Annotated in this window: 57 protein-coding genes (1 of these 57 running past the window's edge); 27 read left to right on the plus strand and 30 right to left on the minus strand. The window is 72.5% G+C overall.

Features of this window, described 5'->3' with window-relative positions:
- Positions 1-436 precede the first annotated feature (436 nt).
- Positions 437-1,078 carry a DNA-3-methyladenine glycosylase gene (locus ABZ898_RS22530; RefSeq protein WP_361661669.1) on the minus strand — a complete coding sequence of 214 codons (642 nt, stop codon included), beginning with the start codon at positions 1,076-1,078 and terminating at the stop codon, positions 437-439.
- A 102-nt stretch (positions 1,079-1,180) separates the two neighbouring features.
- Here ABZ898_RS22530 and ABZ898_RS22535 point away from each other — a divergent pair, with 102 nt between their 5' ends.
- The 3 genes from ABZ898_RS22535 (at position 1,181) to ABZ898_RS22545 (ending at position 3,200) form a co-directional block, all read left to right on the plus strand.
- The gene (locus ABZ898_RS22535) at positions 1,181-1,963 is read left to right on the plus strand and encodes a sporulation protein (protein ID WP_217461499.1); all 783 of its coding nucleotides are present in this window, start codon (positions 1,181-1,183) and stop codon (positions 1,961-1,963) included.
- Positions 1,964-2,005: 42 nt separating this feature from the next.
- Positions 2,006-2,545 carry a YbhB/YbcL family Raf kinase inhibitor-like protein gene (locus ABZ898_RS22540; RefSeq protein ID WP_361661672.1) on the plus strand — a complete coding sequence of 180 codons (540 nt, stop codon included), beginning with the start codon at positions 2,006-2,008 and terminating at the stop codon, positions 2,543-2,545.
- A 145-nt stretch (positions 2,546-2,690) separates the two neighbouring features.
- Positions 2,691-3,200: an HNH endonuclease gene (locus ABZ898_RS22545; protein WP_361661675.1), complete on the plus strand. Its 510-nt coding sequence runs from the start codon at positions 2,691-2,693 to the stop codon at positions 3,198-3,200.
- 81 nt (positions 3,201-3,281) lie between these two features.
- Here ABZ898_RS22545 and ABZ898_RS22550 read toward each other — a convergent pair whose 3' ends face one another.
- The 3 genes from ABZ898_RS22550 to ABZ898_RS22560 all read right to left on the minus strand — a co-directional run bounded on the left by ABZ898_RS22550 (position 3,282) and on the right by ABZ898_RS22560 (position 5,707).
- Positions 3,282-4,241 (minus strand): SPFH domain-containing protein, encoded by a 960-nt coding sequence (locus tag ABZ898_RS22550; protein ID WP_130340090.1) that lies wholly within the window; start codon positions 4,239-4,241, stop codon positions 3,282-3,284.
- Positions 4,242-4,409: 168 nt separating this feature from the next.
- Complete coding sequence (locus tag ABZ898_RS22555) at positions 4,410-4,841, minus strand: NfeD family protein (RefSeq protein WP_361661678.1); 432 nt, start codon at positions 4,839-4,841, stop codon at positions 4,410-4,412.
- 74 nt (positions 4,842-4,915) lie between these two features.
- A complete protein-coding gene (locus tag ABZ898_RS22560) occupies positions 4,916-5,707 on the minus strand; it encodes an ABC transporter ATP-binding protein (protein ID WP_361661681.1) in 792 nt (263 codons plus the stop codon).
- 150 nt (positions 5,708-5,857) lie between these two features.
- On the opposite strand from ABZ898_RS22560, the gene ABZ898_RS22565 reads away from it, so the two are divergent.
- The gene (locus ABZ898_RS22565; RefSeq protein ID WP_361661685.1) at positions 5,858-6,646 is read left to right on the plus strand and encodes a hypothetical protein; all 789 of its coding nucleotides are present in this window, start codon (positions 5,858-5,860) and stop codon (positions 6,644-6,646) included.
- Between the two features lie 15 nt (positions 6,647-6,661).
- On the opposite strand, the gene ABZ898_RS22570 is transcribed toward ABZ898_RS22565, so the two are convergent.
- On the minus strand, positions 6,662-7,303 hold the full coding sequence (locus ABZ898_RS22570; protein WP_361661688.1) for a response regulator transcription factor: 642 nt from the start codon (positions 7,301-7,303) through the stop codon (positions 6,662-6,664).
- A complete protein-coding gene (locus ABZ898_RS22575; RefSeq protein WP_361661690.1) occupies positions 7,296-8,441 on the minus strand; it encodes a GAF domain-containing sensor histidine kinase in 1,146 nt (381 codons plus the stop codon). The genes ABZ898_RS22570 and ABZ898_RS22575 overlap by 8 nt, the downstream gene beginning before the upstream one ends.
- 243 nt (positions 8,442-8,684) lie before the next feature.
- Between ABZ898_RS22575 and ABZ898_RS22580 the strand changes: the two genes are divergently transcribed.
- From ABZ898_RS22580 to ABZ898_RS22590, 3 genes are all read left to right on the plus strand, one after another.
- Positions 8,685-9,374 carry an SDR family NAD(P)-dependent oxidoreductase gene (locus ABZ898_RS22580; protein ID WP_361661693.1) on the plus strand — a complete coding sequence of 230 codons (690 nt, stop codon included), beginning with the start codon at positions 8,685-8,687 and terminating at the stop codon, positions 9,372-9,374.
- A complete protein-coding gene (locus tag ABZ898_RS22585) occupies positions 9,371-10,477 on the plus strand; it encodes an S-adenosylmethionine:tRNA ribosyltransferase-isomerase (RefSeq protein WP_361661696.1) in 1,107 nt (368 codons plus the stop codon). The genes ABZ898_RS22580 and ABZ898_RS22585 overlap by 4 nt, the downstream gene beginning before the upstream one ends.
- 298 nt (positions 10,478-10,775) lie before the next feature.
- Positions 10,776-11,525 (plus strand): transglycosylase SLT domain-containing protein, encoded by a 750-nt coding sequence (locus ABZ898_RS22590; RefSeq protein ID WP_361661699.1) that lies wholly within the window; start codon positions 10,776-10,778, stop codon positions 11,523-11,525.
- 109 nt (positions 11,526-11,634) lie between these two features.
- Here the strand turns inward: ABZ898_RS22590 and ABZ898_RS22595 are convergent, their stop codons facing one another.
- Positions 11,635-14,151: an FHA domain-containing protein gene (locus ABZ898_RS22595; protein ID WP_361661702.1), complete on the minus strand. Its 2,517-nt coding sequence runs from the start codon at positions 14,149-14,151 to the stop codon at positions 11,635-11,637.
- Positions 14,152-14,449: 298 nt separating this feature from the next.
- On the opposite strand from ABZ898_RS22595, the gene serB reads away from it, so the two are divergent.
- Entirely contained in the window at positions 14,450-15,673 is a 1,224-nt protein-coding gene (serB, locus tag ABZ898_RS22600; RefSeq protein WP_361661705.1) for a phosphoserine phosphatase SerB, read from the plus strand.
- A gap of 69 nt (positions 15,674-15,742) precedes the next feature.
- On the opposite strand, the gene ABZ898_RS22605 is transcribed toward serB, so the two are convergent.
- The 4 genes from ABZ898_RS22605 to ABZ898_RS22620 all read right to left on the minus strand — a co-directional run bounded on the left by ABZ898_RS22605 (position 15,743) and on the right by ABZ898_RS22620 (position 18,221).
- Positions 15,743-16,261: a histidine phosphatase family protein gene (locus tag ABZ898_RS22605; RefSeq protein ID WP_361661708.1), complete on the minus strand. Its 519-nt coding sequence runs from the start codon at positions 16,259-16,261 to the stop codon at positions 15,743-15,745.
- Positions 16,262-16,340: 79 nt separating this feature from the next.
- Positions 16,341-16,538, minus strand: a complete 198-nt coding sequence (locus tag ABZ898_RS22610) for a hypothetical protein (RefSeq protein ID WP_361661711.1) — start codon at positions 16,536-16,538, stop codon at positions 16,341-16,343.
- 227 nt (positions 16,539-16,765) lie between these two features.
- Positions 16,766-16,885 (minus strand): SGM_5486 family transporter-associated protein, encoded by a 120-nt coding sequence (locus ABZ898_RS22615; protein WP_361661714.1) that lies wholly within the window; start codon positions 16,883-16,885, stop codon positions 16,766-16,768.
- Between the two features lie 58 nt (positions 16,886-16,943).
- The gene (locus ABZ898_RS22620; RefSeq protein ID WP_361661717.1) at positions 16,944-18,221 is read right to left on the minus strand and encodes a CynX/NimT family MFS transporter; all 1,278 of its coding nucleotides are present in this window, start codon (positions 18,219-18,221) and stop codon (positions 16,944-16,946) included.
- 112 nt (positions 18,222-18,333) lie between these two features.
- On the opposite strand from ABZ898_RS22620, the gene ABZ898_RS22625 reads away from it, so the two are divergent.
- Positions 18,334-19,026 (plus strand): FadR/GntR family transcriptional regulator, encoded by a 693-nt coding sequence (locus ABZ898_RS22625; protein ID WP_361661720.1) that lies wholly within the window; start codon positions 18,334-18,336, stop codon positions 19,024-19,026.
- On the opposite strand, the gene ABZ898_RS22630 is transcribed toward ABZ898_RS22625, so the two are convergent.
- The 3 genes from ABZ898_RS22630 to fabG all read right to left on the minus strand — a co-directional run bounded on the left by ABZ898_RS22630 (position 19,004) and on the right by fabG (position 21,004).
- A complete protein-coding gene (locus ABZ898_RS22630; protein ID WP_361661723.1) occupies positions 19,004-19,345 on the minus strand; it encodes a hypothetical protein in 342 nt (113 codons plus the stop codon). The genes ABZ898_RS22625 and ABZ898_RS22630 overlap by 23 nt on opposite strands.
- A gap of 181 nt (positions 19,346-19,526) precedes the next feature.
- Complete coding sequence (gene fabI / locus ABZ898_RS22635; RefSeq protein ID WP_361661725.1) at positions 19,527-20,294, minus strand: enoyl-ACP reductase FabI; 768 nt, start codon at positions 20,292-20,294, stop codon at positions 19,527-19,529.
- 5 nt (positions 20,295-20,299) lie between these two features.
- Complete coding sequence (gene fabG / locus ABZ898_RS22640) at positions 20,300-21,004, minus strand: 3-oxoacyl-[acyl-carrier-protein] reductase (protein WP_361661728.1); 705 nt, start codon at positions 21,002-21,004, stop codon at positions 20,300-20,302.
- A gap of 250 nt (positions 21,005-21,254) precedes the next feature.
- On the opposite strand from fabG, the gene hemC reads away from it, so the two are divergent.
- From hemC to tyrS, 4 genes are all read left to right on the plus strand, one after another.
- Complete coding sequence (gene hemC / locus ABZ898_RS22645) at positions 21,255-22,187, plus strand: hydroxymethylbilane synthase (RefSeq protein ID WP_361661731.1); 933 nt, start codon at positions 21,255-21,257, stop codon at positions 22,185-22,187.
- 62 nt (positions 22,188-22,249) lie between these two features.
- The gene (locus ABZ898_RS22650; protein WP_361661734.1) at positions 22,250-23,773 is read left to right on the plus strand and encodes a TldD/PmbA family protein; all 1,524 of its coding nucleotides are present in this window, start codon (positions 22,250-22,252) and stop codon (positions 23,771-23,773) included.
- Complete coding sequence (locus ABZ898_RS22655) at positions 23,770-25,164, plus strand: metallopeptidase TldD-related protein (protein WP_361661737.1); 1,395 nt, start codon at positions 23,770-23,772, stop codon at positions 25,162-25,164. Before ABZ898_RS22650 ends, ABZ898_RS22655 begins: the two co-directional genes overlap by 4 nt.
- 56 nt (positions 25,165-25,220) lie before the next feature.
- Positions 25,221-26,489, plus strand: coding sequence for a tyrosine--tRNA ligase (gene tyrS, locus ABZ898_RS22660; protein WP_361661740.1), 1,269 nt, complete (start codon positions 25,221-25,223; stop codon positions 26,487-26,489).
- A gap of 61 nt (positions 26,490-26,550) precedes the next feature.
- Here the strand turns inward: tyrS and ABZ898_RS22665 are convergent, their stop codons facing one another.
- The gene (locus ABZ898_RS22665; protein WP_361662005.1) at positions 26,551-26,844 is read right to left on the minus strand and encodes a GlsB/YeaQ/YmgE family stress response membrane protein; all 294 of its coding nucleotides are present in this window, start codon (positions 26,842-26,844) and stop codon (positions 26,551-26,553) included.
- A gap of 249 nt (positions 26,845-27,093) precedes the next feature.
- Here ABZ898_RS22665 and ABZ898_RS22670 point away from each other — a divergent pair, with 249 nt between their 5' ends.
- Together ABZ898_RS22670 and ABZ898_RS22675 are read left to right on the plus strand one after the other, a co-directional pair.
- Complete coding sequence (locus tag ABZ898_RS22670) at positions 27,094-27,486, plus strand: DUF3099 domain-containing protein (protein ID WP_361661743.1); 393 nt, start codon at positions 27,094-27,096, stop codon at positions 27,484-27,486.
- Positions 27,487-27,694: 208 nt separating this feature from the next.
- The gene (locus tag ABZ898_RS22675) at positions 27,695-27,913 is read left to right on the plus strand and encodes a hypothetical protein (RefSeq protein WP_361661745.1); all 219 of its coding nucleotides are present in this window, start codon (positions 27,695-27,697) and stop codon (positions 27,911-27,913) included.
- On the opposite strand, the gene moaA is transcribed toward ABZ898_RS22675, so the two are convergent.
- The 3 genes from moaA to ABZ898_RS22690 all read right to left on the minus strand — a co-directional run bounded on the left by moaA (position 27,896) and on the right by ABZ898_RS22690 (position 31,059).
- Entirely contained in the window at positions 27,896-28,885 is a 990-nt protein-coding gene (moaA, locus tag ABZ898_RS22680; protein WP_361661748.1) for a GTP 3',8-cyclase MoaA, read from the minus strand. The genes ABZ898_RS22675 and moaA overlap by 18 nt on opposite strands.
- 183 nt (positions 28,886-29,068) lie before the next feature.
- Positions 29,069-30,712 carry a cation acetate symporter gene (locus tag ABZ898_RS22685; protein ID WP_361661751.1) on the minus strand — a complete coding sequence of 548 codons (1,644 nt, stop codon included), beginning with the start codon at positions 30,710-30,712 and terminating at the stop codon, positions 29,069-29,071.
- A complete protein-coding gene (locus tag ABZ898_RS22690; protein ID WP_361661754.1) occupies positions 30,709-31,059 on the minus strand; it encodes a DUF485 domain-containing protein in 351 nt (116 codons plus the stop codon). Before ABZ898_RS22690 ends, ABZ898_RS22685 begins: the two co-directional genes overlap by 4 nt.
- A 288-nt stretch (positions 31,060-31,347) precedes the next feature.
- Here ABZ898_RS22690 and ABZ898_RS22695 point away from each other — a divergent pair, with 288 nt between their 5' ends.
- Both ABZ898_RS22695 and ABZ898_RS22700 read left to right on the plus strand, forming a co-directional pair.
- Complete coding sequence (locus ABZ898_RS22695) at positions 31,348-32,895, plus strand: S8 family serine peptidase (protein WP_361661757.1); 1,548 nt, start codon at positions 31,348-31,350, stop codon at positions 32,893-32,895.
- A gap of 101 nt (positions 32,896-32,996) precedes the next feature.
- Positions 32,997-34,382 (plus strand): CoA transferase, encoded by a 1,386-nt coding sequence (locus tag ABZ898_RS22700; RefSeq protein ID WP_361661760.1) that lies wholly within the window; start codon positions 32,997-32,999, stop codon positions 34,380-34,382.
- 41 nt (positions 34,383-34,423) lie between these two features.
- Here the strand turns inward: ABZ898_RS22700 and ABZ898_RS22705 are convergent, their stop codons facing one another.
- Entirely contained in the window at positions 34,424-35,470 is a 1,047-nt protein-coding gene (locus ABZ898_RS22705; protein WP_361661762.1) for a zinc-dependent alcohol dehydrogenase family protein, read from the minus strand.
- 241 nt (positions 35,471-35,711) lie between these two features.
- Here ABZ898_RS22705 and ABZ898_RS22710 point away from each other — a divergent pair, with 241 nt between their 5' ends.
- From ABZ898_RS22710 to ABZ898_RS22730, 5 genes are all read left to right on the plus strand, one after another.
- A complete protein-coding gene (locus tag ABZ898_RS22710; protein ID WP_361661765.1) occupies positions 35,712-36,698 on the plus strand; it encodes a DEDDh family exonuclease in 987 nt (328 codons plus the stop codon).
- Between the two features lie 80 nt (positions 36,699-36,778).
- The gene (locus tag ABZ898_RS22715) at positions 36,779-37,012 is read left to right on the plus strand and encodes a hypothetical protein (protein WP_020939201.1); all 234 of its coding nucleotides are present in this window, start codon (positions 36,779-36,781) and stop codon (positions 37,010-37,012) included.
- 16 nt (positions 37,013-37,028) lie between these two features.
- The gene (locus tag ABZ898_RS22720; protein WP_361661768.1) at positions 37,029-37,859 is read left to right on the plus strand and encodes an SURF1 family protein; all 831 of its coding nucleotides are present in this window, start codon (positions 37,029-37,031) and stop codon (positions 37,857-37,859) included.
- Positions 37,860-37,925: 66 nt separating this feature from the next.
- Entirely contained in the window at positions 37,926-39,719 is a 1,794-nt protein-coding gene (locus tag ABZ898_RS22725; RefSeq protein ID WP_361661770.1) for a glycoside hydrolase family 15 protein, read from the plus strand.
- Between the two features lie 4 nt (positions 39,720-39,723).
- On the plus strand, positions 39,724-40,479 hold the full coding sequence (locus ABZ898_RS22730; RefSeq protein ID WP_361661773.1) for an SDR family oxidoreductase: 756 nt from the start codon (positions 39,724-39,726) through the stop codon (positions 40,477-40,479).
- 23 nt (positions 40,480-40,502) lie between these two features.
- On the opposite strand, the gene amaP is transcribed toward ABZ898_RS22730, so the two are convergent.
- From amaP to ABZ898_RS22755, 5 genes are all read right to left on the minus strand, one after another.
- Positions 40,503-41,084: an alkaline shock response membrane anchor protein AmaP gene (gene amaP / locus ABZ898_RS22735; protein WP_361661776.1), complete on the minus strand. Its 582-nt coding sequence runs from the start codon at positions 41,082-41,084 to the stop codon at positions 40,503-40,505.
- A 5-nt stretch (positions 41,085-41,089) separates the two neighbouring features.
- Positions 41,090-41,737, minus strand: coding sequence for a DUF6286 domain-containing protein (locus tag ABZ898_RS22740; protein ID WP_361661778.1), 648 nt, complete (start codon positions 41,735-41,737; stop codon positions 41,090-41,092).
- Positions 41,734-42,141, minus strand: coding sequence for a hypothetical protein (locus tag ABZ898_RS22745; RefSeq protein WP_361661781.1), 408 nt, complete (start codon positions 42,139-42,141; stop codon positions 41,734-41,736). Before ABZ898_RS22745 ends, ABZ898_RS22740 begins: the two co-directional genes overlap by 4 nt.
- A 5-nt stretch (positions 42,142-42,146) precedes the next feature.
- A complete protein-coding gene (locus tag ABZ898_RS22750) occupies positions 42,147-42,377 on the minus strand; it encodes a hypothetical protein (protein WP_355199366.1) in 231 nt (76 codons plus the stop codon).
- Between the two features lie 84 nt (positions 42,378-42,461).
- Complete coding sequence (locus ABZ898_RS22755; protein WP_361661784.1) at positions 42,462-42,932, minus strand: Asp23/Gls24 family envelope stress response protein; 471 nt, start codon at positions 42,930-42,932, stop codon at positions 42,462-42,464.
- Between the two features lie 89 nt (positions 42,933-43,021).
- Between ABZ898_RS22755 and ABZ898_RS22760 the strand changes: the two genes are divergently transcribed.
- A complete protein-coding gene (locus ABZ898_RS22760; RefSeq protein WP_361661787.1) occupies positions 43,022-43,741 on the plus strand; it encodes a nucleopolyhedrovirus P10 family protein in 720 nt (239 codons plus the stop codon).
- Positions 43,742-43,755: 14 nt separating this feature from the next.
- Here ABZ898_RS22760 and ABZ898_RS22765 read toward each other — a convergent pair whose 3' ends face one another.
- The 3 genes from ABZ898_RS22765 to abc-f form a co-directional block, all read right to left on the minus strand.
- Positions 43,756-44,559 carry an enoyl-CoA hydratase/isomerase family protein gene (locus ABZ898_RS22765; RefSeq protein WP_361661790.1) on the minus strand — a complete coding sequence of 268 codons (804 nt, stop codon included), beginning with the start codon at positions 44,557-44,559 and terminating at the stop codon, positions 43,756-43,758.
- Positions 44,560-44,688: 129 nt separating this feature from the next.
- Positions 44,689-44,910, minus strand: a complete 222-nt coding sequence (locus ABZ898_RS22770) for a helix-turn-helix domain-containing protein (protein ID WP_004002281.1) — start codon at positions 44,908-44,910, stop codon at positions 44,689-44,691.
- A gap of 372 nt (positions 44,911-45,282) precedes the next feature.
- Entirely contained in the window at positions 45,283-46,881 is a 1,599-nt protein-coding gene (abc-f, locus tag ABZ898_RS22775) for a ribosomal protection-like ABC-F family protein (RefSeq protein ID WP_361662008.1), read from the minus strand.
- A gap of 210 nt (positions 46,882-47,091) precedes the next feature.
- Between abc-f and ABZ898_RS22780 the strand changes: the two genes are divergently transcribed.
- Positions 47,092-47,979 (plus strand): neutral zinc metallopeptidase, encoded by an 888-nt coding sequence (locus tag ABZ898_RS22780; protein WP_361661793.1) that lies wholly within the window; start codon positions 47,092-47,094, stop codon positions 47,977-47,979.
- Between the two features lie 59 nt (positions 47,980-48,038).
- Positions 48,039-48,449 (plus strand): VOC family protein, encoded by a 411-nt coding sequence (locus tag ABZ898_RS22785; protein ID WP_361661796.1) that lies wholly within the window; start codon positions 48,039-48,041, stop codon positions 48,447-48,449.
- A 28-nt stretch (positions 48,450-48,477) separates the two neighbouring features.
- Here the strand turns inward: ABZ898_RS22785 and ABZ898_RS22790 are convergent, their stop codons facing one another.
- The 3 genes from ABZ898_RS22790 to ABZ898_RS22800 form a co-directional block, all read right to left on the minus strand.
- A complete protein-coding gene (locus ABZ898_RS22790; RefSeq protein ID WP_361661799.1) occupies positions 48,478-49,884 on the minus strand; it encodes a hypothetical protein in 1,407 nt (468 codons plus the stop codon).
- A gap of 121 nt (positions 49,885-50,005) precedes the next feature.
- Positions 50,006-51,127: an alpha/beta fold hydrolase gene (locus ABZ898_RS22795; RefSeq protein ID WP_361661802.1), complete on the minus strand. Its 1,122-nt coding sequence runs from the start codon at positions 51,125-51,127 to the stop codon at positions 50,006-50,008.
- Positions 51,128-51,182: 55 nt separating this feature from the next.
- The gene (locus ABZ898_RS22800; protein WP_361661805.1) at positions 51,183-51,851 is read right to left on the minus strand and encodes a class II aldolase/adducin family protein; all 669 of its coding nucleotides are present in this window, start codon (positions 51,849-51,851) and stop codon (positions 51,183-51,185) included.
- 228 nt (positions 51,852-52,079) lie between these two features.
- On the opposite strand from ABZ898_RS22800, the gene ABZ898_RS22805 reads away from it, so the two are divergent.
- Entirely contained in the window at positions 52,080-52,835 is a 756-nt protein-coding gene (locus tag ABZ898_RS22805) for a lysozyme (RefSeq protein WP_361661807.1), read from the plus strand.
- 141 nt (positions 52,836-52,976) lie between these two features.
- Positions 52,977-53,951 carry the 5' portion of an inorganic phosphate transporter gene (locus ABZ898_RS22810; protein WP_361661810.1) on the plus strand. The gene runs 282 nt beyond the window's last position, so 975 of the gene's 1,257 nt are visible here — the first part of the coding sequence; the start codon lies at positions 52,977-52,979; its stop codon lies beyond the right edge, outside the window.

Consider the following 53,951-nt stretch of genomic DNA (forward strand, 5'->3'; position numbering starts at 1 on the left):
TTGAGTTCTCAAGGAACGGTCGCTTCCTTTGTACTCACCCTCTCGGGCTTTCCTCCGGGCTTCCCTTCGGTGTTTCCGACTCTATCAGATCTTTTTCCGATCCGATTTCCTCGGCGCTTTCCAGGTTCTCGCTTTCGCGTTTCCCTTTCCGGCGGTTCCGACTCTATCAGATCCTTTCGGCGTCTGATTCCCTGTCGGCGGGATTGTCTTGGGCTTTTCGGCTTTCGCCGTTCGGCCTTTCGACATTCACTACGTTAGCCGATCTCCGCTGCGCCTCATAATCGAGTCTCGCGGAGTCGAATTCGAGCGTGCGGGCACGCCGAAATCATCCCCGCCAGGGGAAGTCGTAGGTAGTGGGTGGCCGCTTCCGGCTGCAGGCGATTGCCGTACCCGGTTCAAGCGACTCGGGCTACATTACGCACCTTCCCGGGGCGAGTCAACGTGAGCCGCGTCTCGGGACGTGGGCCCGGTAGGGGCTCACGGTGGGGTCGTCGGCGACCCAGAAGCGCCAGGGGTGGACGCCCCCGTCGCCGGCCACTCCGGTCCTCGGGCCGCTGCGTACCTGCTCGGACGGGACGGGCGTGCCCGTGAGGACGCGCAACGGGGTGTCCGCCGGGGCGCAGGCGTCGGTGCCGTCGAGCGCGCGGTCGACGTCCAGAGCGGTCGCCAGCCGGGCCGGCCCCTTGGCCAGTTCCTTGTCCCCGCGGGCCGAAACCCGACGGGGCCGGGCCAGCTCGGCCCCCTCCACGATCTCGCCGGCACGCAGCAGCACCCCGCTCGCCGTGCCCTCGGGGCCGCAGACCAGGTTCATGCAGTGCCACATGCCATAGGTGAAGTAGACGTACACATGACCGGGCGGACCGAACATGACTTCGTTGCGCGGGGTGCGCCCTCGGTAGGCGTGCGACCCGGGGTCGTTGGGTCCGTCGTACGCCTCCACCTCCGTGAGCCGGAGGGTGATCGGGCCGTCGGGGGTCGACCGGACGATGACGCGGCCGAGGAGGTCGGGTGCGACCTCCAGTACGGGACGGTCGAAGAACTCCCGTGGCAGTGGCGTACGGTCCGGGGGCGTGATCATGCCCTCCGAGGGTAGTGCAGCTCGCGTCGCCGTCCGTGCGGAACCGGTTGGGACCGTTTCGCGTTTGTACGGGGCGAGGGTCCATACGTAAAGGGAGAGTCAATGGCGTTCAAGAAGCTGCTCGCGAGCCTCGGGGCCGGGGGCGCGTCGGTCGAGACGGTGCTGACCGAGGTCAACGTGGTGCCGGGTGGCGTGGTGCAGGGCGAGGTCCGTATCCAGGGCGGCTCGGTCAACCAGAACATCGAGGGGCTGTCCGTCGGTCTGCAGGCCCGGGTCGAGGTGGAGGGCGGCGACCAGGAGTACAAGCAGGACGTCGAGTTCACCAAGGTGCGGCTCGGCGGGGCCTTCGAGCTCCAGGCCGGCGCGGTGCACGCGGTGCCGTTCGGGCTGGAGATCCCCTGGGAGACGCCCGTCACGGTGATCGACGGCCAGGAGCTGCGCGGGATGCACATCGGTGTCACGACCGAGCTGCAGATCGCCCGCGCGGTGGACTCCTCCGACCTGGACCCGATCCACGTGCACCCGCTGCCCGCGCAGAAGGCGCTGCTGGACGCCTTCATCCAGCTCGGCTTCCGCTTCAAGAACGCCGACATGGAGCGCGGTCACATCCGGGGCACCCGCCAGCAGCTGCCGTTCTACCAGGAGATCGAGTTCTACCCGCCGTCGCAGTACCGGGGTCTGAACCAGGTCGAGGTCAGCTTCGTGGCCGACGAGAACGCGATGGACGTCGTACTGGAGATGGACAAGAAGCCGGGGCTGTTCAGCGAGGGCTCGGACACCTTCCGCTCCTTCCAGGTGGGCCTGCACGACTTCCACACCACCGACTGGGCGGCGTACCTCAACCAGTGGCTGTCCGAGGTCGGCAGCAAGCGGAACTGGTTCTAGGCTCGAAGGCCCCGAACGGAACGATCAGCAGGAGGTATCGACGTGACCGAGCTCAAGCGGCGGCCGCTCCCCCATGACTTCCACCCGCCCGTGCCGTCGTTCACGGTGACGAGCGAGGACATCACCGAGGGCGGGACGCTGAAGGGCGCCCAGGTCCAGGCGGAGGGGAACACCTCTCCGCAGCTGAGCTGGTCCGGCTTCCCGCCCGAGACCAAGAGTTTCGCCGTGACCTGCTACGACCCCGACGCGCCGACCGGCAGCGGGTTCTGGCACTGGGTGGTCTTCGACATCCCGGCCTCGGTGACGGAGCTGGCCGTGGGCGCGGGCAGCGGTGACTTCGCGGAGCTGCCCGAGGGTGCCGTACAGGCGCGCAACGACTACGGGGCGCCGGGGTTCGTCGGCGCGGCCCCGCCGCCCGGCGACGGTCCGCACCGGTACGTGTTCACGGTGTACGCGGTGGACGAGGAGAAGCTGGGTATCGGCTCCGACGCCACTCCTGCGGTCGTCGGGTTCCATCTGCGCTTCCACGCGCTGGCGCGTGCCCAGCTCGTCGGGGAGTACGAGGTGCCCGCGCAGGGCTGAGTGCCCCTCCGGTGTTTGCCCGCCCCTGGTCTTGGAATTGATCAGGGGCGGGCGTTTTTTTATTTCGTTGTCCATCTCGATGCGCCCGTCCAGAGTTGATCCAGGTCCGCCGGGGGTGCGGACAGGCGCACGGGAGGTGGGCGGGATGCGTGGCACGTTGGTCCTGAACGCGAGTTTCGAGCCGCTGTCGACGGTGACGGTGAACCGTGCCGTGGTCCTGGTGCTCCAGGACAAGGCGGTGGTGGAGCAGGCGCACACCGGGCTGCGGATGCGCGGCACGCTGGTGGACATGCCGGCACCGAGGGTGATCCGGCTGTGCAGATACGTAAGGGTGCCGTTCCGAAGACAAGCGCCGTGGTCCAGGCGGGGTGTGCTGGTGCGGGACCGGCACCGGTGCGCGTACTGCGGGCGGGCGGCGAGCACGGTGGACCACGTGGTGCCGCGTGCGCAGGGTGGCGCGGACTCCTGGCTGAACACGGTGGCGTCCTGCGCGGAGGACAATCACCGCAAGGCGGACCGGACGCCGCAGCAGGCGGGGATGCCGTTGCTGCGGCAGCCCTTCGAGCCGACTCCGGCGGACGCGATGCTGCTGGCGCTGGGGTCGGACGACTTCGCGGCGCTGCCGGAGTGGCTGGCGCCGCCCGCGGCCGCGTAGGCCCTACCGGACCGTCGTGCACGTCAAGGGGCCCGCTCTCCCTTTCCGGGAGAGCGGGCCCCTTGACGTGGCGGGGTGGGCTCAGTCGATCGTCGGGCGCTCGCGGCGGTCGGTGCCGGTGGCCGTGCCCTTGTTCTGCTGGGGTACGGCGCCGCCGCCTCCGCCGAAGTTGCCGAAGTTGCCCATGGCGCCGGAGAGGCCCTTGAGGGCGTCGCCGATCTCGCTGGGGACGATCCAGAGCTTGTTGGCGTCGCCCTCGGCGATCTTCGGGAGCATCTGGAGGTACTGGTAGGAGAGCAGCTTCTGGTCGGGGTCGCCCGCGTGGATGGCCTCGAAGACGGTGCGGACGGCCTGGGCCTCGCCCTCGGCGCGCAGGGCGGCGGCCTTGGCCTCACCCTCGGCGCGCAGGATCTGGGACTGCTTCTCGCCCTCGGCGGTGAGGATCGCGGCCTGGCGCGTGCCCTCGGCGGTGAGGATCGCGGCGCGCTTGTCGCGGTCGGCGCGCATCTGCTTCTCCATCGAGTCCTGGATGGAGGTGGGCGGCTCGATGGCCTTGAGCTCGACGCGGTTGACGCGGATGCCCCACTTGCCGGTGGCCTCGTCGAGGACTCCGCGCAGGGCGGCGTTGATCTCCTCGCGGGAGGTCAGGGTCCGCTCCAGGTCCATGCCGCCGATGATGTTGCGCAGCGTGGTGACGGTGAGCTGCTCGATCGCCTGGATGTAGCTGGCGACCTCATAGGTGGCGGCGCGGGCGTCGGTGACCTGGTAGTAGATGACGGTGTCGATGTTGACCACCAGGTTGTCCTGGGTGATCACCGGCTGGGGCGGGAAGGGGACGACCTGTTCGCGCAGGTCGATGCGGTTGCGGATGGTGTCGATGAACGGGACGACGATGTTCAGGCCCGCGTTCAGGGTGCGCGTGTAGCGGCCGAAGCGCTCGACGATGGCGGCGCTCGCCTGTGGGATGACCTGGATGGTCTTGATCAGGGCGATGAAGACCAACACCACCAGAATGACCAGGACGATGATGACCGGTTCCATCGTGTTCCCCGTATCCCCTCTCCGCATCGGTGCGCGCGGCGGATGTCGTGGCTGTGAAAGATCTTTCCGGTCGAGTCTGACAGACCGTCCGGCAACTCGGGAGCTGTTCGGTTCAGTTGAGTCGTGCGAGGTCAGGTCCGGGCGGGCGCGGTGGCCGGACGACTCCGGTCAGATGACGAGGGCGGTGGCCCCTTCGATGTCCACGACGTCCACCTCCTGGCCGACGTCGTAGGCGCGGGAGGTGTCGAGGGAGCGGGCCGACCAGATCTCCCCGGCGAGCTTGACGCGTCCGCCGGAGCCGTCGACCCGTTCCAGTACGACGGCCTGTCTGCCCTTGAGCGCGTCGATGCCGGTGGGCAGGTGGGGGCGTGCGCTGCCGTGGCGGGCCGCGATGGGGCGGACCACGGCGATGAGCGCGACGGAGACGGCGACGAAGGTGAGGACCTGGACGACGACGCCGAACCCGAGTCCGGCCGCGCCCGCGGCCACCAGGGCTCCGGCCGCGAGCATGCCGAACTCGGGCATGGCGGTGACGACGAGCGGGATTCCGAGGGCCACGGCGACGACGAGCCACCACACCCATGCGTCTATGTCGTTCACACGGCCATGGTAGGTCCGGGGGTCGCGCCGCCGACAGGGTGCGAACGGACCGCGCGGCGGGCGCGGTTACGCGGTCAGGACAGCGGCAGTCCGCGGGCGGTCCAGCGCTCGCCGGCCTGCTCGACGACGAGGGGGAGGCCGAAGCAGCGGGAGAGGTTGCGGGAGGTCAGTTCCAGCTCGATCGGTCCGGCGGCGAGCACCTTGCCCTGGCGGATCATGAGGACGTGGGTGAAGCCGGGGGCGATCTCCTCGACATGGTGGGTGACCATGATCATGGAGGGGGCGATGGGGTCGCGGGCCAGGCGGCCGAGGCGGCGGACGAGGTCCTCCCGGCCGCCCAGGTCGAGCCCGGCGGCGGGCTCGTCGAGCAGGAGCAGCTCAGGGTCGGTCATCAGGGCGCGGGCGATCAGGGTGCGCTTGCGCTCGCCCTCGGAGAGGGTGCCGAAGCGGCGGTCGAGGAAGTCGCTCATCCCGAGGCGGTCGAGGAAGGCGCGGGCGCGCTGCTCGTCGATGTCCTCGTACTCCTCCTGCCAGCCCGCGGTCATGCCGTAGGCGGCGGTGAGGACGGTCTGCAGGACGGTCTGGCTGCGGGAGAGCTTCTCGGCCATGGCGATGCCGGCCATGCCGATGCGGGGGCGCAGTTCGAAGACGTCGACCTTGCCGAGGGTGTCGCCGAGGATGGTGGCGGTGCCCTTGGTGGGGAAGAGGTAGCTGGACGCGACGTTGAGGAGGGTGGTCTTGCCCGCGCCGTTGGGGCCGAGGATGACCCAGCGCTCGCCCTCCTTGACCGACCAGGAGACCTGGTCCACCAGAGCCCGGCCCTCACGGACCACGGATACGTCCTGAAGCTCCAGAACATCGCTCATGAGCGCGTTGTCTCCCCTTGCGTTGTGGCCGTTCTCGGCTGTCGCGTACGCCTGTGGCTCGGTCCGCCGCGCCGGTGGGCGCAGCCCATATGAAATCTACGCCACGAGTGCCCCGCTCCATTCCATCGGTCCGGTCCTTAGGGTGGGGGCATGCTCACGGAACCGCGTTCAGGACGCCTCGCCGCTTGGGGAAATGCCCTATTGGCCGGACTTGTCTCCCCGGATGACGCCGTACTCGCCGCTGTGGGCGAGGACGCGGTGCACCGGGTCGCCGGGCTGCCCGGGGAGAACGGGGTGGTAGGGCTCACGTTGGCGCTGGGGCGGCTGCGGGCGCTCGGGGTGAGCGGGCTGCGGGTGGCGCTGCCCGCGCCGGGGCATCCGCTGGGGCTGAGCGGTCCGCCGGAGTTCAACGCCCGGGCGCTGGACGCGGGTGAGGCCGTGGTCTGTACCGGGGCCGCCTTCGGGCTGGTGCCGGAGGTGAGCGAGGCGGGGCCGGCGGGCGATGTGCACGTGGAGGTGGTGTGGCACGTGCTGCCGGTGCGGGAGGCGCCGCCCGCCGACGTGCCCTCGCTCGGTGAGGCGGAGCGGGAACTGGCGGAGGCGCTGCGGGAGGCGACGGAGGTGCTGTCCCGGCTGGACGTGGCCGGTTCGGGGCCGGTGGCCGCGGCGGCGATCGACGCCTACCGGGCGCGCTCCGAGCGGGGCGGGGAGGTGCTGGCTCCGGGGTATCCGTCGCGCGCGGCACGGGTGTTGGAGCTGGCGGGCCGGGTGGGGCTGCTGGTCTCGCTGGCCGGGGAGCGGGGGCACGGGGGTGCGGTCAGCGCCTCGGAGATGGGTGCCCGCTCCGAGGCGCTGCGCCCGGTGGAGCGGACGGCCCGGCGTGCGCGGGTGGCGGCGTACAACTCCGTGGTGGAGGAGCGGGAGCGCGGGGCGCGCTGAGCCCGCGGGCGGGGTTCAGCCAGTCACGTCGTGGCGTACGGCCCACAGGGCGGCCTGGGTGCGGTCGGCGAGGTCGAGTTTCATCAGGATGTTGGAGACGTGTGTCTTGACCGTCTTCTCGGAGAGCACCAGGGCGCGGGCTATCTCCCGGTTGGAGCGGCCGTCGGCGATGAGCCCGAGCACCTCGCGCTCCCGCTCGGTGAGTGAACTCCCCCTGCTGTTGCCCGTACCGGATTCCTCCTGGGTGAGGAGGGCGTCGGCGACCTCGGGCTGGAGCAGGATGTGTCCGGCGTGCACGGAGCGGATGGCCGCGGCCAGGGCGTCGGGGTCCACGTCCTTGTAGACGTACCCGGCGGCGCCCGCGCGCAGGGCGGGGACGACGGTGCGGCGCTCGGTGAAGCTGGTGACGATCAGTACGCGGGCGGGGTTGCCGAGTTCGCGGAGCCTGCGCAGGGCGCCGATGCCGTCCAGGCCCGGCATGCGGACGTCCATCAGCACGACGCCGGGCCGCAGTTCCTCGGCGCGGGCGACTCCCTCGGCGCCGTCGGCGGCCTCGCCGACGACCTCGATGTCGTCCTGCACCTCCAGGAAGGTGCGCAGGCCGCGGCGGACGACCTGGTGGTCGTCGACGAGCAGCACTCTGATCGGGTCAGCCACCGGGCACCTCCATCTCGATCTCGGTGCCCTTGCCGGGCGCCGATTCCACGGTGAGCGTGCCGCCGGCCCCGCTCGCGCGGTCCCGCATGGAGACCAGGCCCAGGTGGCGCCCGGCACGGCGGACGGCGGTGGGGTCGAAGCCGCGGCCGTCGTCGGTGACGCGCAGGACGGCTCCCCGGCCGCGCCGGGCCACGTCGACGTGGACGTGGTCGGCGCCGGAGTGGCGCAGGGCGTTGTGCAGGGCCTCCTGGGCGACTCTCAGCAGGGCTTCCTCCTGGGCGGCGGGCAGGGCGCGGAAGCCGTGGCCGGTGAAGGTGACGTGGGCGGTGTGGGCGCGGTCGAGGACCTGTGTCTGGGTGCGCAGGGTGGCGACCAGGCCGTCCTCGTCCAGGGCGGCGGGGCGCAACTCCACGACGGCGGCGCGCAGTTCGTCGGCGGCTTCGGCGGCGAGGGCGGCGACCTGGTGGAGTTCGTCCTTGGCGCGGGCGGGGTCGCGGTCGACGAGGGCGGTGGCGGCCTGGGCGGTCAGGCGCAGGGAGAACAGCTTCTGGCTGACGGCGTCGTGGAGTTCGTGGGCGAGCCGGGAGCGTTCCTCGGCGATGGTCAGTTCGCGGCTGCGCTCGTAGAGGCGGGCGTTGGTGAGGGCGATGGCGGCGTGCTGGGCCAGGATGCCGAGCAGCGCCTGGTCGTCCTCGGTGAATCCGCAACCGCCCTGCGGCTTGGGGCACTTCTTGTTGGCGAGGAAGAGGGCGCCGATGATCTCGTCCCCGTCCCGGATGGGCAGGCCGAGGAAGTCGGCCAGTTCGGGGTGGGCGTCGGGCCAGCCCTCGAAGCGGGGGTCCTCGCGCACGTCGCCCAGGCGCACCGGGCGGCCCTCGCGCAGCATCGCGGCGAGGATGCCGTGCTGGCGGGGCAGCGGGCCGATGGCCTTCCACTGCGCGTCGCTGACGCCGTCGACGACGAACTGGGCGAAGCCCTCGTGGTCGTCGGGCACGCCGAGGGCCGCGTACTCGGCGTCGAGCAGTTCGCGGGCGGAGGCGACGATCGTCTTCAGGACGTCGCGCACCTCCAGATGCCTGCTCATGGCCAGCAGCGCCGCGCTCACCGCGGCGAGCCCGGACCGGGGACCTTGACTCATGCCCTCACGGTACCGGCGGGGTGCGACGGCCGGATCGGCCTGTGGACAGTGCCCCGCGGGGCCTTGGACCGAGGCCGCAGGACGTAGGTCCCCGGGCGCGGGCCCTGCGGCCCCGGCCGGGCGGCGTACGCCGAAGGGACTCCGGGTTCTGCGGCCGGCGGCCGAGGCGGGCGCGGTGGTGGCGTTCCTAGGTTGTGGTCACCGCCCGCCGGGGGCGGTCTCGACTGCGAGGGGATGGTTCTCATGCCGGTGGCGATCGTCACGGGGGCGTCGAAGGGACTGGGGCGGGCACTTGCCGGGGCGCTGGCCGCGCGGGGCTGGGACCTGGTGCTGGACGCGCGGGGCGAGGACGCGTTGGGGGTGGCCGCGCGGGAGGCGGCCGGGTACGGGGTGCGGGTGGTGGCCCTGGCCGGTGACGTCACCGACGGGGCGCACCGGGCGGCGCTGGTGGCGGCCGCGCGGGGGCTGGGCGGGGTGGATCTGCTGGTGAACAACGCGTCCGCGCTGGGCGCCGAGCCGCTGGTGCCGTTGGCGGGGCTGACGCCCGCGGGGCTGCGGCGGGCGCTGGAGGTGAACGTGGTGGCGGCGCTGGGCCTGGTCCAGGAGGCGCTGGAGCCGCTGCGGGCGTCGGCGGCGGGCGCGGTGATCGCGGTCAGTTCGGACGCGGCGGTGGAGGCGTACCCGGCGTGGGGCGGGTACGGCGCCTCGAAGGCGGCGCTGGACCGGTTGACGGCGGTGCTGGGTGCGGAGGAGCCGGGCCTGCGGGTGTGGGCGGTGGACCCCGGTGACATGGCGACGGATCTGTACGCGGCGGCCGTGCCGGACGACCCGGAACCCCGGCCGGAGCCCGGCGTGGTCGTACCGGCGTTCCTGCGGCTGCTGGACGAGCGGCCGCCGAGCGGGCGGTACACGGCCTCGGTGGTGGGCCGGTGAGCCCGGCGCAGGCCGGCCCGGCGGCCGGGGTGTGGCGGGTGCCCGCGGAGCTGTCCGCGCGGGTTCCGGCCGAGCAGCGGGGGCCGGGGCTGGACCGGGACGCCGTACGGCTGCTGGTGTCGCGGGGGACGGCGGTGTCGCACCACGGGTTCGGTGAGCTGCCGGGGCTGCTGCGGTCCGGGGACGTGCTGGTGGTGAACACCTCCCCCACGCGGGCGGCGGCGGTGAACGGCCGGGTCGGGCACGCGCGCGTGGTGGTGCACTTCTCCACGCGCGGGGACGACGGGCGCTGGGCGGTGGAGCTGCGGGAACCGGACGGGCGAGGTACAACGCGCGCGCGGGCGGGCGGGCCCGCGCAGACGAAGGTGTGGTTGCCGGGCGGGGCGCGGCTGGTGCTGGAGGAGCCGCTGGGCGGCGGGGACCGGCTGTGGTGGGCGCGGGCGGCGGGCGCCGATGTGACGCGGGTGCTCGGCGAGTACGGGCGGCCGATCCGGTACGCGTACACGGAGCGGGACCAGCCGCTGTCCGCGTACCAGACGGTGTTCTCGACGCCCGCGCCTGACTGGGCCGGGAGTGCGGAGATGCCGAGTGCGGCGCGGCCGTTCACGGCGCGGCTGGTGGCGGAGCTGGTGAGCCGGGGGGTGTGGTTCGCCCCGGTGCGGCTGGACACGGGGGTGGCGTCGGCGGAGGCGCACGAGCCGCCGTATCCGGAGCGGTTCGCGGTGCCGGAGGCCACGGCGCGGCTGCTCGGGGCGGCGCGGGCGCGGGGCGGCCGGGTGATCGCGGTGGGGACGACGGCGGTGCGCGCCGTGGAGTCCGCGGCGGGGCCGGACGGGGTGGTGCGGGCGGCGTCGGGGTGGACGGATCTGGTGGTCACGCCGGGACGCGGGGTGCGGGTGGTGAACGGGCTGCTCACCGGGCTGCACGAGCCGGAAGCCTCGCATCTGCTGATGCTGCGGGCGGTGGCCGGCGAGGCCGCGGTGCGCCGGGCGTACGGCGAGGCGGTGCGCGAGCGGTACCTGTGGCACGAGTTCGGAGACGTCCATCTACTGCTGACAGAAAGCTTTGCTTACGCACAGCAGCACGCCACGACCCCTGAGTGACATGGGGCCCGTACCGGTGTGAGCCCTCGCATAGGGCGCACATCACGTACGAACGGACATAGGAGACACACTACCCCCGATTGACGGGGCGGATGTGCTGATGTGTCCCGTTTTACCCGGACCTGATCCACTACCGCGCTTCGTACGTCACATCATTGCCAGGGCATTTTGCGGCCGCTAAGAATTGCTCATGTCGCTCAGCGCCGCGGTTCACCCCGCGGCGTTCGTGCTGGAGGAACCGATTCCCCCGGCGGACGCGAGAGCGACCTCCGCGCTATTCGAAGAGGTCCATCAAGCTATGCCCAAGAACATCCTGAAGCACCGTCTCAGTCGCCCGCTCGACAAGTTCTCGGCGCTGAACAAGCAGCACAAGATCGCCATCGCCGGCGTCAGCACCCTCGGTGCCGCCGCCATCGCCCTGTCCGCCGTCCCCGGCGGTGCCACGACCGTGGCCTCCGGCGTCCCGGCCGCCTCCACCAAGCAGGTGGCCGCCGAGCACGGCCAGGTCCGCGACCTCGGCTCGACGCTGAGCAGCCCGCTGACGGGCGAGAAGGTCAAGCTCGACGCCATCAAGGCGAAGCAGAAGGCGGCCGCCGAGCAGCACGCCGACGCCGTCGCGAAGAAGGCCGCCGCCACGAAGAAGGCCGCCGAGTCGCACTCCGCCAAGGAGGCCGCGAACCGGTCCGCCAAGCGTCCCCAGATGGAGACGGTCGCGGCGAAGACCTACAAGAACAACCTCGACGGCTGGATCCGCCAGTCCCTCGACATCATGCACGCCAAGGGCATCCCGGGCAGCTACCACGGGCTGCACAAGAACATCATGCGTGAGTCCTCCGGCAACCCGCGCGCCATCAACGGCTGGGACATCAACGCCATCAACGGCGTCCCGTCCAAGGGTCTGCTCCAGGTGATCCCGCCCACGTTCGCCACGTACCACGTGAAGGGCACCTCGAACGACATCTACGACCCGGTCGCCAACATCACCGCCGCCGCCAACTACGCGGCGCACCGGTACGGCTCGATCGACAACGTCAACAGCGCGTACTGAGGTCGGCGCGGACCTCTGAGACACGCCGAAAGGGCGGCACCCCGAACGGGGGTGCCGCCCTTCACGTCACTCTCGGAGGACACTCGGGAACAAGGGTCCGCGAGAACCGCTACTTGCGCATGACCTCGGGCTCGTGCCGCCGCAGGAAGCGCGAGACGAGGAAGCCGCAGGCCGCCCCGAGCGCGATCAACGCGATCATGTCCAGGCTCCAGGCCGCCGCCGAGTGGTCCCACAGCGGGTCGGTGCTGGTCGGGTCGTCGCTGTTCGGCGCGATGTTGTTGAAGTCCAGCGAGGCGCCGGCCGCGGCCACCGCCCAGCGGGACGGCATCAGGTACGAGAACTCGTTGACACCCGGCGTGCCGTGCAGGGTGAACAGGCAGCCGGTGAACACGACCTGGATGATCGCGAACATCACCAGCAGCGGCATGGTCTTCTCGGCGGTCTTCACCAGCGAGGAGATGACCAGGCCGAACATCATCGAGGTGAAGCCGAGCGCCATGATCGGCAGGCACAGCTCGAACAGCGTCGAGCCGCCGAAGACGACTCCCCGGTCCGGGATCTCCCGGCTGGCGAAGCCGATCAGGCCCACCATCAGGCCCTGGAGCACCGTGACGGCGCCCAGGACGACCACCTTGGACATCAGGTAGGCCGAGCGGGACAGGCCGGTCGCTCGCTCCCGCTCGTAGATCACCCGCTCCTTGATCAGCTCGCGGACCGAGTTGGCCGCGCCCGCGAAGCAGGCGCCGACCGCGAGGATCAGCAGGACGGTCGTCGCCGTGCCGTTCGGGACGTGTATGCCGGTCCGGGGGTTGACCGGATTGACCAGCAGCCCCTTCTCGTGGTCGATGAGCAGGCTCACCGCGCCGAGCACGGCCGGCAGGATCACCGTCAGCGCCAGGAAGCCCTTGTCCGAGCCGATGACCGCCACGTACCGCCTGACCAGCGTCAGCAGCTGGGAGCCCCAGCTCTGCGGCTTGGGCGGCCGGACCGCCTGCGGCGGGGGCGCGGTGACGGACTGCGCGGCGACCGCGTCGAGGTCGGCGGCGTACATCTGGTAGTGCTGCGAGCCCTTCCAGCGGCCCGCCCAGTCGTAGTCGCGGTAGTTCTCGAAGGCGGAGAACACATCGGCCCAGGTGTCGTAGCCGAAGAAGTTCAGCGCCTCCTCCGGCGGGCCGAAGTAGGCCACCGCGCCGCCCGGCGCCATCACCAGCAGCTTGTCGCAGAGCGCCAGCTCGGCCACGGAGTGGGTGACGACCAGGACCGTGCGGCCGTCGTCGGCGAGGCCGCGCAGCAGCTGCATGACATCGCGGTCCATGCCCGGGTCCAGGCCCGACGTCGGCTCGTCCAGGAAGATCAGCGACGGCTTGGTCAGCAGCTCCAGGGCCACCGAGACACGCTTGCGCTGGCCGCCCGAGAGGGAGGTGACCTTCTTGTTCTTGTGGATGTCGAGCTTCAGCTCGCGCAGCACCTCGTCGATACGGGCGTCGCGCTCGGTGGGCGTGGTGTCGGCGGGGAAGCGCAGCTTGGCCGCGTACTTCAGCGCCTTCCGTACGGTCAGCTCCTTGTGCAGGATGTCGTCCTGCGGGACCAGGCCGATGCGCTGGCGCAGCTCGGCGAACTGCTTGTACAGGTTCCGGTTGTCGTAGAGCACCTCGCCCTCGTTGGCGGGGCGGTAGCCGGTGAGCGCCTTGAGCAGGGTGGACTTGCCGGAGCCGGACGGGCCGATGACCGCGATCAGGGACTTCTCCGGGGCGCCGAAGGAGACGTCCCGCAGGATCTGCTTCCCGCCGTCGACCGTGACGGTGAGGTGGCGGGCGGAGAAGGACACCTCACCGGTGTCGACGAACTCCTCGAGGCGGTCGCCCACGATACGGAAGGCCGAGTGGCCGACACCGACGATGTCGTCCGGGCCGAGCACCGAGGTGCCGCCCTTGGCGATCGGCTGACCGTTGACGTAGGTGCCGTTGTGCGAGCCGAGATCGCGGATCTCGAAGCGGCCCTCGGGCGTCGTCCGGAACTCGGCGTGGTGCCGGGAGACCTGGAGGTCGGAGACGACGAGGTCGTTGTCCAGCGAGCGGCCGATGCGCATGACCCGGCCGAGGTCGAACTGGTGGAACGTGGTCGGGCTGCGGTCGCCGTGGACCGGCTGCTCCCCCTGGCCGGGGCCGCCCTGCTGGTGCCGGCCGGAACCGCCCTGCTGGTGCGGGAAGGCCGGGGCCTGCTGCGGGCCGCTCTGCCACTCCGGGCTCTGCGGCTGGGTGGCCTGCGGCACGGCCTGCGTCTGCTGGGCCCAGCTCGCGGACTGCGCGGCGTACGGCGCGGCCTGCGACGCGTCGGCGGCCGTCAGGCCGAGGCGCGGTCCGTCGGTGGCGTTGCCGAGGTGGACGGCCGAGCCGGGGCCCAGCTCCGTCTGGCCGACGCGGTGGCCCTGCACGAAGGTGCCGTTGGTGCTGCCATGGTCCTCGATCACCCAGGTACGGCCGTCGAAACGGACCGTGGCGTGTCGCCAGGACACCCTGGCGTCGTCGAAGACGATGTCGCCCTGCGGATCACGTCCGAGGGCGTAGGACCTGGACGGATCGAGCGTCCAGGTCCGTCCGTTTGTTTCCAGTACGAGTTCCGGCACTCCATGCCCCACTGAGTTGTCCCCCGAATTGCCCCCGACACGGGGAGTCTAGGGATGTCGAACATCGTGGGGAACTATTCCAGGCGCGGGCGCCCAACTGGTAGTCGGGCCTTGGGGGAACGAGCGTGCAAGCACGGTCCACCGGGTGGAAAACGGGCCGGAGAGGGTCAATTGCCCGCGAGCCGGAGCAGGCCCCCGGACCGTCCGCCTCCCCCGCCCCCGAGCCCCGTCAGGACCGCGTCCGGTTGGCGGACCTGTCGGGCGGGGGCCACGGGGTGCCGGATACGGTGGTGGGACCATGAGCGCTTCGCAGACCGTCGCTACGCAGCCCGACGACGTCCCCACTCTTCTCGTCAAGATCTTCGGCAAGGACCGGCCCGGCATCACCGCCGGACTCTTCGACACCCTTGCCGCCTTCCAGGTCGACGTGGTCGACATCGAGCAGGTCGTCACCCGTGGCCGGCTGGTCCTGTGCGCCCTGGTCACCCAGCCCGCGAAGGGGCTGGACGGCGATCTCCGGTCGACCGTGCACAGCTGGGCCGAGTCGATGAAGATGCAGGCCGAGATCATCTCGGGCCACGGCGACAACCGGCCGCGCGGTGTCGGCCGCTCGCTGGTGACGGTGCTCGGGCATCCCCTGACCGCCGAGTCGACGGCCGCCATCGCGGCGCGTATCGCCAAGGCCGGCGCCAACATCGACCGTATCTTCCGGCTCGCCAAGTACCCCGTCACCGCCGTGGAGTTCGCCGTCTCCGGCGTCGAGACGGAGCCTCTGCGCACGGCGCTGGCGGCCAGCGCGGCCGCCCTCGGGGTGGACATCGCCGTCGTCTCGGCGGGTCTGCACCGGCGGGCGCAGCGGCTGGTGGTCATGGACGTGGACTCGACGCTGATCCAGGACGAGGTCATCGAGCTGTTCGCCGCGCACGCCGGCTGCGAGGCCGAGGTCGCCGCGGTGACCGAGGCGGCGATGCGCGGGGAACTGGACTTCGAGCAGTCGCTGCACGCGCGGGTGGCGCTGCTGAAGGGGCTGGACGCCTCGGTGGTGGACAAGGTCCGCGAGGAGGTCCGGCTGACGCCGGGCGCGCGGACGCTGATCCGTACGCTGAAGCGGCTGGGTTACCAAGTCGGCGTGGTGTCCGGTGGTTTCACCCAGGTCACCGACGCCCTGAAGGACCGGCTGGGACTGGACTTCGCGCACGCCAACACGCTGGAGATCGTCGACGGGAAGCTGACCGGCCGGGTCACCGGTGAGGTCGTGGACCGGGCGGGCAAGGCGCGGCTGCTGCGCCGGTTCGCCGCCGAGGCGGGGGTGCCGCTGTCGCAGACGGTGGCGATCGGTGACGGCGCCAATGATCTGGACATGCTGAACGCGGCCGGTCTGGGGGTGGCCTTCAACGCCAAGCCGGTGGTGCGCGAGGCCGCGCACACGGCGGTGAACTTCCCCTTCCTCGACACCGTGCTCTACCTGCTGGGTGTCAGCCGGGAAGAGGTCGAGGCGGCGCAGACGCACGACGAGGACTGACCCCCCGGCGGGGCGGTGTGCGCGGGGCCCGGAACCACGGTGGTTCCGGGCCCCGCGCATGCCGGTGGGTCACTCGGAGGGCGCCCAGTAGTCGACCAGCGTCGCCTTGCCGGGCTCCAGGTCCTTCCAGCCGCCCTCGAAGGTCAGCACGGCGAAGGCGGAGGTGGGGAAGCCGCGCCGGTTCATCCGCTCACGGGCGTCGCCGTCGGCGGACCCGGCGAGGATCTCGGTCAGGTGGTGCACGCCGGGGTTGTGACCGATGAGGATCGCGCTGCGCACGTCGTCCGGGGTCTCGTTCAGCACGGCGATCAGCTCTCCGGGCGAGGCTTCGTAGACCCGGTCCTCGTAGACCGTTTTCGGCCGGTGGTCCAGCTCGTGCACGGCGAGCTTCCAGGTCTCGCGGGTGCGCAGCGCGGTGGAGCAGACGGCCAGGTCGAAGGGGACACCGGTGTCGGCCAGCCTGCTTCCCGCGACGGGGGCGTCCGCGCGGCCGCGGTCGGCGAGCGGGCGCTCGTGGTCGGAAACCTGGGGCCAGTCGGCTTTCGCATGGCGGAAGAGGACGATCCTGCGGGGTTCAGCGACGCTCATGTCACCCAGCTTCGCATGAAACAGGCCACCCGGCGCAGGGAGTTGACGTGCGGATTCACCAGGACGAGCGGGTGGCGGCTCAGTGTGCGACGAGCCGGCGGGCGTGCTCGACGAGGAGGGCGAGTGCCGGGTCACCGCTCGCCGCGTGGGCGTCCGAGGGGTTCATTATCAGCATCAGCAGAGCGGCGAAGGCGAGCGCCGGCAGGGCCAGGGCCCACCAGGGCAGCAGGGCGGCGGCGCGGGCGGGGTGGGGCCGGGTGTGGGCGCGAACCGGCATGGTCGCCTCCGTCGCTCGTCGGGCTTCCGGGAGACGCTGTCCCGGTACTCCTCGAAGCTACGCGGTCACCCGCCGTCGGCCCATCGGGGCTTCCACCCACTCGACCCTGATCCTCGCCCCCTAGGGGACGGTGGGGACAGCCCTACCGGGCGGCCCTCACCAGGCGGGATCAGGGGGAACAGACCGGGATCAAGGGGACCGGCCTGAATCAGGGGGACTGGCCGGGATCAGGGGGAGATGATCGTCGCCACGATGGCGATCACGGCGAAGATGGCGAAGAACGAACCGAAGACGATCAGCATCTTCTTCTGGCCGTTCTGCGGTTCGGGATCGAGCACAGGCTGCATGCGGCCCAGTGTCCCATCCCCACCGGTGTCCGGGGGCGCCGGGGGCGCCGGGGGCGGCCTACCGCCCCGCCTCGTCCTCCACGGTCCGGTCGCGCCCCGCGAGGAAGCCGACCGCCATCTGCGGCAGCATCAGCGCCGCCATGAGCGCGATCGGCACGCCCCAGCCCCCGGTGCGCTGGTAGAGCACGCCGACCAGCAGCGGGCCGGGGATGGACAGCAGGTACCCGGTGCTCTGGGCGAACGCGGAGAGCTGGGCCACGCCCGGACCGGTGCGGGCCCGCATGCCGACCATGGTGAGCGCGAGCGGGAAGGCGCAGTTGGCCACCCCGAGCAGCACCGCCCAGACCCACGCGCCGGCGGCGGGCGCGAGGTAGAGCCCGGCGTAGCCGGCGAGGCCGCAGGCGCCCAGGACCAGGACGATGGGGCCCTGGTGGGGCAGCCGGGTGGCCAGCCGCGGGATGACGAAGGCCAGCGGTACGCCCATCACCATGGTGACCGCGAGCAGCACGCCCGCGGTGCCGGCCGGGACGCCGGCGTCCCGGAAGATCTGCGGCATCCAGCCCATGGTGATGTACGCGGCGGTGGCCTGGAGGCCGAAGAAGACGGCGAGCGCCCAGGCGGTGCGGCTGCGCGCGATCCGCAGCCGCGGAGCGGTCGCGGCGCCGGGGACCGGGGCGGGCGCGGGGACCCGCTCGCGGACCAGGGGCAGCCAGGGCAGTACGGCGACGCCCGCGAGGACCGCCCACACGGCGAGCCCGGACTGCCAGCGGCCGCCGAGGGCGCCGGTCAGGGGCACGGTGACGGCGGCGGCGGCCGAGGTGCCGAGGGCCAGTGCCATGGAGTACAGGCCGGTCATGGTGCCGACGCGGTCGGGGAACCAGCGCTTGACGATGACCGGCATCAGCACGTTGCTCACCGCGATGCCCATGAGGGCGAGCGCGCTGGCGGCGAGGAAGCCGGCCGTGCCGCCGACGTAGGGCCGGATCAGCAGGCCCGCGGTGATGGCGGTCATGCCCGCGCAGACCACCGCGCCCGGTCCGAAGCGGCGGGCGAGGCGGGGTGCGGTGGCGCCGAAGACGGCGAAGCACAGCGGGGGCACGGAGGTGAGCAGTCCGGCGACGCCGCCGCTCATGCCGAGCCCGTCGCGGACCTCCTCCAGCAGGGCGCCCAGGCTGGTGATCGCCGGGCGGAGGTTGAGCGCGGCCAGCACGATGCCGACGACGACCAGGCGCACCGCCCAGGCGGGCGGTGCGGGGGCGGCCGGCCGTAGGGGGGTGGTCTCTGTGTCGGTACGGGTCCGCGCGGTCCGGGTCTCCTCAGCCATGAGACCCATCATAGAATCATGGGATGATTGGTTGTCCATTCCGGGACCGGCTCCGCTCGGAGCGCCCGGGTCAGGTGGGTCCGGTCCGTTCGTACGGTCCGCGGCTGTCGTGCCAAGGTGAGCCATGCCTCTGAGCCACCCGCGCCGTTCGGCGCTGTCCGAGCAGGTCATCGCCGAGCTGCGCGCCCAGATCACGTCCGGCGAGTGGCCGGTCGGCTCGCGCATCCCGACCGAGCCGGAGCTGGTCGAGCAGCTCGGTGTCGCGCGCAACACGGTCCGCGAGGCGGTCCGGGCGCTCGCGCACAACGGCCTGCTGGACATCCGCCAGGGCTCGGGCACCTACGTGGTGGCGACGAGCGAGCTGGCCGGGGTGATGCAGCGCAGGTTCGCCGGCGCCGATCCCCGGCACATCGCCGAGCTGCGCTCCACGCTGGAGTCGTCGGCGGCGCGGCTGGCGGCCGAGCGACGCACGGAGAAGGACCTCAAGCAGCTCGACGCGCTGCTCACCCGGCGCGAGGAAGCGTGGGAGACCGGGGACGCGGAGGCGTTCGTCGCGGCCGACGCGACCTTCCACCTGGCCGTGGTGGCCGCCTCGCACAACGACGTGATGACGGCGATGTACGCCGACCTGGGCGAGGTGCTGCGGGACTGGCTGCGCGCGGACGTCGGCGTCGAGCTGCGGCCGCGGGCGTACATGGACCACACCCGGCTGGTGGACGCGATCCGCACCGGGGACGCGCGGGCGGCGGCCGCGGAGGCGGCGGGCTACCCCTTCCAGTGCCGCCCCGAGCGGGTCAGCCCGCCTTCTGGTGACTGATCCAGACCACCCGGATCTCCTTCCAGCACCGCCCGGCCAGCTTCACGGTCATGGCGGGCCCGGCGGCCACCGGCGCGCTGTCGGTGTCGATGTCCCACCAGCGGGCGCACTCGATGTGCAGGCGTACCCGGTCGGGGTGCACGTAGGGGTTGTGGCAGTGGGCCACCACCTCCGAGCCGTCCACCTTGGTACGGCAGGACGCGCCGAAGCGGTCGGGGGCGTGCGGCTTGCCGTCACCGGCGCGGGCGATCCCGCCGGGCAGAGCGAGCACGAGCACCGCGGCCGCGGTCACCGGGGTCAGGCTGCGGGGAGGACGCACGGGCGGGGGGACCTCCTCGGCCGGGCTGCGGAGGGGGCGCGCTGCGGGGGCGCCGTAGTACGAGGGTGCGTCCTCCACGCCGGTACGGCCCGGCCGGGGACCCGTACGGGTGAGGCCCGCACCCCCTCTGGGGTGCGGGCCTCGTGCGTGCCGTGCCGTTTCGGGCGGTGGGCGGTGCCGTTCAGGCGCCGATCGCGTGCAGGCCGCCGTCGACGTGGATGATCTCGCCGGTGGTCTTCGGGAACCAGTCGCTCAGCAGGGCGACGACGCCCTTGCCGGCCGGCTCCGGGTCCTTCAGGTCCCACTCCAGCGGGGAGCGGGAGTCCCACACGGCCGCCAGGTCGGAGAAGCCCGGGATGGACTTCGCGGCCATGGAGCCGATCGGGCCCGCGGAGATGAGGTTGCAGCGGATGTTCTGCTTGCCCAGGTCACGCGCCATGTAGCGGCTGGTGGCCTCCAGGGCGGCCTTGGCCGGGCCCATCCAGTCGTACTGCGGCCAGGCGTACTGCGCGTCGAAGGTGAGGCCGACGACGGAGCCGCCGTTCTGCATCAGCGGCAGGCACGCCATGGTGAGCGCCTTCAGCGAGAACGCCGAGACGTGCATGGCGGTGGAGACCGACTCGAACGGCGTGTTCAGGAAGTTGCCGCCGAGGGCGTCCTGCGGGGCGAAGCCGATGGAGTGGACGATGCCGTCGAGGCCGCCCAGCTCCTCGCCGACGATGTCGGCCAGGCGCGCGAGGTGCTCCTCGTTGGTGACGTCCAGCTCGATCACCTTGGCCGGCTTCGGCAGCTTCTTGGCGATGCGCTCGGTCAGCGTGGGCCGCGGGAACGCGGTCAGGATGATCTCGGCGCCCTGCTCCTGGGCGAGCTTGGCGACGTGGAAGGCGATGGAGGACTCCATCAGCACACCCGTGACCAGGATGCGCTTGCCCTCGAGAATTCCGCTCATGGTGTTCAGTGACCCATTCCCAGTCCGCCGTCAACGGGGATGACGGCTCCAGTGATGTACGAGGCGTCGTCCGAGGCGAGGAACCGCACCGTCGCGGCGACCTCCTCGGGCTGCGCGTAGCGGCCGAGCGGCACCTGCGACACGATGCCCGCGCGCTGCTCGTCGGTGAGCGCCTTGGTCATGTCGGTGTCGACGAAACCGGGGGCGACGACGTTGAAGGTGATGTTGCGCGAGCCCAGCTCACGGGCGAGGGAGCGCGCGAAGCCGACGAGCGCGGCCTTGGAGGCGGCGTAGTTCGCCTGCCCCGCCGAGCCGAGCAGACCGACGACCGAGGAGATCAGGACGACGCGGCCCTTCTTGGCCCGCAGCATGCCGCGGTTGGCGCGCTTGACCACACGGAAGGTGCCGGTGAGGTTGGTGTCGATGACCGAGGTGAAGTCCTCCTCGGACATGCGCATCAGAAGCTGGTCCTTGGTGACGCCCGCGTTGGCGATCAGGACCTCGACGGGGCCGTGCCGCTCCTCGATCTCCTTGTACGCCTGCTCCACCTGCTCGGCGTCGGTGATGTCGCACTTGACGGCCAGGAAGCCGGCCGGCGGCTCGCCCGAGCGGTACGTGATGGCGACCTTGTCGCCGGCGTCGGCGAAAGCGCGGGCGATGGCGAGGCCGATGCCCCGGTTGCCTCCGGTGACGAGAACCGAGCGGCTCAACGGATCACCCTTTCGTTAGCGGTCTGCAGCGTTCCGACAATCCGCCCGGTCACCTGGGTGAGAGGCGGGACAGGCGGCTTCCCCGAAAACCTATCGGTCCGGCCACGACCACGGACAATCGGGCACCGACAGTGACACATCCCTGCTCCTGTCGGATTCCTACAGAACCGGACTCGCCGGTGGTGCGCTCGGCCCGCCGGACCCCCGGGCCGGGGCCGTGGTTCCGCGTCCGCCCCCGTATCGTGCCCCCATGCCCGGTGATCTGATGCGTGTCGTATCCCGCAACTCCCCCATGGCGCTCGCCCAAGTGGAGCGCGTGCGGGCCGAGTTGGCCGTACTCCACCCCCACCTGCGGACCGAGGTCCTGCCCGTGACGACCACCGGTGACCGGTGGATGGGAGACCTCGCGGCGGTCGAGGGCAAGGGCGCGTTCACCAAGGAGGTGGATGCCGCGCTGCTGCGGGGCGACGCCGACCTCGCCGTGCACTGCCTGAAGGACGTGCCCGGCGACCGCCCCATCCCGGCCGGCACCCTCTTCGCGGCGTACCTCGCGCGCGACGACATCCGGGACGCCCTGGTCGATCCGCGGGGCCGCACCCTCGACGAGCTCCCGGCGGGCACCCGGATCGGCACCTCCTCGGTGCGCCGCGCCGCACAGCTCGCCGCGTCCCATCCGCACCTGGACTGCGTGCCCGTCCGGGGCAACGCGAACAGGCGGCTGGAGAAGATGGCGGCCGGTGAGGCGGACGCGCTGATCCTGGCCGTGTCCGGGCTGGAGCGGATCGGGCGGATGGACGCGGCCACCGAGATCCTGGACCTGGAGACGATGCTCCCGCCGATCGGCGCGGGCGTCCTCGCCCTCCAGTGCCGGGAGGACGACACGGGCACGATCGACGTCGTCAGCGGCCTGGGCGACCCGGCCACCCACCGGGAGACCACCGCCGAGCGGATGCTCCTGCACGTCCTCCAGGGCCACTGCAACTCCCCGATCGCCGGGTACGCCCGCACCGAGCGCTCCGGTGAACTCTCGCTGCGCGCGGCCGTGTTCACGCCCGACGGCAAGACCGTCCTGCAGGCGCACGAGTGGGCCGGGCGCCTCGACCCGGCCACGCTGGGCACGTCCGTCGCCGTCGCCCTGCTCCGCCAGGGCGCGCGGGAGCTGATCGACGGCATCGCTCACTGAGAGCGGCCCGCGAGGCGACGTATCCTCCTGTGCACCCCACCGCGTCCAGGAGGAACCCACCCGTGGCCCGACACATCGATCCCTCCTTCCTGGAGCTGCCCCTGCGGCCCCTCGCCGACGCCGCGCTGGCGCGGGCGCGGGCCCTGGGGGCCGAGCACGCCGACTTCCGGCTGGAGCGGGTGCGCAGTGCCTCCTGGCGAGTGCGGGACGGGCGGCCGGCCGGGTCCTCGGACACCACCGACCTGGGGTACGCGGTCAGGGTCGTGCACGGGGGGAGCTGGGGGTTCGCCTCGGGGGTGGACTTGACCATGGGCGGCGCGGCCAAGGTCGCCTCGCAGGCCGTGGCGATGGCCAAGCTGTCCGCGCAGGTGATCAAGGCAGCCGGGTCGGCGGAGCTGGTCGAGCTGGCCGACGAGCCCGTGCACGCCGACCGGACGTGGATCTCCTCGTACGAGATCGACCCCTTCACCGTGCCGGACGAGGAGAAGTCCGCGCTGCTGGCGGACTGGAGCGGGCGGCTGCTCTCCGCGCAGGGCGTCGACCACGTGGACGCCTCGCTGACGACCGTGCACGAGAACAAGTTCTACGCGGACACCGCCGGGACGGTCACCACCCAGCAGCGCGTCCGTCTGCACCCCGAGCTGACGGCCGTCTCGGTGGACGACTCCAGCGGCGAGTTCGATTCGATGCGCACCCTCGCCCCGCCCACCGGCCGCGGCTGGGAGTACCTGACCGGCACCGGCTGGGACTGGGACACCGAGCTCGAACAGATCCCCGAGCTGCTGGCCGAGAAGATGCGCGCCCCGAGCGTGGAGCCGGGGCTGTACGACCTGGTCGTGGACCCCTCCAACCTGTGGCTGACCATCCACGAGTCCGTCGGCCACGCCACCGAGCTGGACCGCGCCCTCGGCTACGAGGCGGCGTACGCCGGTACCTCGTTCGCCACCTTCGACCAGCTCGGCAAGCTCAGGTACGGCTCCGAGCTGATGAACGTCACCGGCGACCGCACCGCCGAACACGGCCTGGCCACCATCGGGTACGACGACGAGGGGGTGGCCGCGCAGTCCTGGGACCTGGTGAGGGACGGCACCCTCACCGGTTACCAACTCGACCGTCGCATCGCCAAGTTGACCGGCTTCGACCGCTCCAACGGCTGCGCCTTCGCCGACTCCCCCGGCCATGTCCCGGTCCAGCGCATGGCCAACGTCTCGCTGCGGCCGGACCCCGCCGGACTGTCGACGGAGGGGCTGATCGGGGGCGTCGACCGGGGCATCTACGTGGTCGGGGACCGGTCCTGGTCGATCGACATGCAGCGCTACAACTTCCAGTTCACCGGTCAGCGCTTCTTCCGGATCGAGAACGGGCGGATCACCGGGCAGCTCAGGGACGTCGCCTACCAGGCCAACACCACCGACTTCTGGGGCTCGATGGCCGCCGTCGGCGGTCCGGGCACCTATGTGCTCGGCGGCGCCTTCAACTGCGGCAAGGCCCAGCCCGGCCAGGTCGCCGCCGTCTCCCACGGCTGCCCCTCCGCCCTGTTCCGGGGCGTCAACATCCTCAACACCACTCAGGAGGCCGGGCGATGAGCGCGCGGAGCAGCAAGCCGTACGAGATCGTCGAGCAGGCCCTCGCGCTGTCCCGGTCCGACGGCTGTGTCGTCATCGCGGACGAGGAGTCGAGCGCCAACCTGCGCTGGGCGGGCAACGCGCTCACCACCAACGGGGTGACCCGCGGCCGTACCCTCACCGTGATCGCCACCGTGGACGGGCAGCAGGGCACCGCCTCCGGCGTGGTGTCGCGGTCGGCGGTCACCTCGGCCGAGCTGGAGCCGCTGGTACGGGCCGCCGAGGCCGCCGCGCGCGCGGCCGGGCCCGCCGAGGACGCCCAGCCGCTGGTCACCGGGGTGCCGGAGTCCCCGGACTTCCGCGACGCGCCCGCCGAGACCTCCTCGGCGGTGTTCACGGACTTCGCCCCGGCGCTCGGCGAGGCGTTCGCCCGCGCCCGGGCCGGGGGCCGCGAGCTGTACGGCTTCGCCAGCCACGCGACGGTCTCCACCTACCTGGGCACCTCCGCCGGCCTGCGCCTGAGGCACGACCAGCCGACCGGCACCCTGGAGCTGAACGCCAAGTCCCCCGACCACACCCGCTCGGCCTGGGCCGGCCGTTCCACCCGCGACTTCAAGGACGTCGACCCTGGCGCCCTGGACGACGAGCTGGCCGAGCGCCTCGGCTGGGCGGAGCGCCGGGTGGAGCTGCCCGCCGGGCGGTACGAGACGCTGCTGCCGCCGTCCGCGGTGGCGGACCTGCTGATCTACCAGCTGTGGTCGGCCTCGGGCCGGGACGCCGCCGAGGGCCGCACGGTGTTCTCCCGGCCGGGCGGCGGCACCCGCTCCGGCGAGCGGCTGAGCGAGCTGCCGCTGACCCTGCGCAGCGACCCGGACGAGCCGGGCATCGGCTGCGCGCCGTTCGTGGTGGCGCACTCCTCCGGCGGCGACCGCTCGGTGTTCGACAACGGGCTGCCTGTACGCGCCACCGACTGGATCAAGGACGGGGTGCTCGACCACCTCACCACCACCCGGCACAGCGCGGCCCTGACCGGTCTGCCGCTCGCCCCGGCGCTGGACAACCTGATCCTGGACGGCGGCGGCCACCGCTCGCTCGCGGAGATGGTCGCGGGCACCGAGCGCGGGCTGCTGCTGACCTGCCTCTGGTACATCCGCGAGGTCGACCCGGCGACCCTGCTGCTCACGGGGCTCACCCGCGACGGCGTCTACCTCGTGGAGAACGGCGAGGTGACCGGCCAGGTGAACAACTTCCGGTTCAACGAGTCGCCGGTCGGTGTGCTGGGCCGGGCCACCGAGGCGGGCCGCACCGAGCAGACGCTGCCCCGCGAGTGGAGCGACTGGTTCACGCGGGCGGCGATGCCCGCTCTCCGCGTCCCGGAATTCAATATGAGCTCTGTCAGCCAGGGCGTATAACCTCGTACTCGGCTGTCGTCCGACCGCCGGAAGATCATCTAGGAGACACGAGAACCGTGACGGACATCGTCGACGAACTGAAGTGGCGTGGGCTGATCGCCCTCTCCACCGACGAGGACGCACTGCGCAAGGCGTTCGCGGACGGTCCTGTCACGTTCTATTGCGGCTTCGACCCGACCGCGCCCAGCCTGCACCTCGGCAACCTGGTCCAGATCCTGACCATGCGCCGCATCCAGAACGCCGGCCACCGCCCGCTGGGCCTGGTCGGGGGTGCCACCGGTCTGATCGGTGACCCCAAGCCCACCGCCGAGCGCACGCTGAACGCGCCGGAGATCGTCGGCCAGTGGGTGGAGCGGCTGCGCGCGCAGATCCAGCCGCTGCTGGACTTCGAGGGCCCGAACGCGGCCGTGATGGTCAACAACCTGGACTGGACCCAGGGGATGTCGGCCATCGAGTTCCTGCGGGACATCGGCAAGCACTTCCGGGTCAACAAGATGATCGCCAAGGAGGCCGTCTCCCGGCGGCTGAACTCCGACGCGGGCATCAGCTACACCGAGTTCAGTTACCAGATCCTGCAGGGCATGGACTTCCTGGAGCTGTACCGGCGGTACGGCTGCACGCTCCAGACCGGCGGCAGCGACCAGTGGGGCAACCTCACCTCGGGCACCGACCTGATCCACCGGACCGAGCCGGACGCCGTCGTCCACGCGCTGGGCACCCCGCTGATCACCAAGGCGGACGGCACCAAGTTCGGCAAGACCGAGTCCGGCACGGTCTGGCTGGACGCGGAGATGACCACGCCGTACGCCTTCTACCAGTTCTGGCTGAACGCGGACGACCGGGACGTCTCCAAGTTCCTGCGGATCTTCAGCTTCAGGTCCCGCGAGGAGATCGAGGAGCTGGAGCGGCTGACCGAGGAGCGCCCGCAGGCCCGTGCCGCGCAGCGCGCGCTCGCGGAGGAGCTGACGACGCTGGTGCACGGCGCGGAGCAGACCGCCGCCGTGGTCGCCGCGTCCAAGGCGCTGTTCGGCCAGGGCGAGCTGTCGGAGCTGGACGAGCGCACGCTCGCGGCCGCGCTGTCGGAGCTGCCGCACATCCAGGTCGCGGAGCCGGGCCCGGTGGTGGACCTGCTCGCCGAGGTGGGTCTGGTGGCCAGCAAGTCGGCCGCGCGCCGCACGGTGAAGGAGGGCGGTGCCTACGTGAACAACGTCAAGGTCGCCGCCGAGGACGCCGTACCGGCCGCCGGGGATCTGCTGCACGGCCGCTGGCTGGTGCTGCGCCGGGGCAAGAAGAACCTGGCCGCGGTCGAGGTCACCGGGGCCTGAGACGGCACGAAGGGCGGCCTTCCCCTCGCGGGGAGGCCGCCCTTTCGCCGTGCCCGCCCGGTCAGATCCGTTCCTCGGCCTTGCGCCGCTTGCGCTTGCCGAGCGTCGCCATGTAGAGCATGTCGACGAAGAACACGATGATGATCGCGGCGACGAGCTGGAAGATGTGCCTGCTCCAGTCGATGCCGCGGGTCTCGGCGACCCCGAGACCGCGCGCGATGGCGTTGCCCACGAGGGCGCCCAGGATGCCGCAGATGGTGGTCAGCCACAGCGGGCTGTGCTGCTTGCCGGGAATGATCGCCTTGGCGAGCAGACCCAGCACGAATCCCACGATGATCGCCCACAGCCAGCCCATGGCGGCCTCCTCGTCCGGCTCGATGCGCTCGTCCCGCTCGTCCCGGCCAGTCTCGGCACGCTCGGGGCGCGGCGCACGCCGGGCGCACCCGTTCGGCGGACGTTCCGGCAGGCCGGGCGGGCGCCCCGCCATCGAGTGCGGTGCCCGGGCGGCGTACCGTGGGGGAAGTGTCCCGGTCCGGGTTCCCGGACGGGCCGAGGGACGCGGCTTCGGGCCGGGGACGGTCCCATGCGGGCGGATGGTGGACTGATGGGCAAGCAGCGTGGCGAGATCTTCCGGATCACCGGCGCCCGGACCGGACTCGCCGAGGACGTGCGGGGCCGGCAGCGGCGGTACGTCATCTCGATGGCCATCCGTACGCTGTCGGTGATCCTGGCCGCCTCCCTGTGGAACGTCGAGCGGTACGTCGCCATCGTGGCGCTGGTGCTGGGCGCCCTGCTGCCGTACGTCGCCGTGGTGATCGCCAACGCGGGCCGGGAGCGGCCTCCGTCGCTGCCGTCGACCTTCGTCGTCATGCCGTCCAAGCCGATGCTCACGGCGCCGCCGGCCGGGGAATCCGGGGCGCGGGCGGAATCCGGCCCTCGGCAGAACTCGGCGGAGCCCGGGGCGGAGTCGCGCGGTGAGGGTTCCGGCCGAGCCTGAGCAGCGTGCGGGGCGGAAAAGCGGAAGACGACTTCCCGCCAAGCTCAGGAAAAGCTCAGATCAATCATGCTGTTCCTGTGCCGGTCGGCCAGTCCTGCGTGACATACTGCGTACGCGCTCCGCATCCCCCGTCGGAGCGACAGACCGACGCCGGGCAGCTCCCCCCGTGGCTGCTCGGCGTCGCTTTGTTTTCTGTGAGAATCACTCTGTGAGCGATACACCGATCTGTTCCGCCAAGGGCTGCCGTTCCGACGCCGTGTGGGTGCTGGCGTGGAACAACCCGAAGATCCACACCCCTGAGCGACGCAAGACCTGGATCGCCTGCGAGGAGCACCGCGAGCATCTGTCGCAGTTCCTCTCGGTGCGGGGGTTCCTGAAGGACGTCGTCCCGCTCCGGGAGTGGGAGGAGTCAGCCGCCGATCGCTGACATCGGGCGGTCGGGCTGGACGAAGGACGGGTCGTCGAGGCCCGCGCCCGCCTTCTTGCCCCACATCGCGGTGCGCCACCGGTCGGCGATCTCCTCGTCCGGCGCGCCGGAGCGCAGCAGGGCCCGCAGGTCGGTCTCCTCGGTGGCGAACAGGCAGGTCCTGATCTGTCCGTCGGCGGTGAGCCGGGTGCGGTCGCAGGCCGCGCAGAACGGGCGGGTCACCGAGGCGATCACGCCGACCCGCTGCGGGCCGCCGTCGACCAGCCAGCGTTCGGCCGGGGCCGAACCGCGCTCGCCCGCGCCCTCGTCGGTGAGGTCGAAGCGGGTGCGCAGGGAGGCCAGGATGTCCTGGGCGGTGACCATGCCCTCGCGCTTCCAGCCGTGCTGGGCGTCGAGCGGCATCTGCTCGATGAACCGCAGTTCGTAGGCGTGTTCCAGGGCCCAGGCCAGCAGGTCGGGGGCCTCGTCCGCGTTCAGGCCCGGCATCAGCACCGCATTGACCTTGACCGGGGTGAGGCCGGCGTCGGCGGCGGCCTCCAGGCCGTCCAGCACGTCCTGGTGGCGGTTGCGCCGGGTGAGGGTCTTGAAGACCTCGGGGCGCAGGGTGTCCAGCGAGACGTTGACCCGGTCCAGGCCCGCCTGCTTCAGGGCGGCGGCAGTGCGCTTGAGACCGATGCCGTTGGTGGTGATGGACATCTGCGGGCGCGGGGTCAGGGCCGCGACGCGCTCGACGATGCCGACGATCCCGGGGCGGAGCAGGGGCTCGCCGCCGGTGAAGCGGACCTCCTCGATGCCGAGCAGACGCACGGCGAGGTCGATGAGGCGGACGATCTCGTCGTCCGTGAGCAGGTCGGGCTTGGCCAGCCATTGCAGGCCCTCTTCGGGCATGCAGTAGGTGCAGCGGAGGTTGCACCGGTCGGTCAGCGAGACCCTCAGGTCGGTGGCCACCCGGCCGTAGGTGTCGATGAGCACGTGGGCCCCCTCCCTCGTTCTCCGGACCTCTTTTTCCCTGTCACCTGCGAGCCTACGCGACACCTCGGACATCGACAGCCGCTCGCCCCGCCCCCGCGCACGCGGACACGGCCGCGCCGCGCGGGCGGGGTGCCCGCGCGGCGCGGCCGTGGCATGCCGTCGGGGGGTGTGCGCCCGGTGCGGTCAGTGCGCTCCGGTGCCGGTCAGGGACCGTACCTCCAGCTCGGCGTACTTCTCCGCGTCCGGGACCTCCTTGGAGAGCAGGGTGCCGACCGCGCCCAGCAGGAAGCCGACCGGGATCGAGATGATGCCGGGGTTCTCCAGCGGGAACCAGTGGAAGTCGATGTCGGGGAACATCGAGGTGGGCTTGCCGGAGACGACCGGGGAGAACAGCACGAGGCCGACCGCGGTGACCAGGCCGCCGTAGATCGACCACAGGGCGCCGGAGGTGGTGAACCGCTTCCAGAACAGGCTGTAGAGGATGGTCGGCAGGTTGGCCGAGGCGGCGACCGCGAAGGCCAGCGCCACGAGTCCGGCCACGTTGAGGTCGCGGGCGAGGGCGCCGAGCACGATGGAGACGGCGCCGATGCCGACGGTGGCGTAGCGGGCGGCGCCCAGTTCCTGCTTCTCGGTGGCCTGGCCCTTCTTGATGACGTTGGCGTAGATGTCGTGGGCGAAGGACGAGGAGGAGGCCAGGGTGAGGCCGGCGACGACCGCGAGGATCGTGGCGAAGGCGACGGCGGAGATGCTGGCCAGCAGGATGGCGCCCCAGTTGGAGTCCACGCCGCCGAGGTGCAGGGCGAGCAGGGGCGCGGCGGTGTTGCCCGCCTTGTTGGAGGCGATGATCTCGTCCGGCTTGATCAGCGCGGCGGCGCCGAAGCCGAGGGCGAGGGTCATCAGGTAGAAGGCGCCGATCAGGCCGATGGCCCAGATGACCGACTTGCGGGCCGCCTTGGCGGTGGGGACGGTGTAGAAGCGGATCAGGATGTGCGGCAGGCCCGCCGTGCCGAGGACCAGGGCGATGCCGAGGGAGATGAAGTCCAGCTTGGTGGTGCCGGTGGCGCCGTACTTCAGGCCGGGCTCCAGGAACGCCTGGCCCTTGCCGCTGTTGCCGGCGGCCGAGCCGAGCAGGTCCGAGATGTTGAAGTCGAACTTGAGCAGCACCAGGAAGGTCAGCAGCAGGGCGCCGACGATGAGCAGCACGGCCTTGACCATCTGGACCCAGGTGGTGCCCTTCATGCCGCCGATGGTGACGTACACGATCATGAGGACGCCGACCAGGGCGACGATGCCGATCTTGCCGCTGTCGCTGGTGATGCCGAGCAGCAGGGAGACCAGGACACCGGCGCCCGCCATCTGCGCGAGCAGGTAGAAGATCGACACCACGATGGTGGAGGTGCCCGCGGCGGTGCGCACCGGGCGCTGGCGCATCCGGTAGGCCAGCACGTCGCCCATGGTGTAGCGGCCGGAGTTGCGCAGCGGCTCGGCGACCAGGAGCAGGGCGACGAGCCAGGCGACCAGGAAGCCGATGGAGTACAGGAAGCCGTCGTATCCGAAGAGCGCGATGGCGCCGGCGATGCCGAGGAAGGACGCGGCGGACATGTAGTCGCCGGAGACGGCCAGGCCGTTCTGGAAGCCGGTGAACTGGCGGCCGCCCGCGTAGAAGTCGGCGGCGTCCTTGGTCTGGCGGCCCGCCCAGACGGTGATGACGAGGGTCGCGGCGACGAACACCGCGAACAGGGAGATGATCAGACCTCTGTGCTCGCTGGCCTCGCCGGCCGCGAGCAGGGTGCGCTGGGCGGTGACGGTGTGCTGAGCGGAAATCATGCGCCGCCCTCCATCCGGGACTTGATGGCCTCGGCCTTGGGGTCGAGCTTGGCGGCGGCGTGCCGCGCGTACCACCAGGCGATGAGGAACGTGGTGAGGAACTGGGCGAGGCCCAGCACGAGGGCCACGTTGATGTTGCCCGCGACCTCGGTCCCCATGAAGTCGCCCGCGTAGCAGGAGAGCAGCACGTAGAGCAGGTACCAGGCGATGAAGGCGATCGTCAGGGGGAAGGTGAACGAGCGGTTCGCGCGGCGCAGTTCACCGAACTCCGCGCTCGCCTGCGCCTCGGTGAACTCCTCCGGGGAAGGAAGTGGGTGCTTCGCGGGGGGCGGTGTCTCGGTCGCCACTTAAGGTCTCCTCGCGTCACGGACGGGCGGTTGCCGACCTCACTGGAACGGAGATCACGTTACCGGGAGTCAACGCGTGACTCCCCGTTGTGATCCACCGGGGGGCGCGATCCGGCCGCGCCCCCTCGTTGACGCACACGGCCCGGCGCGTGTGCCGGTTCACGCGGGCCCGGCCCTTTCGGAGATCCGTGCCGCCGGGATAGCTTCACCTTGTTCCACCCGTCATGTACCTGCCCGAGCGCCACCCGTGCCTCGGGCGGTTTCGTTTCCGGATGATGTGGAGATCCCATGGCTCATCTGCGCTCCCGGCGCCGGTTCGCTCCGGCCGTCCCGGTCGTGCTGTCGCTGACCGCCTCTCTCGGCTTCCTGCCGACCGCGGCCTCGGCGGCCCCGTCCACGGCAGGGACGACGGCGGCGGCGGAGGGTTCCGGCACGGCCTACGACGGCCCGGCGCTGTCGTACGTGGTCAACACGAGAACGGACCATCGCACGATCGAGTCGGTGCGACGCGCGATCGGGCGCAATGGCGGCACCGTCGTGGCCAGTTATGACCGTATCGGCGTGATCGTAGTCCACTCCGCGAACCCGGACTTCGCCAAGTCGATCCGGCGGGTGTCCGGTGTCTCGTCGGCCGGTGCCACCCGGAACGCCCCGCTGCCCGCGCAGTCCACCACCGACGTGGGCACCCCGAAGCCGCTGACCCTGGCGGAGGTGTCGAAGGCGGAGGCGAAGGCGGCCGCCGGGCAGGACCCGCTGGAGTCCCTGCAGTGGGACCTGCCCGCGATCAAGGCCGACAAGGCGCACGAGAAGACGCTCGGCAGCAAGAAGGTGACGGTCGCCGTCATCGACACCGGCGTGGACGACACCCACCCGGACATCGCGCCCAACTTCGACCGGGCCGCCTCCGTGAACTGCGTCTCCGGCAAGGCGGACACGGCGGACGGCGCCTGGCGGCCGAGCGCCGCGGAGTCCCCGCACGGCACGCACGTGGCGGGCGAGATCGCGGGCGCCAAGAACGGCGTCGGCATCACGGGCGTGGCGCCGGGCGTGAAGGTCGCGGGCATCAAGGTGTCCAACCCGGACGGCTACTTCTACACCGAGGCCGTGGTCTGCGGCTTCGTGTGGGCGGCCGAGCACCACGTGGACGTGACCAACAACAGCTATTACACCGACCCGTGGTACTTCAACTGCACGGGTGACCCGGACCAGAAGGCCCTGGTGGACGCCATCACCCGGGCGACGCGGTACGCGGAGGGCAAGGGCGCGGTCAACGTCGCGGCGGCCGGCAACGAGAACTACGACTTCGCCGCCGACTCGATCACCGACTCGTCCTCCCCGAACGACGGCACCCCCTCGGACCGCACGGTCGACCCGCGCGAGTGCTTCGACATACCCACGCAGCTCCCGGGTGTGGTGACCGTCGCGGCGACCGGCGCCAAGGGGGTGAAGTCGTCGTTCTCCAACTACGGTCTGGGCACCATCGACATCGCGGCCCCCGGCGGCGACTCCACCGCCCTGCAGACCCCGGCCCCTCCGGCGACCAGCGGCCTCATCCTGGGCCCGCTGCCGGGCGGCAAGTGGGGCTACATGGCCGGTACGTCGATGGCCTCGCCGCACGTCGCGGGTGTCGCCGCGCTGATCAAGTCGGCCCACCCGCACGCCACCGCCGCGGCGGTCAAGGCGCTGCTGTACGCGGAGGCCACCGCCACACCGTGCACCGACCCGTACGACCTCGACGGTGACGGCAAGGTCGACGCGGTCTGCGAGGGCACGAAGAACCGCAACGGGTTCTACGGCTGGGGGATCGCGGACGCGCTGAAGGCGGTCACCCACTAGGGTCGGCCCGCGACCGGCGATCACCGGCCGTCCGCCGGGCACGGCTCCCGGCGGGCGGCCGCTTCCTTGTGGGGCCGGGTCGGCTGATGCATAGTGCGGCCATGATCGATCAGATGATCAAGTCCGCCTGGATCGCGCTCGGCGGCGATCGCGAGCTGCTCGCCCGGCTGGTCGCCGTCGAGCGTCCGGGGGCGATGATCGCCCGCCTCCCCGCGCAGCGGCTGGCGCGTGCGTGCGTGGGTACGTGCGCGCTGGCCGCCGCCGAACTGGGCGCGCTGCGCGCCGGGCTCGGCACCGTGCCGCGGGCCGTGGTGGACGACGGCGCGGCCGTCACCGCCTTCCACAGCGAGCGGGTGGTCCGGATCGACGGCCGCGCCCCGGTCAACTTCGCCCCGCTGTCGCGCTGGTGGCGGGCGGAGTACGGCTGGGTGCGCACCCACGCCAACTACCCGCACCACCGCGGCCGCCTGCTCGCCGCGCTGGGGCTCCCCGACAGCGCCACCCCAGAAGAGGTGGAGCGGCTCCTCCTCGACCGTCCCGCCCTGGAGACGGAGGAGGCGGTGTACGCGGCCGGGGGCCTGGCGGTGGCCCTGCGCACCCCGGGACAGTGGGCGGCGCACCCGCAGGGCGCCGAGGTGGCCCGGCATCCGCTGGTGGAGCGCTCCCCCGTCGGCGAGGTCGCGGCACGCCCGCTCCCGCCCCTGGACAAGGGGTCCGCGCCCCTGCTGCCCGCCGCCGGGCTGCGCGTCCTGGACCTGACCCGCGTCCTGGCCGGCCCCGTCGCCACCCGCACCCTCGCGCTGCTGGGCGCCGACGTGCTGCGCGTGGACGCGCCCGGGCTGCCCGAACTGGCCGACCAGCACGCGGACACGGGCTTCGGGAAGCGGTCCGCCGACATCGACCTCGCGGCTCAGGGAACGGTGCTGGAGGAGCTGCTGGCCTCGGCCGACGTGGTCGTCACCGGCTACCGCCCCGGCGCGCTCGACCGTTTCGGCCTCTCCCCCGAGGCACTGGCCGAGCGGTTCCCCGGCCTGGTCGTCGCCCAGATCTCGGCCTGGGGCGCGTACGGGCCCTGGGCCGGCCGGCGCGGTTTCGACAGCCTCGTCCAGGTCGCCACCGGCATCGCGGTGACCGAGGGCTCGACCATGGAGCCGGGCGCGCTGCCCGCGCAGGCGCTGGACCACGGGACGGGCTATCTGACGGCGGCGGGCGTCCTGCGGGCGCTGGTCGAGCGGTCCCGCGACGGGCAGGGGCGCCTGGTGCGCCTCGCGCTCGCCCGGACCGCGCGCTGGCTGACCGACGAGGCCGGGAAGGACCCGCGCCAGGGCGGCCCGGACTACGAGGGCCCGGACGCGTGGCTGGCCGAACGCGACAGCCCGCTGGGGCGGTTGCGGTACGCCCGGCCGCCGGTGTCGTTCACCGGCGGGCCGGCCGACTGGGCCGCCCCGCCGGTGAAGCTGGGGTCGAGCGCGCCGGCCTGGAACTGAGGGCGCCCCGGTCTCCGGACCGCCCGGCCCGCTGCGGGGTCTCAGTCGTTGGTGACGAGGACCTTCAGGGCGGTGCGCTCGTCCATCGCCTTGTAGCCGTCGGGGACGCCCTCGATGCCGACGGTCATGTCGAACACCGGGGAGGGGTCGATGGTGCCGTCCAGGACGTCGGGCAGCAGCTCGGGGATGTAGGAGCGGACCGGGGCGACACCGCCGCGCAGCGCGATGTTGCGGTCGAACATGACGCTGAGGTCCAGGCCGGTGCCGCTGCCGTGGGGGACGCCGACGAAGCCGATGGCGCCGCCGTCGCGGGTGATGTTGACGGCCGTGTTCATGGACTGCTCGGTGCCGACCGCCTCGACGACGGCGTGCGCGCCCTGGCCGCGGGTCAGCTCGCGGACGGCCGCGACGGCCTCCTCGCCGCGCGCGGCGACCACGTCGGTGGCGCCGAAGCGGCGGGCGATGTCGGTGCGTGCCTCGTGGCGGCCGAGCGCGATGATCCGCTCGGCGCCGAGCCGCTTGGCGGCCAGCACGGCGCACAGGCCGACCGCGCCGTCGCCGACGACGGCGACCGTGGCGCCGGGGCGCACTCCGGCGCCGAGGGCGGCGTGGTGGCCGGTGCCGAGCACGTCGGAGAGGGTGAGCAGACCGGTGAGCAGGTGGTCGTCGGCGGCCGCCTCGCCCGGCAGCCTGACCAGGGTGCCGTCGGCGAACGGCACGCGCACGGCCTCGCCCTGGCCGCCGTCGTAGCCGACGGAGCCCCAGAAGCCGCCGTGCACGCAGGAGGTGGTCAGGCCCTCGCGGCAGTACTCGCAGGTGCCGTCGGACCACATGAACGGCGCGACCACGAGGTCGCCGCGCTTCAGGGTGCCGACCTCGGAGCCGGTCTCCTCCACCACACCGAGGAACTCGTGCCCGATGCGCTGTCCGGGCTGCCGGGCGGCCTCGCCCCGGTAGGCCCACAGGTCGCTGCCGCAGATGCAGGCGCGCAGCACGCGGACGACGGCGTCGGTGGGGAGCTGCACGATCGGCTCGGGCACGTCCGCCACACGCATGTCGTACGGGGCGTGGATGGTGGTGGCGCGCATGGCGGGGTCCTTCTCGTACCGGAAGACGGGGGCGCCCGGAGAGGTCCGGAGCGCATCACACGGTACGCCGTCGCGGGGGCGGTCCGCACCGAGAGGGGCCGCGGACCAGCCAGGATGTCCTCAAGGGCGTCCGCCCGTACGGCTCTTGAGGGCGTACACGCTTGCGAGGGCGGACCCCGACGGTGGGGTGTGAACCCCTGGGCGGCCCGGCTGTCGGCCGTGACCCGTATCCTCATTGACCATGCTCGAAGACCCCGCGACCGCAGTGTCCTCGCCCACCCGGTGGCCGGCCGTGTATCCGAAGGGATACGCGGTCGTCGACGTCGAGACCACCGGCCTGGCCCGTGACGACCGGATCATCTCCGCGGCCGTCTACCGGCTGGACGCGCGCGGCGAGGTCGAGGACCACTGGTACACCCTGGTCAACCCCGAGCGCGATCCGGGCCCGGTGTGGATACACGGGCTGACGAGCGAGGTCCTCGAAGGGGCCCCGCTCTTCGCGGAGGTGGCCGAGGAGTTCGCGGCCCGGCTGGACGGCCGGGTGCTGGTCGCGCACAACGCGGTCTTCGACTGGCAGATGATCGCGCGGGAGTACGCGCGTGCCCGGCGCGAGCCGCCGGTGCGTCAGCGGCTGTGCACCATCGCGCTCTCCAAGGAGCTGCGCCTGCCGCTGCCCAACTTCAAGCTGGAGTCGCTGGCCGCGCACTTCGGGGTCGTGCAGCAGCGCGCGCACCACGCGCTGGACGACGCGCGGGTGCTGGCGGAGGCGTTCCGGCCGAGCCTGCGGGCCGCCGCCGCGAGCGAGGTGCGGCTGCCGCTGCTGGAGTGCCGTCCGCTCACCGAGTGGTCGGACACCCCGCGCATCGGCCCGCAGGCGACCGGCGGCTACGGCGGCCGGACGGGCGGCGGTTGGCGTCCCGCCCGCAAGCGGCCCGCCTGCCCGTACCCCAACCCCGGACGGTACGAAGCGGGCAAACGCCTCAAGCAGGGCATGCGGGTGGCCTTCTCGGGCGACACCTCCACCGAGCGCGAGCTGCTGGAGGACCGGGCGACCGAGGCCGGGCTGCACGTGGCCACCAGCCTGTCCCGGCTGACCAGTCTGCTGGTGACCAACGACCCCGACTCGGGCACCTCCAAGACGGCCAAGGCCCGCCAGTTCGGCACTCCGGTCGTCGACGAGGCGGCGTTCGGGCAGTTGCTCCGCGATGTCGAGGACGCCGACGGGTGAACCGTACGGACGGGTGATTCCCCGCGACTCGCGCCCGCGCCCGCTCGCCCGGCGACCGGAGACGGCCCACGCTGTGGCGCATGGCGAGATGCGAAGTTTGCGGCAATGACTACGGAATGACCTTCGAGGTCCACGCGCAGGGCGCGGTGCACGTCTTCGACTGCTTCTCCTGTGCCATCCACCGCATGGCACCCATCTGCGAGCACTGCCGGGTGCAGATCATCGGGCAGGGCGTCGAGGTCGAGGGCCACTGGTACTGCGGCGCACACTGCGCCCGCGCCGAGGGGCGGACGGGGGTGGTGGACCGGGTCTGACCCGGTACCCGCCCGAATGCGCCCCACGGCCCGGAGGTACCGTCGTGGGGTGCACCGCTACCGCTTCCTGCTCACCCGCCAGTGGGTGATCCTCAGCCTCGTCGTGATCGCACTGATCCCGACGATGATCAGGCTCGGTTTCTGGCAGCACCACCGGTACGAGGAACGCACCGCCCGCAACGACCTGGTGGCGCGGGCGCTCGACGCCGCCCCGGTGCCCGTGGAACGGCTCGCCGCCCCCGGCCGCGCCGTCACCCACGCCGACAAGTACCGCACCGTCACCGCGACCGGCACCTTCGACACCGCCCACGAGGAGGTCGTCCGGCGCCGGACCAACGCGGACGGCGAGGTCGGCTTCCACGTCCTGACCCCGCTGCGGCTGGCCGACGGCCGGGTGCTGCTGGTCAACCGGGGCTGGGTCCCGGCGAACGGGGCGCAGACCGAGTTCCCGAAGATCCCCGCGCCCCCGTCCGGCGAGGTCACCGTCACCGGCCGGCTGAAGGCCGACGAGACCACCGCGGCGAGCGGCATCAAGCGGATCGCGGGTCTCCCGGACCGCCAGGTCATGCTGATCAACAGCGCCGACCAGGCGAAGCGCCTGTCCGCCCAGGTGCTCGGCGGCTATGTGGAGCAGACCGCGCCGGAGCCCAAGGGGGACACCCCGGAGCAGATCTCCAGCCCGGGCAAAGAGGACGCCCCGCTGAACTACGCGTACATGATCCAGTGGTGGCTGTTCGCCGCCGCGGTGCCCGTCGGCTGGTGGTTCCTGGTCCGGCGCGAGCTGCGCGAGAGGACGGCGGCCGCCGCACAGGAGAGCCCGGCCGAGGCGGAACCCGCCACCGTGTGACCCTGCCGTCACTCCCCCGGCGCACCACCTGATTGGCCGTCACCTCGTCCGGGGAATCGCCATGGCGTGAACCCGCGCATCGAGGACTACGCCGTCATCGGCGACGAGCAGACCGCCGCCCTGGTCGGCCGGGACGGCTCGATCGACTGGCTCTGCCTGCCCCGCTTCGACTCCGGTGCCTGCTTCGCCCGGCTGCTGGGCGACGAGGACAACGGCTACTGGCGGATCGCGCCGAAGGGCGCGGGCGCCTGCACCCGGCGTGCCTACCGGCCCGACACCCTCGTCCTGGACACCGAGTGGGACACCCCCGAGGGCACGCTGCGCGTCACGGACCTGATGCCGCAGCGGGAGAAGGTCCCCGAGGTCGTACGGATCGTGGAGGGGGTCAGCGGGCGCGTCACCGTGCGCACCACCCTGCGGCTGCGCTTCGACCACGGGTCCATCGTGCCGTGGATGCGCCGCTCCGGCGGGCACCGGGTCGCCGTGGCCGGCCCGGACTCCGTCTGGCTGCGCTCCGAGCCGCACGTGCGCACCTGGGGCGAGGACCTCGGCACCCACTCGGAGTTCACCCTCGCCGAGGGCGAGCGGGTCGCGTTCGTGCTCACCTGGCACCCCTCGCACGAGGCGCGCCCCCGGCTCATCGATCCGTACCAGGTGCTCAGCTCCAGCGTCCGGGACTGGCGGCGCTGGACCGCGCGCTGTCGCTACGACGGTCCGTACCGGGACGCCGTGGTCCGCTCCCTGATCACCCTCAAGGCCCTCACCTACGCGCCCACCGGCGGGATCGTGGCGGCGGCCACCACCTCGCTGCCGGAGAAGATGGGCGGGGTGCGCAACTGGGACTACCGCTACTGCTGGCTGCGCGACTCCACCCTGACCCTGAACGTGCTGCTCGCCGCCGGGTACCACCAGGAGGCCGAGGCGTGGCGCGACTGGCTGCTGCGGGCGGTGGCCGGCAGCCCGGAGGACCTCCAGATCATGTACGGGGTCGCGGGCGAGCGCAGGCTGCCGGAGACCGAGCTGCCGTGGCTCGCCGGGTTCGCCGGCTCGGCGCCGGTCCGCGTCGGCAACAGCGCGGTGGCCCAGCTCCAGCTGGACGTGTACGGCGAGGTGATGGACTCCCTGTGGCTGGCCCACCGGTCGGGGCTGTCGCCCCGGCCGCACATGTGGGCCCTGCAGTGCGCGCTGATCGCCTTCCTCCAGGAGCAGTGGCGGCAGCCCGACGAGGGGCTGTGGGAGGTACGCGGCGGACGCAGGCCGTTCACCCACTCCAAGGTGATGGTGTGGGTCGCGGTGGACCGCGCGGTGCGCACGCTGGAGGAGCACCCGGAGCTGGCGGGCGACCTGCCCGGCTGGCGCGCGCTGCGCGAGGAGATCCACGCCGAGGTCTGCGCCGAGGGCTACGACCCGGAGCGCAACACCTTCACCCAGTACTACGGTTCGCGCGAGCTGGACGCGGCGCTGCTGCTCATCCCGCGCGTGGGCTTCCTGCCCCCGGACGACCCCCGGGTGACCGGCACGGTCGACGCGATCCGCGCCGGCCTGAGCGACGGGACCTTCGTCCGCCGCTACGACACCGAGGACCCCGAGGGGCCGGTGGTGGACGGGCTGCCCGAGGGCGAGGGCTCCTTCCTCGCCTGCTCCTTCTGGCTGGCCGACGCCCTGCACCTGACCGGCCGCACCGACGAGGCACGCGCGCTCTTCGAACGGCTGGCGGCGCTGGTCAACGACGTGGGCCTGCTGGCCGAGGAGTACGACCCCGTCGCCGGCTGCCAGCTCGGCAACTTCCCGCAGGCGTTCAGCCACATCGCGCTGGTGAACACCGCCCTCACACTGTCCGGCGCCGAGGAGGCAGGATAGGGGCATGGATCTTGGACTGAAGGACCGGGTGTACATCGTCACCGGCGCCTCGCGGGGCCTGGGCAACGCCGCCGCGCGGCAGTTGGTCGCGGACGGGGCGAAGGTGGTCGTCACCGGCCGCGACGAGCAGCGGGTGGCGGACGCCGCCGCCGAACTGGGCCCCGACGCGGTGGGCGTGGCCCTCGGCAACGCCGAGGCGGACGCCCCGGAGCGGCTGATCGCGCTGGCCCGTGAACGCTTCGGGCGTTTCGACGGCATCCTCGTCAGCGTCGGCGGCCCGCCGCCCGGCTTCGTCGCCGACAACAGCGACGAGCAGTGGCGGGACGCGTTCGAGTCGGTGTTCCTCGGCGCGGTGCGCCTCGCCCGCGCGGCGGCGGCCGAGCTGGAGCCGGGCGGGGTCATCGGCTTCGTGCTGTCGGGTTCGGTGCACGAGCCGATCGCGGGGCTGACCGTCTCCAACGGGCTGCGGCCGGGCCTGGCCGGGTTCGCCAAGTCCCTCTCGGACGAGCTGGGTCCGCGCGGCATCCGGGTCGTCGGCCTGCTCCCGGCCCGTATCGACACCGACCGGGTGCGCGAGCTGGACAGCATGTCCGCCGACCCGGCGGCGACCAGGGCGGCCAACGAGTCCCGCATCCCCTTGCGCCGTTACGGCACGCCGGAGGAGTTCGGCAGGGTGGCCGCGTTCCTGCTGTCCCCGGCCGCGTCCTATCTGACGGGCGTCATGCTGCCGGTCGACGGCGGCATGCGGCACGGTTTCTGAGCCCGGCCCGCCGCATCCGCCCATCAGCTGACCCGGTCCGCCTTGTGCCGGACCGCGCGCAGCCGCACCTCGGCGGGCAGCGCCTCCAGGCCCGCCGAGTCGCGGGCGGCGGCGAGCGGGTGGGCGGTGAAGTCCGCCAGGGCGGCGGCGGGGGACGCGTCGGGTTCCAGGCGGAGCCCGGCGCGCAGCGTGGGTGCGCTGCGGCGGCCGGCCAGGCGGGCGTCGGCGCGGGTCACGCCCGGCCGGCGGGCCGCGTCGTCCGCGAGCGCGGACTCCAGCGCACCGCCACGCACCAGCGCGCCGGTGCCGTCGCCGGTGTCGACGAGGATCTCGTGCAGCCGGTGCCTGCGCAGCACCGACATCAGCCACCACAGCCCGGCCAGCAGCAGGACGGCGAGCAGCGCGATCAGCGCGGGCCACCACCAGTCCTGGTCCCGCCAGGCGGTGCGCTCGGCCCGGCTGAGCAGCACGTCGTGTGGGCCGGAGTGCGGCCACCAGGCAGGCGGCGGGGCGCCCAGGCCGACGGCCAGCACGGAACCGCCGATCACGAACAGCACCAGCCCGGCGAGGGCCAGCAGGACCCGGTTGACGACGCCTGAACGCATGCCCCTCATCCCTTCCGTCCGGGTCCCCGGAGCCGTACCGACAGCTTGGGCCGCCGGGCCGTGCCGAGGTCGGTCACCGCGTCGGACAGGGCCGCGTCCAGGTCGGCGCGTACCTCCGACGGGTCGCGGAAGTGCGAGATAACCCGGACCTCGGCCCTGCGGCGGCGCATCCGCACCTTCGCCTCCCGCACCCCGGACACCCCCACGGCCCGGTCGCGCAGCACCTGGGCGGCGGCCTCGCGGGTGAGCGCGGCGCGCACGTCCGGGCGCGGGCGCAGCATGGGCAGCAGGCGGCGCAGACCGGGGGTGAGGGCGAGCAGGATCAGCCACAGGCCGACCGCGGTGACGAAGGCGGCGCCCGCGAGCACCCAGAGATAGTCCAGGGGCTGTTCGGCCAGCTGGCGGGCGAGTTCGCGGCGCCAGTACATCGCGGGGTGCCCGGTCCGCACGGCGACGACGTCGTACAGCAGCAGTCCGGCGCCGCCGATCAGGAGCAGGGCGGTGATCGCCGAGGGGACGCGGCGGGGCGACCAGAACCGGCCGCTGCTCCCGGCCGACGGGGGCGGTACTGCGGGCCCGTCAGGCCGCGGGAGGTGGTCGTCCGTGCCGACGACGGGCATCGGGCGGGTGGTGTCCGGCGGATGCTCGGTCATACCGTCCTCCCCTGCCGCTCCCCGGGCAGCCGCAGCCGCTCGACCTGGACGACCACCTCCGGCACCTCCATGTTGGCCAGCGTGCCGACCCGTTCGGTGACCCGGCGGCGTACGGCGGCGCAGCGGGCGCCGATGTCACCGGGATACTCCAGCTCCAGGGCGACCCGTACCCGGGCCGTGCCGAAGGGGCTGTCCTCCGCCGGACCGGTGCCGCGCGCCCGGGGGCGGACGTCGACCGTGGCGTGGGGGGCGGTGAGGTTCCGGGGCAGCGGGGCGATCGCCTCGCGCGCGGCGCGGGCCGCGATCTTGGCGACGACCCGGTCCGCGACCCGGGTGAACCCGCGCTCGCCCGGCGGGGTGCGTTCCAAGACGGCCGGCGCCGACGCGCCGGCGTCCGTGCTCATCGCGGTCACCGGCGCCAGTCGCGCCGGTCGCCGCCGGTGCGGAACCGGTCGTCACGGGTGCGGTCGTCGCGGCGGCGGAAGAAGTCACCGAGTTCCAGCTCACCGTCCACGAAGCGGCCGGCGAAGAATCCGACGGCCCCCAGGGCCGCCACCAGCACGAAGGCTCCGAAGCCGCCGTAGAACCCGGCGAAGCCCAGCGCCATTCCGGCGATCATGCCGACTGCTGCCATGCTCATCTCTGCAGCGCTCCTTCAGCTGAGTCAGCCCGCCCGGCCGGCTGACCCAGCCGGTCCGGCCTCATACTCCGAATACCCCGTGACTCACTGGATACGTGGCTGCTCCGGCTCCTCGTCCTCCTCGTCGTCGGGAAGGTGGACGTCGCTGACCGCGATGTTGACCTCGACGACCTCCAGGCCGGTCATGCGCTCCACGGCGGCGATCACGTTCTCCCGGACCGCGCGGGAGACATCGCTGATCGGGAAGCCGTAGTCGACGACGATCTCCAGGTCGAGCGCGGTCTGCACCTCGCCGACCTCCGCCTTCACGCCTCGGGTCACCGCCTTGCCACCGCCGGGGACCCGGTCGCGCACCGCGCCGAGCGTGCGGGAGATCCCGCTGCCCATGGCGTGCACGCCCACGACGTCGCGGGCGGCCATCCCGGCGATCTTCTCGACGACTCCGTCCGCGATCGTGGTGCGGCCTCGGGTCGCCGGGTCGCCGCCGCCGGACCGGGACTTGCGGGCCGAGGTCTGCTGTTCGCCCTCGCCGCCATGGGTTGCCATCTCGCTCATCGCCACTGCTCCCCTTTTCGGTCGTCGTTCTCCGACCACCGTAAGCACGCCTGCGCCGTCGCGCGCCGTGGAGAGGGCAGGGTGGAGGAATGACGGCGGACTGGACACAGGCGGTACGGCAGAGACTGGCGCCCGGCAGGCTGCTGCCGCTCGGCGGCAGCCGGGACGGCGCGTGGATGACGGAGCAGGCCGCCCGGACGGTGCTGGGCGAGGCGGCGGCGGCCGGGGTTCCGGGGGCGCGGCTGGGCACGCTGCGGATCGCGGCGTCCGGCCCGGGCCGGACGCGGGAGCCGGTCGTGCCGGCGCCGCCGAGCGCGCTGTGGCCGGGTCCGCTGCGGGTGACGGCGGACTTCGCGGCGTCCGGCGACCGGCCGCTGCCGGTGACGGCGGAGCGGCTGCGGGAGGTTCTGACCGCGGCGGCCGAGCGGCTGGGGCTGGAGGTGAGCGAGGTGGACCTGCGGGTGACGGACCTGCTGGAGCCCGCCGCCGAACCGGCTCCGGCGGCCCGCGCGCAGCGGCCGCCGGACGCCGAGCGGACCACCGACCCGGACGAGGCGTCGGTGGCCGCGGCGGTGCTCACGGTGGCCGGGGTGACCCGGCTGACGGCCGCCTTCGGCGACCGGGGTCACGCCGTCCGGGTCGAGCGGCGCGAGTCGGGCGCGGCGCTCCCGCACCGGCATGTGTTCGTGGAGCTGGCCACGGACTCCGCGCACCGGGCCGTCGAGGTGGCCCAGCGGGTGCGCGCGGCGGTACGGGAGACGCTGGAGGACCGCCCGACGGTGGCGGTCCTGGTGACCGGCGTGGAGTGAGTGCCGGGGCGTGCTCAGTCGCCGATGCCCGCCAGGTCGCGGAGCCTGCGGGCCTGGGCGGCGCGCTCGGCGACGACCTGCTCGTCGAAGGAGCGGCCGACGGCACCGCGCAGCAGCGCCTTGGTCTCCACGACGGCGTCCCGCGGCGCGGCCAGCACGGCGGAGGCCAGGTCGGCGGCGGCGCCGTCGAGTTCGGCGGCGGGCACGGCGACGCTGGCGAGGCCGGAGACGACCGCCTCCTCGGCGTGCACGAAGCGGCCGGTCACGCAGATCTCCAGCGCGCGGGCGTAGCCGACCAGGCCGACCAGCGGGTGGGTCCCGGTGAGGTCGGGCACCAGGCCGAGGCTGGTCTCGCGCATGGCGAACTGCACGTCGTCGGCGACGACGCGCAGGTCACAGGCGAGCGCCAGCTGGAAACCGGCGCCGATGGCGTGTCCCTGCACGGCGGCGATGGACACGATGTCGTTGCGCCGCCACCAGGTGAACGCCTCCTGGTACGCGGAGATGGTCGCGTCGATCCCGGCGTCGTCACGGCGCGCGAGATCGATGAAGGTCGGCTCGCCCTCGATCCCCTCCGGGGTGAACATCTGGCGGTCCAGCCCGGCGGAGAAGGACTTGCCCTCGCCGCGCAGCACGACGACCCGGACGGAGCCCGGCAGCGCCTGGCCCGCCTCGGCGAGCGCCCGCCACAGAGCGGGGCTCTGCGCGTTGCGCTTGGCCGGGTTGGCCAGGGTCACCGTGGCGAGCGCGCCGTCCACGGTGAGCCGTACGCCGTCCTTGTCGAGTACAGGAGCGAGGTCCTGGTCGGGCGAAGCCATGGGGCGCCTCCGGTGGGTGCGGTCATCGCGCGATGCCGTACGGCACCGCGAAGTGACTGCACAGTAACCACCCGGACGATCACGGGACCGACCGGGTGGCCACCATCGACGCCGATGGTCCGCCCGGAGTCAGGACGACGCGGCTTTCTTGCCCCGCGTCGCTCCGCCACGCCCACGGAGCGTGACGCCCGACTCGCTGAGCATCCGGTGCACGAATCCATATGAGCGACCGGTCTCCTCGGCCAGCGCTCGGATGCTCGCACCGGAGTCGTACTTCTTCTTCAGGTCTGCCGCGAGCTTGTCGCGCGCGGCGCCGGTAACCCGGCTGCCCTTCTTCAGAGTCTCGGCCACCCGTGCCTCCTCATGGGAAGTGCGCTCTGGTCTTCTCATGATCACCCCTACGCGTCGGGTTGGCCACCCATTCGGCAAGGTCCGTGAGACGAGGTTGTGACGACAGGAGCGCGTCCCCACATACGGAATCAGGGATTCCGAAGCCGGGCGCGCGTACCGCCGAACGGGTGGAATCAGGAAGTCCCAGGTCAGAGACGCGCGACGGCCGGTCCCCCGGTACCGCTGGGGTACGGGGGGACCGGCCGCGAAATCCGTGTAGGACACACCTCGGGATGAGGAGATCTCACTCAGATGGTGGATCACCGCTGGGCCGAATGATCCGGTCGGGGCGGATCACCGGGCCTCCCGCGGGCGCGGGAGGGCGGGCGGAGGTCAGGCGAGGGCCACCAGATCGGCGTAACCGGAGCCCCACAGGTCCTCCACGCCGTCCGGGAGCAGGATGATCCGCTCCGGCTGGAGCGCCTCGACGGCGCCCTCGTCGTGGGTGACCAGGACGACCGCGCCCTTGTAGGTGCGCAGGGCGCCGAGGATCTCCTCGCGGCTGGCGGGGTCGAGGTTGTTGGTGGGCTCGTCCAGCAGCAGCACGTTGGCCGAGGAGACGACCAGGGTGGCGAGCGCCAGGCGGGTCTTCTCGCCGCCGGAGAGGACCCCGGCGGGCTTGTCGACGTCGTCGCCGGAGAACAGGAACGAGCCGAGCACCTTGCGGACCTCGACCAGGTCCAGGTCCGGGGCGGCCGAGCGCATGTTCTCCAGCACCGAGCGCTCGGGGTCCAGGGTCTCGTGCTCCTGGGCGTAGTAGCCGAGCTTGAGGCCGTGGCCGGGGACGACCTCGCCGGTGTCGGGCTGCTCCGCGCCGCCGAGCAGGCGCAGCAGCGTCGTCTTGCCGGCGCCGTTGAGGCCGAGGATGACGACCCGGGAGCCCTTGTCGATGGCCAGGTCGACGTCGGTGAAGATCTCCAGCGAGCCGTACGACTTCGACAGGCCCTCCGCCATCAGCGGGGTCTTGCCGCAGGGGGCGGGCTCGGGGAAGCGGAGCTTGGCGACCTTGTCGGACTGGCGGACCGCCTCCAGGCCGGAGAGCAGCTTGTCGGCGCGCTTGGCCATGTTCTGCGCGGCGACCGTCTTGGTGGCCTTGGCGCGCATCTTGTCGGCCTGCGAGTGCAGGGCGGCGGCCTTCTTCTCGGCGTTCTGCCGCTCGCGCTTGCGGCGCTTCTCGTCGGCCTCGCGCTGCTGCTGGTAGAGCTTCCAGCCCATGTTGTAGACGTCGATCTGGGAGCGGTTGGCGTCCAGGTAGAACACCTTGTTGACCACCGTCTCGACCAGCTCGACGTCGTGGGAGATCACGATGAAGCCGCCGCGGTAGGTCTTGAGGTAGTCCCGCAGCCAGACGATCGAGTCGGCGTCGAGGTGGTTGGTCGGCTCGTCGAGCAGCAGGGTGTCGGCGTCCGAGAACAGGATGCGGGCCAGCTCGATACGGCGGCGCTGACCACCGGAGAGGGTGTGCAGCGGCTGGCCGAGCGCGCGGTCGGGCAGGTTGAGCGCGGCGGCGATGGTCGCGGCCTCGGCCTCGGCGGAGTAGCCGCCCTTGGTGAGGAACTCCGTCTCCTGGCGCTCGTACTGCCGCATGGCCTTGTCGCGGGTGGCGCCGGAACCGTTGGCGATGCGCTGCTCGTTCTCGCGCATCTTGCGGATCAGCACGTCCAGGCCGCGGGCGGAGAGGATGCGGTCGCGGCCGAGGACGTCGAGGTCTCCGGTGCGGGGGTCCTGCGGGAGGTAGCCGACCTCGCCGGAGCGGGTGATGGTGCCGGCGGCCGGGATGCCGTCACCGGCGAGGCACTTGGTGAGGGTGGTCTTGCCTGCGCCGTTGCGGCCGACGAGGCCGATGCGGTCACCCTTGGCGACACGGAAGGTGGCGTTCTCGATGAGGACGCGCGCACCGGCGCGCAGCTCGATACCGGAGGCGGAGATCACGGACATACTCCTGGGCGTACGTGGTTGACGGATGGGCGGCTGTCGAGGGCGTTCCCGCCGTCTAATGCGCGAGGAGAATGGCCATGGAGCCATTCTAACGGGGGCGGGCAAGCCCTTTTCCTGCGTCGGGTGGCGGGGTGCGGGCGTCGCGGGGTAAGGATGGCGCGAGGGCTGCGGCACGTGGCGGCACCGACGGAGGGTGGTGGGCGTATGCAGTTCGACGACGACGCGGATCTGGACACCTCCGAGGTGCGGGACGTGCGCGGGAGCCGGATGCCGGGCGGCCGCGCGGTCGGCGGCGGTGTCGTCGGGCTGGTCGCGGTGCTGCTGGCGCTGTTCCTGGGCGTGGGTCCGGACCAGCTGGGGCTCTCCGGGGGCGGGGAGGGCACGGCGGCCGAGCCGTCCTCGCTGGGCGAGGTCCAGCGGGACTGCCGGACCGGCCGGGACGCCAACAGCAGGGACGACTGCCGGGCGGTCGCGGTGGTCAACAGCGTGCAGGACTACTGGTCGCAGGAGTTCGCCGGGCGCGGGGAGCGGTACACCCCGGCGCAGACGGTCTTCTTCAGCGGGCAGATCCGCACGGCCTGCGGGGCGGCGACGGCGGCCGTGGGGCCGTTCTACTGCCCCGGTGACCAGAAGGTCTATCTGGACCTGGGCTTCTTCGACGAGCTGCGCACGAAGTTCGGCGCGAGCGGTGGCCCGTTCGCGCAGGCGTACGTGATCGCGCACGAGTACGGCCACCACGTGCAGGACCTGAAGGGCACGCTGGGCCGCAGCCAGGACGGGCTGACCGGCGCCGACAGCAACTCGGTGCGTGTCGAACTGCAGGCGGACTGCTACGCCGGGGTGTGGGCGCACCACGCGACGACGACGCCGGACGAGTCGACGGGGCGGCCGCTGATCACCAGCCTGACCCCGCAGGACATCAAGGACGGGCTGAGCGCGGCGGCGGCCGTGGGCGACGACCGCATCCAGGAGCAGTTCCAGGGGCGCATCACGCCGGAGACCTGGACGCACGGCTCCTCGCTCCAGCGCCAGCAGTGGTTCGACCAGGGGTACCGGACGGGCGATCCGGAGCGGTGCGACACCTTCGGCTGAGGCGCCGGGGGCGGAACGGGACGTGACGGGACGGAATCGTTCACGAGGGAGTGATCGGCATGACGGACACCGGTGGGCGCCCGAGCGTGTACCCGACGCTGCTGTACGCGGACGCGCGGGCGGCGATCGCCCAGCTCACACAGGCGCTGGGCTTCACCGAGCTGGCGGTGTACGAGTCGGAGGACGGCACCGTCCTGCACGCGGAGCTGGCCCAGGGCAACGGCGCGGTGATGCTGGGGTCCAAGGGGCGCGGCGGTGCCTTCGACGGCGCCATGGCGGGCGCCGGTCCGACGGGGGTGTACGTGGTCGTGGCGGACGTGGACGCCCACCACCGCCGGGCGGTGGAGCACGGCGTGGAGATCCTGATGCCCCCGACCGACCAGGACTACGGCTCGCGGGACTACATGGCGCGCGACGCCGAGGGCAACATCTTCAGCTTCGGTACGTACGCCCCCGCGCTGACCTCCTGAGCGGCGGGGGCGCCGGTGCGGGCCCGGCTCAGCCCCCGGTGTGCACCTGGAAGGCGGCGCGGCGCACGGCCTTGGCGAGGGCGGGGTCGGGGTGGGCGGCGGCGAGCGCCACCAGGACCTGCACCGTGCGGGGGTGACCGACGGCCCGGACCTCCTCCAGCAGGGCGGGGACGGTGGGCTGCAGCGCCGCCTCCAGGTGGCGCACCAGCATGTCGGTCTCGCCGTGGTCGGCGACGGCGGCGGCGGTGTCGACCCACAGCCAGGTGGCTTCCTCCCGGGTGAGGACCTCGTGGGCGTCCTCCGGGTCGACGCCGTCGTACTCGGCGAGCCAGAGCAGGGCGTAGGGCCGCAGGGCGGGCTCCGCGACCACGGCGCGGACGTCGTGCTCGGCCGGGGCGCCGACCACGCGCAGCGCCTCGAAGGCGAGGCCGCGCAGCAGGGCGTCCTCGCCCCGGGCGGCGGCCAGGAGCTGGCCGACGGCGCCGCCGACCGTGCGGGCGGCGAGCCAGGCGCGGTACTCGGCGCGGGCGGCGTTGGGGCGGAGCTGGGCGCAGCCACGGAGCATGTCCTCGGCGGACTGCTCGATGTTGCCCGCGGGGCTCTGCGCGGCCACGCAGATCTGCTCCAGCTTGACCCAGACCGCCCAGTTGCCGAGCGGGGTGAGCGTGGCGTGGCCGTCGCCGTGGGTGAGGGCGCCGACGCCCGCGAGCGCTTCGACGGCCCAGTCCAGGAGCGGGGCGAGGGGGACGTCGTCCGGGGCGGGCGCGGCGAGGACGGGTGCCTCCACGACGCCGGGCGCGTAGGTGATCTCGCAGCGCTCGGTGCGCAGTTCGGTGACCCGCTGCTGGAGCAGGTCGAGCAGCTGCTCGGCGGGGACGGGCCCGGCGGAGAGCTGGAGGAAGGAGAGGACCTGGGGCATCGCCGAGACGACCTCGGCGACGGTGGCCGGTTCCTGGTCCCGGGGTTCCGGGCAGGCCAGCGACCAGGCGTCGAAGAGGGCGACCCAGCCGCGCAGCACGGCGCTGTCGTCCCGGTCCCAGGCGCGCAGGCGCCAGCCGGGGCGTGCGCTGTCGCCGTGCACCTCGACGAGTCCGGAGAGCCGGGCGGTGTCCCAGTCGGCGCGGATCTGCTCGGCGGTGAGGCCGAGGTCGGCCGCGGCGCGCTCGGCGGTCGCGTCGGAGAGGGTGGCCTTGCCGTCCGCGGTGGCGCCGTCGCCGCCGGGGCCGAGGGCGTGGTCGGCCCACCGGGCCACGCGGACCGCCCCGGCGAGGACGGTGCGGGCCAGTCGGGCCAGTTCGGCGGGGGCCGGCGTCCCCTCGGGCGGCCGGGGCGCGGCGCGGCGCGTGCGCCGCTGGTTCACAGCTCTGGGGGCGGCGGCCAGGGGTCGCGGTCGGACGAGTCGAAGCCTGGAGTCGCGCGGGATACGGGACGTCACGGGTGCAGTCTTCCGGTTGACGGTCCGAAAACCCAAACGGGATGTCACAGCGGGCGACACAGAGGGCCAAGGGACGGGCCCCGAGGGGCGGTCGAGGGAGCGCGGCGGGGCCGCCCGCGGCCTACAGCAGGGGGGTCAGGAAGCGGCGGAGGAGGTCCTCGTAGGCCGTGGGGTCGGTGTTCCACATGGCCGCGTGGGGGGCCCGGGGGACGGGGTGGAGGGAGACGAGTCCGGGCTGGCGGGCGGCGAGGCGGCGGGAGTCCGCCCAGGGGGCGACCTCGTCGTCGGGGCCGTGGATGATCAGGGTGGGCACCGTCAGGGGTTCCACGCCGACGGCCTGGCGGGCGGTGCGCATGCCGGCGCGGCCCTGGGCGGCGCGTACCGCGAGGGGCAGCAGCGGACCGGGGACGTGGCGGGCGCGGGCCAGGGCGCGCAGGGTGGTCTCCCAGCCGAGGACGGGCGAGTCGAGGATCAGCCCGGCGACGCGGTCGCGCACGGAGGAGCGTTCGGCGGCGCGCAGGGCCATCGTGGCGCCGGTGGACCAGCCGAGGAGGACGACCCGGCGGGCGCCGTAGCGGACGGCGTAGCGGATCGCCGCGTCCACGTCCCGCCACTCGGTCTCGCCGAGGTGGCTGAGGCCGTCCGGGGGGCGCGGGGCGCCGAGGTCGCCGCGGTGGGCGAGGGCGAGCACCGGGAGCCCGAGGGCGTGCAGGATGCCCATGACGTTGAGGGTCTGTTCGCGGGTGGCGCCCAGGCCGTGCACCGCGATGACCCAGGTGTCCCGCTGTCCGGGCACGAACCACGCGGGCAGTGCGCCGAGTTCGCCGGGTATGTCGATGTCGGCGTGGTCCAGCCCGAGCGCGGAGGCGGGGTCCCCCACGTACACGTTGGGGGTGAGCCAGGCGGAGTCTCCGGGGGCGAAGGTCCCGTGGGTGACGCGCTGGAGTTCGCGCACGACGGTGTCGGGGCTCTGCTCGGCGCCCTCCAGGACCGGTCCGAGGACGGCGTGGGAGCCGTCGCCCGCGAGGCCGTAGACGCCGGGGCGGCGGGAGGCGAGGTCGCGGGTGAGGGCGATCCGGCCGCCCTCGACGCCGTGCACGGTGAGCCGGGGTTCGGTGGGCAGCGGACGGCCGGGGGGCAGCTTCAGCGCGGCCCCGCTGGCCAGTCTGCCGACGGCCACGGACACGGCACCGGCGGCCAGCACGGCGCCGATCGCGGCGGCGGCTACGTGGACTTTGCGCACGGCTCCAGTGTCGGGGGGCCGGGCGGTACCGGCCAGCGGAGCACCTCCGCCGGGTTCAGCCGGGCTGCCCGTACCCCCGCAGCCGCTCCCCCGCCTCGGCCAGTTCCGCCTCGCTCAGCAGGGCGGGGGTCAGGCCGGGCACGGAGGACGCCGTGAGCCAGAGGCGGCACATCCACTCCAGCTGGGCGGTGCGGTCGTAGGCGGCCTCCAGGGTGTCGCCGTAGGTGACCGTGCCGTGGTTGCGCAGCAGGCAGCCGGAGCGGTCCTGAAGGGCACGGAGCATGTGGGCGGCCAGTTCGGGGGTGCCGTAGGCGGCGTAGGGGGCCACCCGTACGGGGCCGCCGAGGGCGCAGGTCATGTAGTGGACCGGGGGCAGCTCGGTGACGAGGGTGGAGACGGCCGTGGCGTGCACGGCGTGGGTGTGCACGACCGCGCCGGCGCCGGTGGTGCGGTACACCGCGAGGTGCATGGGGAGTTCGCTGGTCGGCACGAGGGTGCCCAGCACCTGGCGGCCGTCGAGGCCGACGCCGGTGATGTCGGCGGGGGTGAGCCGGTCGTAGGGCACGCCCGAGGGGGTGACCAGGACCGTGTCGCCCACCCGGGCCGAGACGTTGCCGGAGGTGCCGACGACCAGGCCGTCGGCGACGGTCCGCCGGGCCGTGGCCACCAGCTCCGCCCAGACCCGCGCCTCGTCGCCGTCCGCGTCCCGCCGCTGTTCCGCCATGCGGCGATCCTGCCAGCCGGCGGCCGGACGCGGGCCCGCTTCGACACCGGCTCCGGAAGTCCGGGACTCCAGGATTCCGGAACTCCGGGACTCCCCGACTCCGAACGAGCGAAAACGGGAGGAAAGCGTAGGGAAACGCGACAAATAGTCACACTTCTGACGCCCCTCCGGCATTCACTGGTCCCTCTTGCCCGCTGGACGACGCCTCACCGCCACCCGGGGGACCGCATGGCCCGTGACCGCTCATCAACACGCCGCCGCGCGGGCGTCCTCGCGGCGGCCCTCTCGGCACTCGCCCTCACCGGCGCCCATCCCCCGCCCGCCGAGGCCGCCGTACCGCGCGCGGGCCTGCCCCGCGGGCACGACGTCTCCTCCCACCAGAGGCGCGTCGACTGGCCCTCCGCCCGCGCCGAGGGCGCCCGGTTCGCGTACGTCAAGGCGACCGAGTCCACGACCTACCGCAACCCCTACTTCGCCGGTCAGTACAACGGCGCGCGCCGGGCCGGACTGATCCGCGGCGCCTACCACTTCGCGCTCCCCGACCGCTCCTCGGGCGCCGCGCAGGCCGCGTACTTCGTCCGGCACGGCGGCGACTGGCGGGCGGACGGGGTGACGCTGCCGCCCGCGCTCGACATCGAGTACAACCCGTACGACAAACGCCACAAGTGCTACGGGCTGAGCCGCAAGAAGATGGTGCGCTGGATCAGGTCCTTCAGCAACGAGGTCCGGCGCGAGACCGGCCGCCGCCCGGTCATCTACACCACCACCCACTGGTGGACCGCCTGCACCGGGAACAGCCGCGCCTTCTCCGCGGACCATGCCCTGTGGATCGCCAGCCACGGCTCCTCCGACCCCGGTGAGCTGCCGGGCGGCTGGGAGTACTGGACCTTCTGGCAGCACGGCACCAAGGGCCCGCTGCCGGGCGACCAGGACCTCTTCGACGGCTCCGTCGCCCGGCTGCGGGCCTTCGCGCGCGGGCACTGAACGGGGGCTGGAGAACGGCCGGGCGGCCCCGGAATCCGGGCCGCCGCTTCCGACACCGTGGCGCCCGGCCCAGTTCACCTTCCGTTCACTCAGGTTGCCTACGTTCATCCCGCCAACGACTTCGAACGATTGCCTGGGTAAATGGAAAGCTTGTCGCTGATCCTCGCGATTGTGGTGGTGACCGCACTCGCGTTCGATTTCACGAACGGTTTCCACGACACCGCCAACGCGATGGCCACCACCATCTCGACCGGTGCACTCAAGCCCAAGGTCGCGGTGGCCATGTCCGCCGCACTCAACCTGGTGGGCGCTTTTCTCTCGGTGGAGGTCGCCAACACGATCTCCAAGGGTCTCGTCGACGAGACCGGCATCCGTCCCGAGGTCATCTTCGCGGCCCTGACCGGCGCGATCCTCTGGAACCTCCTGACCTGGCTGGTGGGCCTGCCCTCCAGTTCCTCGCACGCCCTGATGGGCGGCCTGGTCGGCGCCACCGTCGCCTCGGCGGGCTTCGGCGCCGTCCACGGTGAGGTGCTCGTCACCAAGGTGCTGCTCCCCGCGGTCGCCGCGCCGATCGTGGCGGGCCTCGCCACCATGCTCGCCACCCGCCTCTCCTACGGCATCGGCCGCGAGGGCGACGGCGAGGCCAACCGCAAGGGCTACCGCGCCGGCCAGATCGCCTCGGCCGGCCTGGTCTCCCTGGCGCACGGCACCAACGACGCGCAGAAGACGATGGGCATCATCACCCTCGCGCTGATCGCGGGCGGTGCGCTGGCCCCCGGCTCCAACCCTCCCACCTGGGTGATCCTCTCCGCCGGCCTGGCCATCGCGCTCGGCACCTACATCGGCGGCTGGCGCATCATCCGCACCATGGGCAAGGGCCTGACCGACCTGGAGCCCCGTCAGGGCTTCGCCGCGCAGACCAGCGCCGCGACCGCGATCCTGGCCTCCTCGCACCTCGGCTTCTCCCTCTCCACCACCCACGTCGTCTCCGGCTCGGTGATGGGCGCGGGCCTCGGCCGCAAGGGCGGTGTGGTCCGCTGGTCCACCGCGACCCGGATGTTCGTGGCCTGGGCGCTGACCCTGCCGGCCGCCGCACTGGTCGGCGCGGGCGCCGAG

Source organism: Streptomyces sp. NPDC046860, from assembly GCF_040645115.1.
Classification (GTDB): Bacteria; Actinomycetota; Actinomycetes; order Streptomycetales; family Streptomycetaceae; genus Streptomyces.

What these genes read in the sequence shown, in the direction of transcription:
- ABZ898_RS22530 (WP_361661669.1), bottom strand. Translation starts at nt 1,078, where the DNA reads ATGATCACGCCCCCGGACCGTACGCCACTGCCACGGGAGTTCTTCGAC.
- ABZ898_RS22535 (WP_217461499.1), top strand. Translation starts at nt 1,181, where the DNA reads ATGGCGTTCAAGAAGCTGCTCGCGAGCCTCGGGGCCGGGGGCGCGTCG.
- ABZ898_RS22545 (WP_361661675.1), top strand. Translation starts at nt 2,691, where the DNA reads ATGCGTGGCACGTTGGTCCTGAACGCGAGTTTCGAGCCGCTGTCGACG.
- ABZ898_RS22550 (WP_130340090.1), bottom strand. Translation starts at nt 4,241, where the DNA reads ATGGAACCGGTCATCATCGTCCTGGTCATTCTGGTGGTGTTGGTCTTC.
- ABZ898_RS22560 (WP_361661681.1), bottom strand. Translation starts at nt 5,707, where the DNA reads ATGAGCGATGTTCTGGAGCTTCAGGACGTATCCGTGGTCCGTGAGGGC.
- ABZ898_RS22565 (WP_361661685.1), top strand. Translation starts at nt 5,858, where the DNA reads ATGCTCACGGAACCGCGTTCAGGACGCCTCGCCGCTTGGGGAAATGCC.
- ABZ898_RS22575 (WP_361661690.1), bottom strand. Translation starts at nt 8,441, where the DNA reads ATGAGTCAAGGTCCCCGGTCCGGGCTCGCCGCGGTGAGCGCGGCGCTG.
- ABZ898_RS22580 (WP_361661693.1), top strand. Translation starts at nt 8,685, where the DNA reads ATGCCGGTGGCGATCGTCACGGGGGCGTCGAAGGGACTGGGGCGGGCA.
- ABZ898_RS22590 (WP_361661699.1), top strand. Translation starts at nt 10,776, where the DNA reads ATGCCCAAGAACATCCTGAAGCACCGTCTCAGTCGCCCGCTCGACAAG.
- serB (WP_361661705.1), top strand. Translation starts at nt 14,450, where the DNA reads ATGAGCGCTTCGCAGACCGTCGCTACGCAGCCCGACGACGTCCCCACT.
- ABZ898_RS22605 (WP_361661708.1), bottom strand. Translation starts at nt 16,261, where the DNA reads ATGAGCGTCGCTGAACCCCGCAGGATCGTCCTCTTCCGCCATGCGAAA.
- ABZ898_RS22610 (WP_361661711.1), bottom strand. Translation starts at nt 16,538, where the DNA reads ATGCCGGTTCGCGCCCACACCCGGCCCCACCCCGCCCGCGCCGCCGCC.
- ABZ898_RS22615 (WP_361661714.1), bottom strand. Translation starts at nt 16,885, where the DNA reads ATGCAGCCTGTGCTCGATCCCGAACCGCAGAACGGCCAGAAGAAGATG.
- ABZ898_RS22620 (WP_361661717.1), bottom strand. Translation starts at nt 18,221, where the DNA reads ATGATGGGTCTCATGGCTGAGGAGACCCGGACCGCGCGGACCCGTACC.
- ABZ898_RS22625 (WP_361661720.1), top strand. Translation starts at nt 18,334, where the DNA reads ATGCCTCTGAGCCACCCGCGCCGTTCGGCGCTGTCCGAGCAGGTCATC.
- fabI (WP_361661725.1), bottom strand. Translation starts at nt 20,294, where the DNA reads ATGAGCGGAATTCTCGAGGGCAAGCGCATCCTGGTCACGGGTGTGCTG.
- hemC (WP_361661731.1), top strand. Translation starts at nt 21,255, where the DNA reads ATGCCCGGTGATCTGATGCGTGTCGTATCCCGCAACTCCCCCATGGCG.
- ABZ898_RS22655 (WP_361661737.1), top strand. Translation starts at nt 23,770, where the DNA reads ATGAGCGCGCGGAGCAGCAAGCCGTACGAGATCGTCGAGCAGGCCCTC.
- ABZ898_RS22665 (WP_361662005.1), bottom strand. Translation starts at nt 26,844, where the DNA reads ATGGGCTGGCTGTGGGCGATCATCGTGGGATTCGTGCTGGGTCTGCTC.
- ABZ898_RS22670 (WP_361661743.1), top strand. Translation starts at nt 27,094, where the DNA reads ATGGGCAAGCAGCGTGGCGAGATCTTCCGGATCACCGGCGCCCGGACC.
- ABZ898_RS22685 (WP_361661751.1), bottom strand. Translation starts at nt 30,712, where the DNA reads ATGATTTCCGCTCAGCACACCGTCACCGCCCAGCGCACCCTGCTCGCG.
- ABZ898_RS22695 (WP_361661757.1), top strand. Translation starts at nt 31,348, where the DNA reads ATGGCTCATCTGCGCTCCCGGCGCCGGTTCGCTCCGGCCGTCCCGGTC.
- ABZ898_RS22700 (WP_361661760.1), top strand. Translation starts at nt 32,997, where the DNA reads ATGATCGATCAGATGATCAAGTCCGCCTGGATCGCGCTCGGCGGCGAT.
- ABZ898_RS22705 (WP_361661762.1), bottom strand. Translation starts at nt 35,470, where the DNA reads ATGCGCGCCACCACCATCCACGCCCCGTACGACATGCGTGTGGCGGAC.
- ABZ898_RS22710 (WP_361661765.1), top strand. Translation starts at nt 35,712, where the DNA reads ATGCTCGAAGACCCCGCGACCGCAGTGTCCTCGCCCACCCGGTGGCCG.
- ABZ898_RS22715 (WP_020939201.1), top strand. Translation starts at nt 36,779, where the DNA reads ATGGCGAGATGCGAAGTTTGCGGCAATGACTACGGAATGACCTTCGAG.
- ABZ898_RS22720 (WP_361661768.1), top strand. Translation starts at nt 37,029, where the DNA reads ATGCGCCCCACGGCCCGGAGGTACCGTCGTGGGGTGCACCGCTACCGC.
- ABZ898_RS22730 (WP_361661773.1), top strand. Translation starts at nt 39,724, where the DNA reads ATGGATCTTGGACTGAAGGACCGGGTGTACATCGTCACCGGCGCCTCG.
- amaP (WP_361661776.1), bottom strand. Translation starts at nt 41,084, where the DNA reads ATGCGTTCAGGCGTCGTCAACCGGGTCCTGCTGGCCCTCGCCGGGCTG.
- ABZ898_RS22740 (WP_361661778.1), bottom strand. Translation starts at nt 41,737, where the DNA reads ATGACCGAGCATCCGCCGGACACCACCCGCCCGATGCCCGTCGTCGGC.
- ABZ898_RS22745 (WP_361661781.1), bottom strand. Translation starts at nt 42,141, where the DNA reads ATGAGCACGGACGCCGGCGCGTCGGCGCCGGCCGTCTTGGAACGCACC.
- ABZ898_RS22750 (WP_355199366.1), bottom strand. Translation starts at nt 42,377, where the DNA reads ATGAGCATGGCAGCAGTCGGCATGATCGCCGGAATGGCGCTGGGCTTC.
- ABZ898_RS22755 (WP_361661784.1), bottom strand. Translation starts at nt 42,932, where the DNA reads ATGAGCGAGATGGCAACCCATGGCGGCGAGGGCGAACAGCAGACCTCG.
- ABZ898_RS22760 (WP_361661787.1), top strand. Translation starts at nt 43,022, where the DNA reads ATGACGGCGGACTGGACACAGGCGGTACGGCAGAGACTGGCGCCCGGC.
- ABZ898_RS22765 (WP_361661790.1), bottom strand. Translation starts at nt 44,559, where the DNA reads ATGGCTTCGCCCGACCAGGACCTCGCTCCTGTACTCGACAAGGACGGC.
- ABZ898_RS22780 (WP_361661793.1), top strand. Translation starts at nt 47,092, where the DNA reads ATGCAGTTCGACGACGACGCGGATCTGGACACCTCCGAGGTGCGGGAC.
- ABZ898_RS22785 (WP_361661796.1), top strand. Translation starts at nt 48,039, where the DNA reads ATGACGGACACCGGTGGGCGCCCGAGCGTGTACCCGACGCTGCTGTAC.
- ABZ898_RS22800 (WP_361661805.1), bottom strand. Translation starts at nt 51,851, where the DNA reads ATGGCGGAACAGCGGCGGGACGCGGACGGCGACGAGGCGCGGGTCTGG.
- ABZ898_RS22805 (WP_361661807.1), top strand. Translation starts at nt 52,080, where the DNA reads ATGGCCCGTGACCGCTCATCAACACGCCGCCGCGCGGGCGTCCTCGCG.